This is a genomic window from Pseudomonas sp. Irchel s3f10, assembly GCF_900187515.1.
GTDB lineage: Bacteria > Pseudomonadota > Gammaproteobacteria > Pseudomonadales > Pseudomonadaceae > Aquipseudomonas > Aquipseudomonas tensinigenes.
Genome location: NZ_FYDZ01000016.1, coordinates 57672 through 115342 on the forward strand (window position 1 = coordinate 57672; position 57671 = coordinate 115342).

The 57671-nt window shown below is 59.3% G+C and carries 45 protein-coding genes (2 of these 45 cut by a window edge); 19 read left to right on the forward strand and 26 right to left on the reverse strand.

Annotation, left to right across the window (positions count from 1 at the left end; genetic code table 11):
* Nucleotides 1-2022: the 3' end of a dermonecrotic toxin domain-containing protein gene (locus CKW17_RS25250; protein ID WP_095122424.1), read on the forward strand. It extends 3120 nt beyond the left edge of the window; 2022 of the gene's 5142 nt are visible here — the last part of the coding sequence; its start codon lies beyond the left edge, outside the window; its stop codon occupies nucleotides 2020-2022.
* A gap of 41 nt (nucleotides 2023-2063) precedes the next feature.
* Here CKW17_RS25250 and CKW17_RS25255 read toward each other — a convergent pair whose 3' ends face one another.
* From CKW17_RS25255 to CKW17_RS30195, 8 genes are all read right to left on the reverse strand, one after another.
* A complete protein-coding gene (locus tag CKW17_RS25255) occupies nucleotides 2064-3323 on the reverse strand; it encodes a hypothetical protein (RefSeq protein ID WP_095122432.1) in 1260 nt (419 codons plus the stop codon).
* 69 nt (nucleotides 3324-3392) lie between these two features.
* Nucleotides 3393-4634, reverse strand: coding sequence for a hypothetical protein (locus CKW17_RS25260; protein WP_095122433.1), 1242 nt, complete (start codon nucleotides 4632-4634; stop codon nucleotides 3393-3395).
* Between the two features lie 46 nt (nucleotides 4635-4680).
* Nucleotides 4681-5181 (reverse strand): fimbrial assembly protein, encoded by a 501-nt coding sequence (locus tag CKW17_RS25265; protein WP_095122434.1) that lies wholly within the window; start codon nucleotides 5179-5181, stop codon nucleotides 4681-4683.
* Nucleotides 5182-5215: 34 nt separating this feature from the next.
* The gene (locus CKW17_RS25270) at nucleotides 5216-5959 is read right to left on the reverse strand and encodes a p pilus assembly chaperone (RefSeq protein ID WP_016987550.1); all 744 of its coding nucleotides are present in this window, start codon (nucleotides 5957-5959) and stop codon (nucleotides 5216-5218) included.
* Between the two features lie 46 nt (nucleotides 5960-6005).
* Nucleotides 6006-7220 carry a hypothetical protein gene (locus CKW17_RS25275; RefSeq protein ID WP_095122436.1) on the reverse strand — a complete coding sequence of 405 codons (1215 nt, stop codon included), beginning with the start codon at nucleotides 7218-7220 and terminating at the stop codon, nucleotides 6006-6008.
* A 4-nt stretch (nucleotides 7221-7224) separates the two neighbouring features.
* The gene (locus CKW17_RS25280) at nucleotides 7225-9747 is read right to left on the reverse strand and encodes a CS1-pili formation C-terminal domain-containing protein (protein ID WP_095122439.1); all 2523 of its coding nucleotides are present in this window, start codon (nucleotides 9745-9747) and stop codon (nucleotides 7225-7227) included.
* Between the two features lie 104 nt (nucleotides 9748-9851).
* Nucleotides 9852-10343 carry a CS1 type fimbrial major subunit gene (locus CKW17_RS25285; RefSeq protein ID WP_095122442.1) on the reverse strand — a complete coding sequence of 164 codons (492 nt, stop codon included), beginning with the start codon at nucleotides 10341-10343 and terminating at the stop codon, nucleotides 9852-9854.
* A gap of 57 nt (nucleotides 10344-10400) precedes the next feature.
* The gene (locus CKW17_RS30195; RefSeq protein ID WP_141234594.1) at nucleotides 10401-10730 is read right to left on the reverse strand and encodes a hypothetical protein; all 330 of its coding nucleotides are present in this window, start codon (nucleotides 10728-10730) and stop codon (nucleotides 10401-10403) included.
* 112 nt (nucleotides 10731-10842) lie between these two features.
* On the opposite strand from CKW17_RS30195, the gene CKW17_RS25290 reads away from it, so the two are divergent.
* Both CKW17_RS25290 and CKW17_RS25295 read left to right on the forward strand, forming a co-directional pair.
* Nucleotides 10843-11418, forward strand: a complete 576-nt coding sequence (locus CKW17_RS25290; RefSeq protein ID WP_095122444.1) for a PadR family transcriptional regulator — start codon at nucleotides 10843-10845, stop codon at nucleotides 11416-11418.
* Entirely contained in the window at nucleotides 11415-12203 is a 789-nt protein-coding gene (locus CKW17_RS25295; RefSeq protein WP_095122446.1) for a siderophore-interacting protein, read from the forward strand. Before CKW17_RS25290 ends, CKW17_RS25295 begins: the two co-directional genes overlap by 4 nt.
* A gap of 92 nt (nucleotides 12204-12295) precedes the next feature.
* On the opposite strand, the gene CKW17_RS25300 is transcribed toward CKW17_RS25295, so the two are convergent.
* Nucleotides 12296-12928 carry a Pr6Pr family membrane protein gene (locus CKW17_RS25300; RefSeq protein WP_095122448.1) on the reverse strand — a complete coding sequence of 211 codons (633 nt, stop codon included), beginning with the start codon at nucleotides 12926-12928 and terminating at the stop codon, nucleotides 12296-12298.
* Nucleotide 12929: 1 nt separating this feature from the next.
* Nucleotides 12930-13160: a VF530 family DNA-binding protein gene (locus tag CKW17_RS25305; RefSeq protein WP_007916799.1), complete on the reverse strand. Its 231-nt coding sequence runs from the start codon at nucleotides 13158-13160 to the stop codon at nucleotides 12930-12932.
* Between the two features lie 300 nt (nucleotides 13161-13460).
* Here CKW17_RS25305 and CKW17_RS25310 point away from each other — a divergent pair, with 300 nt between their 5' ends.
* The 3 genes from CKW17_RS25310 (at nucleotide 13461) to CKW17_RS25320 (ending at nucleotide 18339) form a co-directional block, all read left to right on the forward strand.
* Nucleotides 13461-14822 (forward strand): carbohydrate porin, encoded by a 1362-nt coding sequence (locus CKW17_RS25310; protein WP_095122450.1) that lies wholly within the window; start codon nucleotides 13461-13463, stop codon nucleotides 14820-14822.
* Between the two features lie 216 nt (nucleotides 14823-15038).
* A complete protein-coding gene (locus CKW17_RS25315; protein WP_095122452.1) occupies nucleotides 15039-17450 on the forward strand; it encodes a glucose/quinate/shikimate family membrane-bound PQQ-dependent dehydrogenase in 2412 nt (803 codons plus the stop codon).
* A gap of 523 nt (nucleotides 17451-17973) precedes the next feature.
* Nucleotides 17974-18339, forward strand: coding sequence for a DUF6124 family protein (locus tag CKW17_RS25320; protein ID WP_095122454.1), 366 nt, complete (start codon nucleotides 17974-17976; stop codon nucleotides 18337-18339).
* Nucleotides 18340-18434: 95 nt separating this feature from the next.
* On the opposite strand, the gene CKW17_RS25325 is transcribed toward CKW17_RS25320, so the two are convergent.
* The gene (locus CKW17_RS25325; RefSeq protein WP_095122456.1) at nucleotides 18435-18833 is read right to left on the reverse strand and encodes a hypothetical protein; all 399 of its coding nucleotides are present in this window, start codon (nucleotides 18831-18833) and stop codon (nucleotides 18435-18437) included.
* Nucleotides 18834-19125: 292 nt separating this feature from the next.
* Between CKW17_RS25325 and CKW17_RS25330 the strand changes: the two genes are divergently transcribed.
* From CKW17_RS25330 to cmoB, 6 genes are all read left to right on the forward strand, one after another.
* The gene (locus CKW17_RS25330) at nucleotides 19126-19578 is read left to right on the forward strand and encodes a hypothetical protein (RefSeq protein ID WP_095122458.1); all 453 of its coding nucleotides are present in this window, start codon (nucleotides 19126-19128) and stop codon (nucleotides 19576-19578) included.
* A 908-nt stretch (nucleotides 19579-20486) separates the two neighbouring features.
* Nucleotides 20487-22904: an endopeptidase La gene (gene lon / locus CKW17_RS25340; RefSeq protein WP_095122462.1), complete on the forward strand. Its 2418-nt coding sequence runs from the start codon at nucleotides 20487-20489 to the stop codon at nucleotides 22902-22904.
* Nucleotides 22905-23161: 257 nt separating this feature from the next.
* Complete coding sequence (locus CKW17_RS25345; protein ID WP_095122463.1) at nucleotides 23162-23554, forward strand: protease inhibitor I42 family protein; 393 nt, start codon at nucleotides 23162-23164, stop codon at nucleotides 23552-23554.
* A 2-nt stretch (nucleotides 23555-23556) separates the two neighbouring features.
* The gene (locus CKW17_RS25350) at nucleotides 23557-24195 is read left to right on the forward strand and encodes a lysoplasmalogenase (RefSeq protein WP_176470118.1); all 639 of its coding nucleotides are present in this window, start codon (nucleotides 23557-23559) and stop codon (nucleotides 24193-24195) included.
* A 166-nt stretch (nucleotides 24196-24361) separates the two neighbouring features.
* A complete protein-coding gene (gene cmoA, locus CKW17_RS25355) occupies nucleotides 24362-25141 on the forward strand; it encodes a carboxy-S-adenosyl-L-methionine synthase CmoA (RefSeq protein ID WP_176470119.1) in 780 nt (259 codons plus the stop codon).
* Entirely contained in the window at nucleotides 25138-26094 is a 957-nt protein-coding gene (cmoB, locus tag CKW17_RS25360; RefSeq protein ID WP_095122466.1) for a tRNA 5-methoxyuridine(34)/uridine 5-oxyacetic acid(34) synthase CmoB, read from the forward strand. Before cmoA ends, cmoB begins: the two co-directional genes overlap by 4 nt.
* Before the next feature lie 263 nt (nucleotides 26095-26357).
* Here cmoB and tadA read toward each other — a convergent pair whose 3' ends face one another.
* The 7 genes from tadA to treP all read right to left on the reverse strand — a co-directional run bounded on the left by tadA (nucleotide 26358) and on the right by treP (nucleotide 35711).
* Nucleotides 26358-26858, reverse strand: coding sequence for a tRNA adenosine(34) deaminase TadA (tadA, locus tag CKW17_RS25365; protein WP_034156281.1), 501 nt, complete (start codon nucleotides 26856-26858; stop codon nucleotides 26358-26360).
* Nucleotides 26858-28234: a multicopper oxidase family protein gene (locus CKW17_RS25370; protein WP_095122468.1), complete on the reverse strand. Its 1377-nt coding sequence runs from the start codon at nucleotides 28232-28234 to the stop codon at nucleotides 26858-26860. Before CKW17_RS25370 ends, tadA begins: the two co-directional genes overlap by 1 nt.
* Nucleotides 28235-28351: 117 nt before the next feature.
* The gene (locus CKW17_RS25375) at nucleotides 28352-28642 is read right to left on the reverse strand and encodes a PTS transporter subunit EIIB (RefSeq protein WP_095122470.1); all 291 of its coding nucleotides are present in this window, start codon (nucleotides 28640-28642) and stop codon (nucleotides 28352-28354) included.
* Nucleotides 28643-28644: 2 nt separating this feature from the next.
* Nucleotides 28645-31179: a phosphoenolpyruvate--protein phosphotransferase gene (gene ptsP, locus CKW17_RS25380; RefSeq protein WP_095122471.1), complete on the reverse strand. Its 2535-nt coding sequence runs from the start codon at nucleotides 31177-31179 to the stop codon at nucleotides 28645-28647.
* 62 nt (nucleotides 31180-31241) lie between these two features.
* Nucleotides 31242-32465: a carbohydrate porin gene (locus CKW17_RS25385; RefSeq protein ID WP_095122473.1), complete on the reverse strand. Its 1224-nt coding sequence runs from the start codon at nucleotides 32463-32465 to the stop codon at nucleotides 31242-31244.
* Nucleotides 32466-32575: 110 nt separating this feature from the next.
* Nucleotides 32576-34225 carry an alpha,alpha-phosphotrehalase gene (gene treC, locus CKW17_RS25390; RefSeq protein WP_095122475.1) on the reverse strand — a complete coding sequence of 550 codons (1650 nt, stop codon included), beginning with the start codon at nucleotides 34223-34225 and terminating at the stop codon, nucleotides 32576-32578.
* 43 nt (nucleotides 34226-34268) lie between these two features.
* Nucleotides 34269-35711, reverse strand: coding sequence for a PTS system trehalose-specific EIIBC component (gene treP / locus CKW17_RS25395; protein WP_095122477.1), 1443 nt, complete (start codon nucleotides 35709-35711; stop codon nucleotides 34269-34271).
* Between the two features lie 234 nt (nucleotides 35712-35945).
* Here treP and treR point away from each other — a divergent pair, with 234 nt between their 5' ends.
* The 3 genes from treR to CKW17_RS25410 all read left to right on the forward strand — a co-directional run bounded on the left by treR (nucleotide 35946) and on the right by CKW17_RS25410 (nucleotide 43110).
* Nucleotides 35946-36650 (forward strand): trehalose operon repressor, encoded by a 705-nt coding sequence (treR, locus tag CKW17_RS25400; protein WP_016984355.1) that lies wholly within the window; start codon nucleotides 35946-35948, stop codon nucleotides 36648-36650.
* A gap of 182 nt (nucleotides 36651-36832) precedes the next feature.
* Nucleotides 36833-39844, forward strand: a complete 3012-nt coding sequence (locus CKW17_RS25405; RefSeq protein ID WP_371850968.1) for a membrane-targeted effector domain-containing toxin — start codon at nucleotides 36833-36835, stop codon at nucleotides 39842-39844.
* Between the two features lie 161 nt (nucleotides 39845-40005).
* Nucleotides 40006-43110, forward strand: coding sequence for a membrane-targeted effector domain-containing toxin (locus CKW17_RS25410; protein WP_095122481.1), 3105 nt, complete (start codon nucleotides 40006-40008; stop codon nucleotides 43108-43110).
* An 89-nt stretch (nucleotides 43111-43199) separates the two neighbouring features.
* Here CKW17_RS25410 and guaA read toward each other — a convergent pair whose 3' ends face one another.
* From guaA to CKW17_RS25430, 4 genes are all read right to left on the reverse strand, one after another.
* Complete coding sequence (gene guaA, locus CKW17_RS25415) at nucleotides 43200-44777, reverse strand: glutamine-hydrolyzing GMP synthase (protein WP_007916833.1); 1578 nt, start codon at nucleotides 44775-44777, stop codon at nucleotides 43200-43202.
* Between the two features lie 99 nt (nucleotides 44778-44876).
* Nucleotides 44877-46346: an IMP dehydrogenase gene (guaB, locus tag CKW17_RS25420; RefSeq protein ID WP_007916845.1), complete on the reverse strand. Its 1470-nt coding sequence runs from the start codon at nucleotides 46344-46346 to the stop codon at nucleotides 44877-44879.
* A 116-nt stretch (nucleotides 46347-46462) separates the two neighbouring features.
* Entirely contained in the window at nucleotides 46463-47011 is a 549-nt protein-coding gene (locus CKW17_RS25425; RefSeq protein WP_038363001.1) for a sugar ABC transporter ATPase, read from the reverse strand.
* A gap of 165 nt (nucleotides 47012-47176) precedes the next feature.
* Nucleotides 47177-47944 (reverse strand): sulfite exporter TauE/SafE family protein, encoded by a 768-nt coding sequence (locus CKW17_RS25430; RefSeq protein WP_095122483.1) that lies wholly within the window; start codon nucleotides 47942-47944, stop codon nucleotides 47177-47179.
* A gap of 99 nt (nucleotides 47945-48043) precedes the next feature.
* Between CKW17_RS25430 and CKW17_RS25435 the strand changes: the two genes are divergently transcribed.
* The 4 genes from CKW17_RS25435 to leuA all read left to right on the forward strand — a co-directional run bounded on the left by CKW17_RS25435 (nucleotide 48044) and on the right by leuA (nucleotide 53410).
* Nucleotides 48044-48931 carry a LysR family transcriptional regulator gene (locus CKW17_RS25435; RefSeq protein ID WP_095122485.1) on the forward strand — a complete coding sequence of 296 codons (888 nt, stop codon included), beginning with the start codon at nucleotides 48044-48046 and terminating at the stop codon, nucleotides 48929-48931.
* A 131-nt stretch (nucleotides 48932-49062) separates the two neighbouring features.
* Complete coding sequence (xseA, locus tag CKW17_RS25440; protein WP_016984362.1) at nucleotides 49063-50442, forward strand: exodeoxyribonuclease VII large subunit; 1380 nt, start codon at nucleotides 49063-49065, stop codon at nucleotides 50440-50442.
* Nucleotides 50443-50445: 3 nt separating this feature from the next.
* Complete coding sequence (locus tag CKW17_RS25445; protein ID WP_095122487.1) at nucleotides 50446-51267, forward strand: M23 family metallopeptidase; 822 nt, start codon at nucleotides 50446-50448, stop codon at nucleotides 51265-51267.
* 463 nt (nucleotides 51268-51730) lie between these two features.
* Nucleotides 51731-53410 carry a 2-isopropylmalate synthase gene (gene leuA, locus CKW17_RS25460; RefSeq protein WP_008082522.1) on the forward strand — a complete coding sequence of 560 codons (1680 nt, stop codon included), beginning with the start codon at nucleotides 51731-51733 and terminating at the stop codon, nucleotides 53408-53410.
* Nucleotides 53411-53579: 169 nt separating this feature from the next.
* On the opposite strand, the gene CKW17_RS25465 is transcribed toward leuA, so the two are convergent.
* From CKW17_RS25465 to bamB, 4 genes are all read right to left on the reverse strand, one after another.
* Nucleotides 53580-54371 (reverse strand): amidohydrolase, encoded by a 792-nt coding sequence (locus CKW17_RS25465; protein ID WP_095122493.1) that lies wholly within the window; start codon nucleotides 54369-54371, stop codon nucleotides 53580-53582.
* A complete protein-coding gene (locus tag CKW17_RS25470; protein ID WP_095122495.1) occupies nucleotides 54359-55507 on the reverse strand; it encodes a pyridoxal phosphate-dependent aminotransferase in 1149 nt (382 codons plus the stop codon). The genes CKW17_RS25465 and CKW17_RS25470 overlap by 13 nt, the downstream gene beginning before the upstream one ends.
* A 170-nt stretch (nucleotides 55508-55677) precedes the next feature.
* The gene (gene der / locus CKW17_RS25475; RefSeq protein WP_095122497.1) at nucleotides 55678-57147 is read right to left on the reverse strand and encodes a ribosome biogenesis GTPase Der; all 1470 of its coding nucleotides are present in this window, start codon (nucleotides 57145-57147) and stop codon (nucleotides 55678-55680) included.
* Nucleotides 57148-57283: 136 nt separating this feature from the next.
* Nucleotides 57284-57671: the 3' portion of an outer membrane protein assembly factor BamB gene (bamB, locus tag CKW17_RS25480; protein ID WP_034156262.1), read on the reverse strand. It continues 764 nt past the right edge of the window; only the last 388 of its 1152 coding nucleotides appear in the window; the start codon falls outside the window, past its right edge — the gene reads right to left on this strand; the stop codon is at nucleotides 57284-57286.

Genomic DNA, 57671 nt, shown 5'->3' on the forward strand with positions numbered 1-57671 from the left:
TTCTTTGGTGAGCTTACGCCAGAGCAGAGGATCAAAAAGCTGTACCCAAAGATGAACGAAAGGGAGGTCGAGACGTTCATCAAGGTGCTCAAGCGCAAAGGCGGTCACGAAGAGGCCATCCAGCGACTGGAGAACGATCGCAAGGCACTGAAAGACATCCTGCAGCGGTGGCGTGACAGCTATCGTCAGGACACCGACAGTTATGGAGAACCCATTCCAGGACCACCCGGTGAATACCTGCACAATGGCGGACGGTATCTCGAGGAGCGCTTGCTCCAGTGTTTCGAACGCCAAAGCGAGATATTCGGAGAACGCCGCAACCACCCGGAACAGGGCTACGCCCTGGACCTGTCCGCCGATTTTTCCGGCCCCGACCTTGAAAAATGGTGGCGGGCGCTGCGCCAGCAACCGGGCATCGACCTGCACCTGGCCCGGATCAGAGCCCTGAACCTCGATAACGCAAACTTTTCCAAAGCCGCCGATGGCTTGCTGAGCAGCTTCCCGCATCTGAATCAACTGAGCGCTCGCCAGTGCGGCCTGACCCAGGTGATACCGGCGATTGGCAGGATGCGTCAGCTTCGGGAGCTGGATCTGGCCGATAACAAAATCAGCCTGACCAGCCCTTCCGATGAGCCGTTCAGTGAGCTGACACAGCTGCAAACGTTGAACCTGAACGGCAACCCCTTGCGCCATCCACCCGATATCGGGCGGATGGATCGGTTGAATGAGCTGAGTCTGGCCAACACCGATATCCAGACCTGGCCCCAAGGTCTGTTCAAGGTCGGTGATATGGACACACCGCGTCTGCGCAGTTTCATGCTGGACATGCGCCAGGCGCCGATCGATACCCTGCCGCAGGTCACGCCCGGCTCCGACCAGGCGTTCATCCTCAGCCGGGCGCGATTTGATCCGGGCAGGCTTGCCCCTCTCGACCGGATCCGTTACGGCGACTACCGTGAGTCCACGGGTTTGACCGCGCAGCAAGTGATATCACCCGCAGCCGGCAATGAGCTTTCCTATTGGCGAGATCTGCCCAAAGACCATGGGTTCAGCCCCTCGGCGCAACTCGCAAAGTACCGCGAGGAGTCCTGGCATGACGTGTGGGCAGAGCCCGGCTCCGAAGGTTTTTTTGCTGTCATCGCCTACCAGAAAAACAACGGGTTCTACCAGAACTCAGCGTCACGTCCCTACCTGACCAGGCGGGTCTGGGAAATGATCGATGCTGTCGCCGTTGATTCGCGACTGCGCGCAAAACTGTTCAGCGAAATCACCTCGCCACAAGACATCAACAATGCCGGCGCCCAGCTTTTCAACGCCATGGGCATCGATGTGTTGGTGGCCAAAGCCTATGCCGAGTCGCCATCGGTCGAGGTGCTGGACGACAAACTGGTCCGGTTGGCCCATGGCGCTGCGCGTCTTGACCGAATGAGCGACCTGGCCAACGAGGAGGTCAGCCGCCAGGCACAAAGAACCCGGCTGGACCCGACGCAACCGCCACCGCATGAAATGAACGTGCATATCGCATTCGAGACAGGACTGGCCGAACGTCTGGAATTGCCCTGGCATGCCGAAAGCATTCCATTTCAACCGGCCTCGGGTGTCAGCCAAAAGACCATCGATGCCGCCTACGACGCAATCATCAAACGTGAAGCCGGCGATGGATTGGTCAACGGCATGATCGATTTGTACGGCGATGCCTTCTGGGAGCGTCATTTGCGCAATACCCACCCGGATCGTTACGCGACAAACGACCTGCATGCCGCGAACAAGATCAGTCTGCTCAATGAATTGCGCCAGGCGCAGGCGCAATGGGTCGACGAAAGTGATCTGTCGCGCCTGAACCCGCTCGCCCGTCGAATAATGCTTCTGGCAGATCAATTGCAGCTCGCCCACGTTGAGGTCTTCAGCGGCGAAAAAATGAGCCAGGCCCGTTACGACAGACTGGTGAAGGACATCGGTTATGCCCGCAACGATTTATCCCGACAATTGACCCGCCAGGCGCTGAGCCGGGCCGGACTCTGAATCTCGAACCAGGCCAGCCCCTTTCCCGGGGGCTGGTGACCTCAGCCCACCTCCGAATCCCAGATCACCATGACGTTGCCCGAATAGCGGCGCGATGTTCCCTCCTTGATCATTTCATCCACCGCGTCACGGGCCACTTCGAAATGCAGCGTGCCGACCTTGCGATCCAGATAGAACCCGGGCTGAAACAACTCGGTGCCACTGCCATCGCGCAGCAACCGGCGGCGATTGACCGGCTGCCCCGCGCCATCGGTCAACCCGTTGGGCAGGCTGACACTGACTTCCAGCGGTGCCTCATGGCCGGCGTTCGCTTCCCACAGCGCGCAGTTGTTGCCCATGACGTACTGGCACTCGATGCTCATCTTGAAGCGGCTCGATGCCGAAATCGTGAACGTCTGGTCGCGCATCAGCCGGGTCGGCTTGCGCCCCTGATTCAGCCAGGACTGCCAGCCCCCGAGCGGTTCCAGCACCACACGGTTGCCGCCGGGAGGAATATCGACCTTCATGGTGTGCGTGACCTTCAGATTGAAATTGAGGGTCAGCATCGAGTCGGACGGGATCATCACATCGCCCATGTCGAAATCCAGGTTCGGGCCAACGGTGTAGGTGATGGAACCGGTGTAGTCGCCCGACTCCATCTTCAGCGGATCCGGTGTGCGCAGTTCGTAGGCATAACCGAAATACAGGTAGCGCATGGCCTGCGGAATGTCGAACAGCGCCTTTTTCGCACAGGTCCCGGCCCCTTCCGGTACTCTCCAGAAACTGTTGTAGCCCGAGGGGCCGGCGCTGTTCCATCCGACGCCCTGGCAGGGCGGCGGAGCATACGTCCAGCCACCGCCTTCCCACAGCTCGTCCCACCAGCCGCCTCCGGTCAATTCGTTTACCGGTCGCGGCAACGCCAGTTCGTGACCGATCCCGGCAATCCTGATCTGCAATTTGTGCGTATCGCCTGACGAATGGGTGACTTGCACATCCCGCCAGTCCGACGGAATCCGCGCCATGCCGCCCTGACGCGGATCGGTATGGTTGGCCAGAATCGGCGCATTGGCCGCGAACGGAATGCGCGCGATCAGACTGAACAGACCGACCGGTTCACAAGCCTGCGGGATCTGGCGACAGAACCCCTCTGACGGCGTCTGGTTCTTGAACTGATTTCGTTGCGGGTTGGCAAAGTCCGGTTCGAAAGTGGCGTCAATGTCATGCACTTCAGCCGATGCCGCACCGGCCACCAGCGTCAGCACCAGACTGCTCCACGCGCTGCGCTTTGTCAGGCGCAGACACCTTCTGAACACATTACCCATGGTCGTTCTCCATAATGACCTCGGAACATCCGAAGCTTCCCTGTCAACACGGCACAATCGCCAATTCGCCTAACTCACTTCCGAATCCCAGATCACCGTGACATTGCCCGAATAGCTGCGGGCATACCCGTCCTTGAGCATTTCATCCACCGCATCACGGGCCACCTCGAAATGCAGCGTGCCAACCTTGCGATCGAGATAGAAACCCGGCTGAAACAACTCGGTACCACTGCCATCGCGCCATAACCGACGGCGCTTGACCGGCTGCCCGGCGCTGTCAGTCAGGCCGTTGGGCAACGTGACGCTGACTTCCAGCGGGACACCATGGCCGGCAGTCGATTCCCATAGCGCGCAGTTGTTGCCCATGACGTACTCGCATTCGATGTTCATCCTGAAACGGCTCGACGCCGAGATATTGAACGTCTGATCGCGCAACAGCCGGGTCGGCTTGCGCCCCTGGTTCAGCCAGGATTGCCAGCCCCCGAGCGGCTCCAGCACCACGCGGTTGCCGCCGGGAGGAATATCGACCTTCATGGTGTGCGTGACCTTCAGATTGAAATTGAGGGTCAGCATCGAGTCGGACGGAATCATCACATCGCCCATATCGAAATCCATGTTCGGGCCGACGGTGTAGGTGATGGAACCGGTGTAGTCGCCTGCATCCATCTTCAGCGGATCCGGTGTGCGCAGTTCGTAGGCGTAGACGAAATACAGGTAGCGCATGGACAGCGGAATATCGAACTTTGCCTGCTTGCTACAGGCCCCCGCGCCCGTTGGCACTTTCCAGAAACTGTTGTAACCCACTTCTCCGGCGGAAAAAGTGCCGACACCCTGGCACGGCGCCGGGGCGTGCATCCACCCACCGCCCTCCCACAGGTCGTCCCACCCGCCACCGCCGGTCAACTCGACCACCCGGTCCGGCAATTGCGTTTCATGACCGACACCGGCAATTCTCAACTGCACGACCTGCGTATCACCGGAAGAGTGAGTGACGGTGATGTTCTGCCAATTGGAGGGGACTTTGGCCATTCCGCCTTGGCGAGGATCACTGTGATTGGCCTGAATGGGCGCGCTGGCCTCAAAGGGAATTCGTGCAATCAGGCTGAACAGTCCGAAAGGTTCACAAGCCCAGGGCGCTTGCCGGCAAAACCCCTCGGACGGCGTCTGATTCTTGAACTGATTCTTTTGCGGATTGGCAAAGTCAGGCTCGAAGGTCGCGTCAATGTTGTGCACTTCGGCCGCTGCCGCGACGCTGAACAACGTCAGCAAACCAATCCATGGCCGGATGCCCGGGGCGCTAAAAAAACTCAAGGGCGTTCTCCAAAAATATACCGATACCAGCGCTACACGCGCCGGTTCACTCGCCCGGCGCTCGGGCACTGAACAGCAGCAGCACGTTGCCGGCGTAATCACCGGCGCGGTAACCGCCCTCCGGTCTGATCGGGTCGATTTGCAACAACACCCGACTGCCCGCGGCGGCCTCGGCCTGTGACACCACCTGGCGCGGCGCCATCTCGGCGCTCAACTCCACCTCGTTGAAGGTCACGCGCAGTCTGATATCGTCCGCCGGCCGACCGTTGGAAAGGTAGGGCGCGGACTCCAGGCGCGCCTCAATCGCACCGGTGTCGTGGCGCACGTCAAAGTATTTGCGCACACTGCTCAGGCTTGAGGTCGGGTGGTTCCAGTGCAGCTGCTGCGGCCGGTGAATCCAGTCCGGCTCCGCCGGAATGATGTAGAACGCTCGACTGGGGACGTTCAGTGTCACTTCGAAGGTGTGTTCTTCCCGAGCCGCCCAGGCCGCGTCGCTGGTCAAAGCCGCCGCGGCAATCAGCGCGACGACGGTGCATTGCTTGATCATGTTGGTTACCCGTAGCGTTCAATGAAAAGCAGACCTAGCGGCTGCTGACCGTCAGGTTCTTCTTCTCGCTGCCCTCGATCAGAAAGAAGCGGTACGCACGGCCCTTCTCCTTATCGAAAGCGAAGGTTTTTCCCGCCAGCACATGGTGTTTGGTGGTCGCGCCGCAGTCGGTTTCGTTACTCAGCGAGCAGCTTTTGAACTCGTCGACGATCACCACGGTATTGCCGTCATTGCGCAGTTCGTAGCGACTGGCGGTTTCATTGATCGCCGTGGCGAAGCGTGCTTCCTTGGGGCGGACAAAGAACACCGTGCCAAAACCGGTCATCACGTTGACCCCGGCCGTCAGTGCCTTTTTGTAGTCTTCACGCTCTTCCTGGCTGACTGCGAATTCATCTTCTTTTTCCGGCACCACCGGCACGAACCGCACACGGAAGTAACGCTCGCGATCACGTTCGCCCATGTACAGCAAGCGGGTGCCCTGCATTCCCTGAGCCGGCACGATCAGCCGCGCCGGACTGGCCATCAAGCCGTTGCGCGAAGCGCCGTCGGCAGCGTTCTGAACCGGGATTTCCGTCGGTGTGCCGTCGGCACCGTAGACAATTTCCAGCACGTTGACCTTGACGAACGCAGTGGCGTCACCGCTGTTGAACACCCGTTTCAGGTAGGTACTTTTATCGGCATCCAGATAGTCGTACACCGTACCGACATTGATCTGCGGCCCGGCCTGCGCCGTCAGGCAAAACACGCTGAGCACGCCCAGCAAAAAACCACGGTTCATCGTCTTCAACTCCATGAAAAAAGGAAAAAGGCCCCGGCCGGCACGTTCACGCGTCCGAGTCCCAGATAACGGTGATATTGCCGCTGAGCGTGTCGGTGAAACCCGGCCGCATTAGAAAATCGATGGCATCCCTGGGCATCTCGAAACGCAATGAACCGGCCTTGCGGTCCACATAAAAACCCGGTTGAAAAGGACCGACCCACGTGTTGTAAAGCAGCCTGAGCTGGTTCACCGTGCGCCCCATGGGCCCGTCGATGCCGGCGGGCAGCGTGAGATAGGTTTCCACCTCGGTGACATTGCCTCTGGGGCTGCGCAATTTGCAGCGCGTACCGCCCGTGGAGTCGCACAGGATCATGACCTTGAAGCGCGACGAGGCGGAGATGTAGAACAGTTGATCGCGAAAGATGCGTGTCGGCGGGCGGCCATTGTCGACCCAGCGCATCCAGCCGCCCTCGGGTTCGAGCAGCACTTTGTTGCCGCCCGGCGGCAGATCGACCTTGAGGGTGTGCTGCACGTCGAGCACGAAATCCAGATTCAGGCTGCCATCGTCCGGCGCCATCAACGGCCCCAGATCGAAATCGCCGCCGTTGCCGATGGAATACGCCAGCGAACCGGTGTAAAGACCCGATGACATGCCTAACGGATTGGGCGTGCGCAACTCGTAGGCGAAATCCAGATTGTTGAAGTACATCGATGGAATGGTGAACGCGGCAATCTTGGTGCAGGCCGTTTCCACCGGCGTTTTCCAGAAAAACCGGTAGTAATTGGGCGTAAAGAAACCGACACCGCTATAGATACAGGGGGCAGGAGCATAGACCCAGCTGCTGCCGGTCCAGAGTTTCTGATGGCCTTCAAGCGGGTCGCTCACGCCCACCAGATTGGCCGCGGTGTCGCTCAACACAAATGTCGAACCGATGCCGATGATGCGGATTTCGACGGTTTCGGTTTCCTGCGTCTCGGCATTGGTCACCGTCAGTTGCCGCCAATTGGCCGGTGCCTTGACCGTCACAGCGTCACCGGGCTGGAGAGTGCGGGTGGACTCGAAACGAATCGGAAATTGAATACTGAACATGCGGTTATCGGCGCACTCGCTCGGGGCAGCCTCGCAATACCCGCTGTTCGGCGTTTGGTTGATGAACACGTTTTTGCTCGGCTGCGACGGATCAGGCTGAAACAACGCGCGGATCTCCTGGCTCGCCGCCTCGGCGGCCGGCATCGCCAATGCCAGCCAGAGGCCCAGGCCATACGTGGACTTGTTCATCGATTCAACCCGCCTTCTGTGCGGTGGCATTGACGTCAGCCACGGTGTCCGGCGTACAGCGCAGATCGCCGATCATCAGTACATTGTTTTCACTGCGGTACTGGTTGGCATCAAGGCGGAACTGACACAGCAACCGATTATCGCGACGGATTTCGAGGGTCGGCGAACCGGCGTTCATTTCCATTGAAAAGAACCCGTCGACCTCGGTCACGCCACGGCTGGCGTGGTTGATCACGTGATGGCCCTTGAGCGGCTGCCCTGCTTCATCGATCAGTCGACCGAGCACTGTCAGGGTTTTCATCACACGGATCTTGCGATACTCGACCCCGCCTTTGTTCAGGTGATAGCGAGTGCGCGCCGGCTCGATCGTCGCCGCCGGTACGTGATTGCCTTCGAAATCGAAGCTCACCGAGCTGTTCTGATACGCGGTGATCGGGATGAAATTGCGCCCCGGTTTCAACGCCGCGCTGCCGCCGCTGTAATCGTCGGCACGCAAGGCGATATCGTCGATGTCCGACTCCACATCGACGATCATTCCGGCGCCGCGCATTTCGTACTGACTGGTCATCAACATCTGCTGACCGCCGACCACCAGCGTGCTGTCGAGGTTCAGGCCACCGGTGAAATTGCCGTTGTAGGACGAGCGCTGGATAAAGCCATCACCATTGACCGAATCGGTGCGGAAATTCGCCAGGCTGGACATGCCGATACCGTAGGTATCGGTCAACGCCGTGACCGAGACGTTTTGCAGCACATGATCCTTGAAGTCCTTGCGCCAGCCGATCGATCCGTTGTTGTCGCGGCTGCCGTCGCGAGCGGTGCGCGAACCGATGCTGCCGGTAATCTGCTGGCCGGGGGCGCCAAGCGCCATATTGACGCTCAGGTCGACCCCGCGGTTGCGCGCATCGCCACTGCTGTAGCTGCCCGGCCGATCAAACAGTGACAAGCGCCAACTGGCATCGCTGCCAAACAGTTGGGTGCGTTGGGTCCACCCCAGATCCATGCCCAGGCCTTCGACATTGCCTTCGCTGTGCGACACCCGGGCGTTGAGGGTGTTCTTGCTGTTGATGCGATGGTTGAGCGCCAGCGACGAGTTGCTGGTCTGGCCGATGAACACGTTGCGCGGGCGAACCCGGGTGCCGTCGGGCAAGGTGTCATAGGTGTTGGTGGTATCGAGCCAGCTGCGGTTGTGGCTGATCACCACACTGCCGGATCCGTAGTTGTAGAGGCTTTGCAGATCCAGACCGGTGCCGTAATCCTCGGTCTTGTAGACGTTGGCGTAGAGACTCATGTGATTGGCCAGCGTCCAGTCGATGGACGTACCGTATTGCAGCTTTTCGCGAATCTGGCGCGCCGACAACCCGAGAATCACCCGCGGGTGCAACAAGTAATTGAGCGCCGCTCCGGCGGTGGGGCTACCACTGGACTGCGTGTCCCAGTTGCTCAGCAGTTTGCTTTCCTCGCCGGCAAACACGTTGTAGCGCCAGCGCTCGTCGAGGTTGCGCCAGTTACTGGGCTTGTACACCAACTCCTGGGTGGTCGAGGTGATCTGGCCGTCTTCGATCAGGCGCACCTCCACTTCATAAATACCGCCGGGCAAAGGCCGAGTGTCGAGGGTCTGCAGACCGGCAGGCACCGACTGGGTGTTGATCAACAGACCGTCACGCCAGATCTCCACCGAACCCTGACGGTTGGCAGTGACATAAATCGGATAAACGCTGGGCATCGGGCTGTTGATCGCCAGGCTGTCGGAGCTGCCGTACATGACCCCGACCGCCGTATCCGGGCTGGTGCCGAACGTGCGCGGCTGGCGGGTCAGCCCCTCGGAATTGGGAGTGAAATAGCCCAGGCGAAAAAAACTGCCCTGCAGTTCGCGCTGGGTGTGCAGTTCGTGTACAGCGTGATAAAGCTTGTCGTCCGGCCCGCCAAGACGTGCCAGTTGCAGGTTCAGCGTCTGGCTCCAGTTACCCAGGCTGCCGCTGGCCTCAAGGCCAAAGCGTCCGCCCAGATCCTGATCCTGGCCGCCGTTGAGGTTCAGTTGATTGCGCACCATCAAGCCATGGCTGCCACCTTCGGGCTGCTCGTAATAGCGCTTGGCTTCAAGGTCGCGCTCAGCGTTTGCGGTGAGAATCGAAACCAGAGAACTTTCCAGGTTGTAATGCACGGCCAGCACCTGATCCGGACAGGAACCGGTGCAGCTGCCCAGTGGCACGCCGGGCTTGAGATAAGCCGCCCATTTCTCGCGATCAGCGGGGCCGTAGCGGTTTTCGCTGGTGTCGGTGAATTCGAGCAGGGTGATGCGATCATCGCGGGACAACACCACCATGGCCTCGCCCAGGGGCTGATGATCGAGTTCGACCCGAACCGCCAGAGGCACATCAAAGAAGTGCTCCTCGAAATCTGCCGGCAGGCCTTTGGCCTGGGCCAACAGACTGCGCGGCGTAGTACCGGCAGAGTTGGAAGCCACGGCAGCGCTGGCACAAAACAACAGCGCAAGCGCAGCCGCGATGGGTGTCATCGGGAACATGAACTCTCACTCTGATTAGAACGGTGGAAGTCCGCCGGGACAGACTGTGCTGCCCCCGCGGTGAACGCTGACAGAACGTCAGCGTTTGTTGCCGGATCAATCGATCAAGGCGTACCGACCGGTGGAACGGCGTCGAAGGTCAGCGCTACAACACCGGTGTAATCACCCGGCTGAAAGTTGGAACCGATGGCGCTGATCTTCAGTGGCGCGCGGAAGTTAACGTCGGACTCAGACTCGCCTACGACTTCCTGAGGGGTGGTGGTGAGGGCTTTGTTGTTGATCGCGACCTGGAGATCAATGCTGTTGGCACCCGAGATCAGTTTTGGCGCACTGTCCACGCTGGCATGGACCGAACCGTTGTTGTTGCGCACATCGAAGAAACCGTTGACTTCGCCCATCCTGCCGGTGCCCGGCTGGTAGCTCATGTCCTGATCCTTGTTGACCAGATCGGGATCGGTCGGCACCACGTAGAAGCCGTTGGTCGGCACGTGAGCGACGATGCTGATCGAGTGAGCGGCTTCACCCGCGGCGAACGCTCCCGAAGAGCCCAGCGCCAGAAGTGCCAAAGGAGCAGCGATTGCGATTTTCTTGAACATCGTTCAGTACCTTGTTTTCTTTATTGAGAAGGAGTGCATTGAAAGTTCAAGAAGCGGTCAGGGGAGTTGAGCCAAATCAACTTGTACTTTCAATGCCGGGGCATCATCGACTGTTGCCTCTGGAAAGTAAGCAAGTAACTTCCTATAAGCGCGTAGTTCAACAACCCTATGACCCGCAAGAAAAAAGAACAAAAAATCGATATTTAAAACAGTGACTGTAAGTTCCGCCCTACATACAGATAAAGTTAAAAAACCATACAGCACTTGCACCCTTGTACGGCAAGGGATCAGTTGAAACTTTAGAATACTTGCTCGAATAAATAGAGTGATGACTTTAACTTCAAAGTTATTCTTCGCCAGACATTCGCCGAAAAAGACCTGTTGCATTCGCGCAAGACAGCGCCGCTCGTCTGCTGATCGAGGATCGGAGAAAAAACGCCTTGCACCCTCGTTAAGATATATCTTAAGTTGTATCTAAACACGACGAGAGAAGATCGAAATGAGAGACCATCATTCCCCCCACCGTGAGCACGGCGATGGCCGTGACGGCTTTGAGAAACGCCCCGGACGCGAGCGCGGCGGTCGTGGCCCCCGGGTATTTGCCCCTGGGGATCTGAAGTTATTGTTGCTGGCGCTGGTCGCCGAACAGCCGTGCCACGGCTACGACCTGATCCGCCAGATCGAAGGCATGTTCGACGGCGCGTACAGCCCCAGCCCCGGCGTGATCTATCCGACCCTGACCTTTCTTGAAGAGAGCGAAATGATCAGCGGCGATGCCGAGGGCGGCAAGAAACGCTACAGCGTGACCGATGCCGGGCGCCTGTCCCTGAGCGAACAAGCCGTGGCGCTGGACGGCGTGCGCATGCGTATCGATGTGAGCAAACGCTCGCTGCGCGGCCATGATCGTCCGCCGGAAATCCACGAGGCGGTACACAACCTGCGCCATGCCCTGCAAATGCACCACGGCCGCTGGAGCCCGGCAGAAATCCTGCGCGTGCGTGACCTGCTCAACGACACCGCCAAAGCCATCGTCGACGGCCCTGCCGTTCAACCTGTTTCGGAGAAAAGCCAATGACTGCAGTCGATACCCAAACCATTCACCGCGTGATGCACGAAATCAAACGCCGCAAGCTGGAAGTCCTGCGCGTGGTCGACCTGACGCCGCGCATGCGCCGCATCACCCTCGGCGGGCCGGAGCTGGCCGGGTTTATCAGCCTGGGCACTGACGATCACGTCAAACTGTTGTTCCCGCAGAACGCCGAACAGGCGGCGGCGCTGGAGACGATGGTGCTCGGCGCCGGCAAGGACGACGGACCGAAGCCGGAAATGCGCGACTACACCCCGCGTCGTTATGACCTCGATGCGCTGGAACTGGACATCGATTTTGTTCTGCACGGTGACGGCCCTGCGTCGACTTGGGCTGAGCAAGCCAAGCCAGGGCAATTCCTGCACATCGGCGGCCCGCGCGGCTCGATGATCGTCCCGGATATTTTCGACAGCTACCTGCTGATCGGCGACGAAACCGCCCTGCCCGCCATCGCCCGCCGCCTCGAAGGCCTGGCGGCCAATCGCAAGGCGCTGGTGGTGATCGAAGTGGAAAACGGCGCCGAGCAGCAAGTGCTGGAAAGCCCGGCGCAGGTCAATGTGATCTGGGTGCTGCGCGAAGGCAGCAAGGACAACCTGCTGGCGACGGTGAAGCAGTTGCAGGTGCCCAAAGGCAATCTGTATGCCTGGGTCGCAACCGAAACGAAAGTCTCGCGGCAGATTCGCCGGGTGCTGATCGATGAGCACGGGCTGGATGAACAGCTCATCAAAGCCGTCGGCTACTGGCGCACCGAAGGCACCTCCGAAGAGGAGTAAATCCCCAGATCAAAAGATCGCAGCCTTCGGCAGCTCCTACATTGGAATGCGTACACCTGTAGGAGCTGCCGAAGGCTGCGATCTTTTGATTTTCATCGCCGTAATCGGTCCAAGGCAATGACCAACAACCCAATCACCACAAATCCCACCAAAATCCCCCCGGCATTGACCAGCACCTGTGGATAACCCAACACCGCCACGTCAATGAACGGATACGCATACGCGCCGAGCAAATGACCGCGCAGCAACGCGTAAATGAAATACACCAGCGGATAAATCAGCCACACCGGCAGATGCCACAGGCGCAAAGTGCCTTTCGCTACGCACAACCACCAATAGCCCAGAAACAGCAACGGCATCACGTCGTGCAGCAACTCGTCAGCGATAAATTGCCAGCCTTCCGGGTGCCACAAATGCCGCAGCAAAATGCTATAGGCAAGCCCGACCACAGCAATGCTCACGGCAATCCCGCTACTCACCCACGGCTGCAAAAACCAGCGGCGCACAGCAGACTCACGCTCGGTCACCGCGCAGGTCAACACCGTCGCCACCAGCGTATTGGTCAGAATCGTGAAGTAGCTGAAAAAGCTCACCAACCCGCCCAACAGGCTGGCACCGACACTCAAGCGCGCGAAAAAAATCAGATAAAGCTGAATGCCCAGCCCCGCCCAGCCCAACACGGCTGCGCAGGTGATCAGGCGACGACGCCAACAACCGGCGTCCATCTCAAAGCGGTCGCTTGGTGCGCATCAACTTCACGTACAGACGCTCGACCTTCTCCCGTGCCCATGGGGTTTTGCGCAGAAACGTCAGGCTCGACTTGATGCTCGGATCACTCTTGAAGCAGCGAATATCGATGCGCTCGGCCAGCCCCGACCATTCGTAATGGCTCACCAGCGCATTGAGAATCTGTTCAAGGGTCACACCGTGCAGCGGATCGGGGGTTTGTTCGTTCATGCCAGGCCTTTGGGCGAAGTGAAAATGCAGAAGCCGCGCACCTTAGCCGAGGGGGTGATCGGGTGGAAGGCCTACCTTCAAATGTAGGCCAACCTGAGAAGATCGCAGGCCACAACACGGGCCACAATGCGCCCGTTTGCCGCACTGTTACCGAATCCGAAACGCTGCATGTTCACAAAAGGCCTTTGTCTTTTTGTAACAGATCATTATCCTGCCGCCCTTCCGCTGAATCGCTTCACTGCCTGCGACATATTGAAGCGCTCGAATTGCACCCCGAAAACACCAAAAAAAGACTGAGCCATGCCCGATTTTTCCTTCTCCCGAGACAGCGCTATCTCAATCCTGCGCACCCTTGGCGGCTGCACCGCCCTCGGCCTCGCCACTTGCGTTCAAGCGGCGCCCGCGTTCGACAGTGAATCACCGTACATGCTCGGTGACTGGAACGGCACGCGTACCGAACTCTCGGAAAAAGGCTACGACTTCAAGCTCGATTACACCGGCGAGATGGGCAGCAACCTGCACGGTGGCTACGATCACGATCGCACCGCGCGTTACAGCGATCAGTTCGGTCTGGGCACACACCTCGACCTGCAAAAGATCCTCGGCTGGGACGACGCCGAGTTTCAACTGACCATCACCAAGCGCAGCGGCAACAACATCAGCAACGACCGCATCAACGATCCGCGCGTTGGCGGCTTCACCTCGGCCCAGGAAGTCTGGGGCCGTGGCCAGACCACGCGCCTGACGCAGATGTGGTACCAGCAGAAATTCTTCGATCAGAAACTCGACATCAAGGTCGGCCGTTTCGGCGAAGGCGAAGACTTCAACAGCTTCCCCTGCGACTTCCAGAACCTCGCGTTCTGCGGCTCGCAGGTCGGCAACTGGGTCGGCGGCATCTGGTACAACTGGCCGGTCAGCCAATGGGCGCTGCGCGTCAAATATCACCTGACCCCGGAACTCTACGCCCAGGTCGGCGCCTACGAGCAGAACCCGTCGAACCTCGATCGCGGCAACGGTTTCAAACTCAGCGGCAGCGGCACCCAGGGCGCGATCCTGCCGATCGAACTGGTGTGGACGCCGAAGCTCAACGGCCTGCCGGGCGAATACCGCGCCGGTTACTACTACAGCAACGCCAAGGCCAGCGACGTCTATAAAGACAGCCACGGCCAACCGGCCGCCCTCAGCGGCGAAGCCTATCGCAGCGCGTCGAGCAAACACGGCGTTTGGCTGGGCATCCAGCAGCAGATCACCAGCGTGGCCAGCGACAACAGTCGCGGCTTGAGCGTGTTCGCCAATGGCACGATGCACGACAAGAAAACCAACGCGATCGACAACTACGTGCAGGCCGGCATCACCTATAAAGGCCCATTCGATGCCCGCGCCAAGGATGACATCGGTTTCGCCCTCGCCCGCGTGCACGTCAACCCGGCCTTCCGCAAAAACGCCGAAGCGAGCAACCGTGCCAACGCCGTGTACGACTACGACGATCCGTCGTTCCTGCCGCCGCAAGACACCGAATACAGCGCCGAACTCTATTACGGCGTGCACGTCACCAACTGGCTGACCGTGCGCCCGAACCTGCAATACATCCGCCACCCCGGTGGCGTGAACAACGTCGACGACGCCCTGATCGGCGGGATCAAGATCCAGTCGTCGTTCTAAAGCACACCACGGATCAAATGTAGGAGTGAGCCTGCTCGCGATAGCGGTGTTTCAGGCGACATCTCCAGAGACTGACACACCGCCATCGCGAGCAGGCGAAGGCCTACAAATGAATTTAGCAAGCTACACAAGTTTTATCTGAACCATGCCTGTGCCAAATCGTCATCTAAAGTGACTACAGCGCGGGACTACATAAACGTCACGGAGAATCACACTATGAGCACCGAAAGTGCTTCGAGTCGGGGCCGTTTGCTACCGAGCCTGCTCGGCATTCTGCTTCTACTGATGGGCCTGGCCATGTTGGCCGGTGGGGTCAAGCTGAGCATGCTCGGCGGCTCGCTGTACTACCTGCTGGCCGGTATCGGCATTGCGCTGTCCGGCATTCTGATGCTGATGCGCCGTCGCGCGGCGCTGGGCCTGTACGCCATCGTCTTGTTTGCCAGCACCGTTTGGGCGCTGTGGGAAGTCGGTCTGGACTGGTGGCAACTGGTGCCACGTCTGGCCCTGTGGTTTGTCCTCGGCTTCGTGATGTTGCTGCCGTGGTTCCGTCGTCCGCTGCTGCTTGACGGCCCGGCGCCGATGGGCACTGGCGGTCTGACCGTCGCCGTGGTTCTGGCCGGCGTCACCGCTCTGGCCAGCCTGTTCACCCACCCGGGCGAAACCTTCGGCGAGCTGGGCCGCGACACCGCGGACACCACCAGCACCGCTCCAGCCATGCCCGATGGCGACTGGCAGGCCTATGGCCGCACCGAGTTCGGTGACCGTTACTCGCCGCTGAAGCAGATCACCCCGGCCAACGTCGGCAAACTGCAAGAAGCCTGGCGTATCCAGACCGGCGACCTGCCGACCGCTGATGACCCGGTCGAGCTGACCAACGAAAACACCCCGCTGAAAGCCAACGGCATGATCTACGCCTGCACCGCGCACAGCAAAGTGTTGGCCCTGGACCCGGACACCGGCAAAGAACTGTGGCGCTTCGACCCACAGATCAAGAGCCCGGTCGGCTTCAAAGGCTTCGCGCACATGACTTGCCGTGGCGTGTCGTACTACGACGAAGCCGCTTATGCCAAGTCTGAAAACGCTGCCTCGGCGGTGATTTCCGAGGCTGGCAAAGCCGTTGCGCAGGCTTGCCCGCGTCGTCTGTACCTGCCAACCGCTGATGCCCGTCTGATCGCACTGAACGCCGACACCGGCAAGATCTGCGAAGGCTTCGGCAACAAAGGCGTGGTTGACCTGACCCAAGGTATCGGCCCGTTCACCGCTGGTGGTTACTACTCCACCTCGCCAGCGGCGATTACCCGTGATCTGGTGATCATGGGCGGTCACGTGACCGACAACGAATCGACCAACGAGCCATCGGGCGTGATCCGCGCCTTCGACGTGCGCGACGGTCACCTCGTATGGAACTGGGACAGCGACAAGCCAGACGCCACCGAGCCTTTGGCACCGGGCGAAACCTACAGCCGCAACTCGGCGAACATGTGGTCGCTGGCCAGTGTCGACGAAAAACTCGGCATGGTTTACCTGCCACTGGGCAACCAGACCCCAGACCAGTGGGGCGCTGACCGCACCCCGGGCGCCGAGAAATTCAGCGCCGGCGTCGTAGCCCTCGACCTGGCCACCGGTAAAGTGCGCTGGAACTACCAGTTCACCCACCACGACCTGTGGGACATGGACGTTGGCAGCCAGCCAACCCTGCTCGACATGAAAACCGCCGACGGCGTGAAACCGGCGCTGATCGCTCCGACCAAACAGGGCAGCCTGTACGTCCTAGACCGTCGTGACGGCACGCCGATCATCCCGATCAAGGAAATCCCGGTCCCGCAAGGCGCCGTGAAAGGCGACCACACCGCCCCGACCCAGGCCCGTTCGGACCTCAACCTGCTGGCCCCGGAACTGACCGAAAAAGCCATGTGGGGCGCGAGCCCGTTCGACCAGATGCTGTGCCGCATCCAGTTCAAGGAACTGCGCTATGAAGGCCAGTACACCCCGCCGTCGGAACAGGGCAGCCTGATCTATCCGGGTAACGTTGGCGTGTTCAACTGGGGCGGCGTTTCGGTCGATCCGGTTCGCCAAATGCTGTTCACCAGCCCGAACTACATGGCCTTCGTTTCGAAAATGGTGCCACGCGAGCAAGTCGCCGCCGGCAGCAAACGCGAAAGCGAAACCGCTGGCGTGCAACCGAACACCGGCGCGCCCTACGCGGTGATCATGCACCCGTTCATGTCGCCATTCGGCGTACCGTGCCAGGCTCCGGCCTGGGGCTACGTCGCCGGTATCGACCTGACCACCAGCAAAGTCGTGTGGAAACGCAAAAACGGCACCAGCCGCGACAGCTCGCCAATCCCTATCGGCTTCACCTTGGGCGTGCCGAGCATGGGCGGCTCGATGGTCACGGCTGGCGGCGTCGGCTTCCTCAGCGGCACCCTCGACCAGTACCTGCGCGCGTACGACGTGAACAGCGGTAAAGAGCTGTGGAAATCGCGTCTGCCGGCGGGTGGTCAAGCGACCCCTATGACTTACACCGGCAAGGACGGCAAGCAATACGTGCTGCTGGTTGTCGGCGGTCACGGCTCGCTGGGCACCAAGATGGGTGACTATGTGATTGCGTACAAACTGCCGGAATAAGTTTTAGCGGCGGTAAAAATGAAGGCGATGTCCCGCAAGGGACATCGCCTTTTTTGTGCACGCCAAACACCCATGTAGGAGCTGCCGAAGGCTGCGATCTTTTGACTTTGTTTTTAAAAGCCAGATCAAAAGATCGCAGCCTTCGGCAGCTCCTACAGGTTGAAAAGTGTTTATCTGTGGGAAATGTGCTCGTCCTACAGATGTTGAAAGTGGCGCGGAGTTTTCCGACAAGTCGCGTCGGTTGTGCCTCGGAAATCGGCTGGATAGGCTCTGGGGGTCGCTGCAAATTCAGCGAACGGGCGTCGCGGCCCGAGCAGTTCATTCGATTTGATGCATAATCGCCGGCCCAAACTGAAGCGCTCAGGTGCTTGTTGTTTGGTTTGATGGTGGCTGTGCGCGGGATACCTTCGGGTATGCCGAGATTGCCGAATGGCTCGGTCCGCGACCCCGCGTACAGCTGCCACCCTCTGTCGCGTCGCGGTGATTGAGAGTGACAGCCCCACTTATCATTCGGAGCTTCACCATGAAAAAACCGACACCCAATCCGCCCGAAAACGAAGACACCACCCCCTACGAATTCCCCGGCTCGAAGCGATTCCACGAAGCCGCCGAACGCGCCCTCGACCACTACCTCAAACCCAACGCGTTAACCCTGCGCTTCCACAAACCCAGCACCATGTTCCAGGTCGCCCCCGAACAGGACAGCGAAAGCCTGCTGGTCCACGCCTGCGAATCCCTGGCCCAAGCCAGCCTCATGACCAGCGACATCGCCGCTTATATCGACCTGCCGCAACGGCGCACGATTCTGGCCATTCAGCAGATCATCATGCTCGCCGAACTGGCCGTGAATCGCGTGCTGGATAATGTCGAGATAACAACGCAAAACTGATGGATGATGCGCTGTGCGCGTGTGGGTTCGTTCATAGGTTGCACAACCCGACACGCGCACGACCTCCTCGCCAAAGAGCGGAAGAGGCATTTACATCATTCGTTACGCAAATCAAAGCACCCGAGAATATCTATGCTGCCGGCGTACGGATCATTAACCACTACATGGAAAGACATCTTGTAGTGCTGAGCTGCCGTATCAAAATCGATAGTAAACGTACCGTCCTTGGCTGTAGCTTTTTCCAGGTCACGGCCTGATTGGGCGATATACAACATCTCATGGAACGTCGCTGGCTCGGTTGATGGATTGCGCCTCACATTAAAATACAGAGTTCTGAAAACGTCGGGATCCACGCCCGCCTCTGACCCCGAACAGTGATAATACTCGCCATCGAAATAGACATTAACCCTGGTCGGAGCGAAGTCAGGGCGCCCCTGAATCCTGGCAGTAAACGTGCCCGTCGTACTGGAAGTTACAACTTTCTCGATCGTCATACTCAGTTCCATTGAATTTCGAAGTTGAAGGACGATCGTTTCGGAAAATCGATAAATACGTAACTGTCAGACCTGACAGGTATCTAGATCAAATAGAGATAATGCAGCGAAGCTGCTATAGCCGCAGTGCCGAAGCCTCCGATCTTTGATCAACATCGTGGCTCCTATATAACCCGTATCGAGAGACGTCATCGCGAACAAGTATAAAACCCTGTCAGATATGACAGGTCACCGTTTTTAACTTTCCTCTCAGACTTCCTTCTCCAACCAAATCAATAAAAGGAAGCTCCCCATGACCAATCCAAACGCATCCCCAGCCGTATGGGTAAACGGTATTCTTAACGTCGATGTCAAAGGCACCATTGGCGACACGCCAGTCAAGCTGACCAGCTTCCTGACGACCAGCCTTAGTACGTCTTTCAACCAGCTTGGCGGTTACAATTTTTCTTTCGAAGATAACCACAGTTCATCGAGCCGACGATCACTCACCATCTCGCTTCGCAAGCTGCTGGATCCTTCAATCGCTGGCTACTTTGAATATGTCGTGACCGAACGAGGTCTTCAGCCTTATGACTATGAAGTGACATCCTCCTCCGGCATTGCTGTTAGTCAACTCAATAGCGGCCTGTACTTATACTCCCTCGACAACTTGCAAATTTCCGCCAAGGCAGTCCACGGTGATGAAACGCGTGAGCTCACCGGTAACGGATACTTTTTTCTCCAAGAGCTGACTTACCCTATCTAACAAGCCGGTCAGGACTTCAGTCATCGGGTTAATCGTGCGTCTGCCTTTCCGTTACATGGAGGGAACTGACGGAGGACGCACGCCGACATGAATACCGAGTCGAACTCAGACTCTGAATCAGATCAAAAGCCCCTCACCCTAGCCCTCTCCCAGAGGGAGAGGGGACTGATCGCGGTGTTTGGGAGAGCTACGCAGACGTGCGATAGCGCGTTGAACTCAGATCCTGAATCAGATCAAAAGCCCCTCACCCTAGCCCTCTCCCAGAGGGAGAGGGGACTGATCGCGGTGTTTGGGAGAGCTACGCCGACGTGCGATGCCGAGTTGAACTCGGACTTTGAAAAGCCCACAAATCGGCCCCCTCTCCCTCGGGAGAGGGCTGGGGTGAGGGGCGAATCCACCACAAATCCAAAGCCGACCAAGCTGTGCTCCTCACCACTCAACAGGATGAGCGTTAGCTCGGCTGCAGCTTTTGATCTGTAAGGCGACGTCGGAAGGCTGAGTGGAGGGATTGATCCGGGCGTGGGAGCGCAGCGACCGTTTGGCGCAGCCAAACACAGCGAGAGGAGGTGCAGCGAAGCAAACCGTAGGCGCTGCGCCCGGATCGATCCCGCAGCGAAGGAACCCCGAGCCCCAGCGAGCGGGCCGCACGTAGGAGCAAGCGTTTTTTGCTTACTTTTTTTGGCGTTTGAAAAAAAGTGAGTCGCCGTAAGGGCGAAACCCTAAGCCGCCGTTACCTAAACAACGGATATACACACCAAACACCCCCAACATGGTCGGCCCAAAGGCCGCCAAGTCAAAGCGTGAACCCTGTCAAAACCCTGAACACACAAGCAGAAACACCGCCCCCCCATTGAAACCACCCAAGCCCTGCCCCATCTAAGACCCATACTCCATTGCGCAGGTGCCCCATGAGCGACCAGCAAGAATTCCCGGAAAACCCCGACGACTACACCGAAGCCGAAAACATCGAACACACCTCCTCCGGCAAAGGCCTCGCCCTGCCAGGCCAAAACCTGCCGGACAAGGTCTACATCATCCCGATCCACAACCGCCCGTTCTTCCCGGCGCAAGTCCTGCCGGTCATCGTCAACGAAGAACCCTGGGCCGAAACCCTCGAACTGGTCAGCAAATCCGAACACCACTCCTTGGCCCTGTTCTTCATGGACACGCCACAGGAAGACCCGCGCCACTTCGACACCGGCGCCCTGCCGCAGTACGGCACCCTGGTCAAAGTCCACCACGCCAGCCGCGAAAACGGCAAACTGCAATTCGTCGCCCAAGGCCTGAGCCGCGTACGCATCAAAACCTGGCTCAAACACCACCGCCCACCGTATCTGGTCGAAGTCGAATACCCGCACCAGCCCACCGAGCCGACCGACGAGGTCAAGGCCTACGGCATGGCGCTGATCAACGCGATCAAAGAACTGCTGCCGCTCAACCCGCTGTACAGCGAAGAACTGAAAAACTACCTCAACCGCTTCAGCCCCAACGACCCGTCGCCGCTGACCGACTTCGCCGCCGCGCTGACCTCGGCCACCGGCCCCGAGCTGCAAGAAGTGCTCGACTGCGTGCCGATGCTCAAGCGCATGGAAAAAGTCCTGCCGATGTTGCGCAAGGAAGTCGAAGTCGCGCGTCTGCAAAAAGAGATCTCGGCGGAAGTTAACCGCAAGATCGGCGAGCATCAGCGCGAATTCTTCCTCAAGGAACAACTCAAGGTCATCCAGCAGGAACTTGGCCTGACCAAGGACGACCGTAGCGCCGACCTCGAACAGTTCGAACAACGCCTGGAAGGCAAAGTCCTGCCGGCGCAAGTGCAGAAGCGCCTCGAAGAGGAAATGAACAAGCTGTCGATCCTCGAGACCGGTTCGCCGGAATACGCGGTGACCCGCAACTACCTCGACTGGGCGACGTCGGTACCGTGGGGCGTGTACGGCGAGGACAAACTCGACCTCAAGCACGCGCGCAAAATCCTCGACAAACACCACGCTGGCCTCGACGACATCAAGGATCGCATCCTCGAATTCCTCGCCGTCGGTGCCTATAAAGGCGAAATCAGCGGTTCCATCGTGCTGCTGGTCGGCCCGCCGGGTGTGGGTAAAACCAGCGTCGGCAAATCCATCGCCGAATCCCTCGGCCGGCCGTTCTACCGCTTCAGCCTCGGCGGCATGCGTGACGAAGCCGAGATCAAGGGCCACCGCCGCACCTACATCGGCGCGCAGCCGGGCAAACTGGTGCAGGCGTTGAAAGACGTCGAAGTGATGAACCCGGTGATCATGCTCGACGAGATCGACAAGATGGGTCAGAGCTACCAGGGCGACCCGGCCTCGGCGCTGCTGGAAACCCTCGACCCGGAGCAGAACGTCGAATTCCTCGACCACTACCTCGACCTGCGCATGGACCTGTCGAAAGTCCTGTTCGTCTGCACCGCCAACACCCTCGATTCGATCCCCGGCCCGTTGCTGGACCGGATGGAAGTGATTCGCCTGTCGGGCTACATCACCGAAGAAAAAGTCGCCATCGCCAAGCGCCACCTGTGGCCGAAGTTGCTGGAAAAGGCTGGCGTGTCCAAAGGCAGCCTGAGCATCAGCGACACCGCGCTCAAAGCCTTGATCGACGGTTACGCCCGCGAAGCCGGGGTGCGCCAGCTCGAGAAACAAATGGGCAAACTGGTGCGCAAAGCGGTGATGAAGCTGATCGACGAGCCGAAAGCGGTGATCAAACTCGGGCCGAAAGACCTCGAAGCGTCACTCGGCCATCCGGTGTTTCGTAACGAACAAGTGCTGTCCGGCACCGGCGTCATCACCGGTCTGGCCTGGACCAGCATGGGCGGCGCGACTCTGCCGATCGAAGCGACGCGGATTCACACGCTAAACCGTGGCTTCAAACTCACCGGGCAACTCGGTGATGTGATGAAGGAATCGGCGGAGATCGCCTACAGCTACGTCAGCTCGCACCTGAAACAATTTGGCGGTGATGCGAAGTTCTTCGACGAAGCCTTCGTCCACCTGCACGTCCCGGAAGGCGCGACACCGAAGGACGGCCCGAGCGCCGGCGTGACCATGGCCAGCGCCCTGCTCTCGCTTGCGCGTAATCAGCCACCAAAAAAAGGCGTGGCGATGACTGGCGAACTGACGCTGACCGGGCATGTGCTGCCGATTGGCGGCGTGCGCGAGAAGGTGATTGCAGCGCGACGGCAGAAGATTTTCGAGCTGATATTGCCGGAGCCGAATCGGGGTAATTTTGAGGAGTTGCCGGATTATTTGAAGGAAGGGATTACCGTACATTTCGCGAAGAAATTTGCCGATGTGGCGAAGATCTTGTTCTGACAGACAGCCCCTAACCCCAGCCCTCTCCCAGAGGGAGAGGGAGCCGACCGAGTGGTCTTGCGCTATACATCGACCTGAAACACCGAGTCGATTATGGATTCAATGATCTATTTCAGGTCGGTGGACTTCTGGAATATCCCTCGGTCAGTCCCCTCTCCCTCTGGGAGAGGGTTAGGGTGAGGGCTTGGCGTTGTCACACTTTGTCTCATCTTCAGTTATGCTCGCCGTTCGTCGCCAACGCCGGAGCCGCTGACCTTATGTCCCCCACTCGCCTGTTTCTCACCCTCGCCCTCTCGTTGCTGGCCGCTTGCGCCACACAACCAAAACACAACGTGACCGTGGAAAAACAAAGCGAATGCCCCGTACGGCTGACCAACGGGCAAAACCTCATCATCATGCTGCCAAGCAACCCGACTACCGGTTACCGCTGGGCCATTCAGGATTCCGCTGGCGGGGTATTGCGCGCACTCAGCCCCGAGGTCTACAGCAATCCGGAAGATGCCGGAGTGGTCGGCGCAGCGGGTTTGTCGACCTGGCGCTTCCAGGCCTTCGCCCCCGGCACCGGGCGCCTGCGCCTGACCTCGCAACAGCCGTGGGCACCGGAAGTGCTGCCGGTGGAAACCTTTGACTGCGCCATTTCGGTGAATTGATCGTGGGCTGGCTGATTCTGGCGCTGATGGGCGCGGTGACGTTTCTCTACGGCGTCAGCACCCATGCGGCGCTGCTGTGCCTGCTGGTCAAACCGTTGCCAGTGCTGGCGTTACTCGGCTGGTTGCACGATGCGCCGCCCAGCGACTATCGGCGCTGGATCAGTCTTGGTCTGATTTTCTCGCTGCTGGGTGATGTATTGCTGGCGTGGCCGGGCGATCTGTTCGTGTTTGGCCTCGGTGCGTTTCTGGTTGCGCATCTGGCTTATCTGAAGGCTTATCTGAGTGACTGCAAGCGTCTGGCAATATTGCCGCTGGTGCTTGCCCTGGGAGTGGGTGCGGTGCTGCTGGGGATTCTGATTTCCAGCGGTCTCGGGCCATTGCTGGTGCCGGTGATTGTTTATGCCACGGCGATCAGCGCGATGCTCTGGCGCGCCCTCGCACGTCTCGGCACTGACGTACCCAAGCGCTCGGCGTTGCTGGCGGCCGGCGGTGCACTGGCGTTTGTGTTCTCAGACAGCGTCATTGGGATTGATCGCTTCGTATCGCCATTCCACGCCGCGCCATACGCCATCATCCTCAGCTACTGGCTGGGCCAGTGGGGCATTGCCGCCTCCGCTTTCTCCCAAACTAAACGGATCTGATCGTTCCCACGCTCCGCGTGGGCATGCATCCTGTGACGCTCTGCGTCACTTGCGCAGGGACGCGGAGCGTCCGGGGCGGCATTCCCACGCGGAGCGTGGGAACGATCACCGGCAAAAAAAACGCTTTATCAGACAACCCAAGCATCCGCGCGCCACTTTGGCTAAAATGCCGGCCTTTTCCACCGACACCGCCGGAACCGCCGTGAGCAAAGAACCCGATCGCATTTTCGCCAAGCCCTTGGCTCAGGTACCTGACTTCGCCTTCAACGAAGACGTGGTGCGGGTGTTCCCGGACATGATCAAGCGCTCGGTGCCGGGTTACCCGACCATCGTCGAAAACCTCGGCGTGCTCGCCGCGCAGTTCGCCCAGCCGAACAGCGTGCTCTACGACCTCGGCTCATCGCTGGGCGCGGTCACTCAAGCGCTGCGCCGTCACGTGCGCACCGACGGTTGCCGGGTGATCGCTGTGGATAACTCTGCAGCGATGGTCGAACGCTGCCGCGAATACCTCAACGGTCAGGACTCGATGTTTCAGGAGTTGCTGCCGGTCGAAGTGATCGAAGGCGACATCCTCGCCCTCGATTTCCAGCCTGCTTCGGTGGTGGCGCTGAACTTCACCCTGCAATTCATCGCCCCGGATCAGCGTACGGCATTGCTCTCGCGCATTCGCCAAGCGCTGCTGCCGGGCGGCGCGCTGATTCTCTCGGAGAAGCTGCGCTTCAACGATGCCGAAGAACACGCGCTGCTCACCGATCTGCACGTCGCCTTCAAACGCGCCAACGGCTACAGCGAACTGGAAATCGCCCAGAAGCGCAGCGCCATCGAAAACGTCATGAAGCCCGACAGCCTCGAAGAACACCGCGAACGCCTGTTGGCCGCCGGGTTCTCGAAAGTCGTGCCGTGGTTCCAGTGTCTTAACTTTGCCTCGTTGATTGCCTTGCCATGATTGATCTGTCCCCCCTCGCCCGCCGTCTGGCCGGCACACCGCTGGCCGAATGGGCCAACACCCTGCAAGCGCAACTCGACAAGAAAATGGAGAAAGGTCACGGCGACCTGGAGCGCTGGCAAAGTGCGCTGGACGCGTTGCCGAAGATTCAGCCGAGCGAAGTCGATCTGCTTAACGGTTTGAAACTCGACACCGATTGCGACGAGGCAACCCGCGCTCAGATGCACACCGCGTTGATGGGCCTGTCGCCGTGGCGCAAAGGCCCGTTTGATCTGTTTGGGGTGCACGTCGACACCGAATGGCGCTCGGACTGGAAGTGGTCGCGTGTCGCCCCGCATCTGGACCTGAAGGGCAAACGCATCCTCGATGTCGGTTGCGGCAACGGCTACTACATGTGGCGCATGCTCGGTGCCGGCGCGAACAGTGTGATCGGTGTTGACCCGAACTGGCTGTTCTTCTGCCAGTTCCAGGCGGTGCAACGTTATCTGTCAGAGCCGAATGCCTGGCACCTGCCCTTTCCGTTCGAAGACCTGCCGCCGAACCTTGAAGGTTTCGACACGGTGTTTTCCATGGGCGTGTTCTACCACCGTCGCTCGCCGATCGAGCATTTGCTGGCGCTAAAGGATTGCCTGGTCAAGGGCGGCGAACTGGTGCTGGAAACGCTGGTGGTCGAAGGTGACAAGCATCAGGTGCTGGTGCCGGAAGATCGTTATGCGCAGATGCGTAACGTGTGGTTCCTGCCGTCGGTGCCGGCGCTGGAATTGTGGTTGCGTCGTGCGGGGTTTACCGACATTCGTTGCGTTGATGTGAGCACAACAACGGTTGAAGAACAGCGCGGTACCGAGTGGATGAAGTATCAGTCGTTGAGTGATTTCCTTGATCCGGAAGATCACAGCAAAACCATCGAAGGGTTGCCGGCGCCGATGCGTGCGGTGATTGTCGCGAAGAAGTAATCCGACCAATCACCGCGGTGAGCCCACCCCTCACCCCAGCCCTCTCCCCAAGGAGAGGGAGCTGATCGTTGAGCTTTTCAAAACTTGAGTTCGACTCGGTATCTCAGGTCGGCGGACCTCGCCTCCAACCCAGTCAGTCCCCTCTCACTCTGGGAGAGGAGGCCGATCTTTGGGCTTTTCTAAACTTGAGTTCAACTCGATAACTCAGGTCGGCGGACCTCGCCCATCCAACCCGGTCAGTCCCCTCTCCCTCTGGGAGAGGGTTAGGGTGAGGGGCTTTTGGCTCTTCGGGCACGGAAGAATTCGGTGAGCACCGCGCCACACTCCTCCGCCAACACCCCCCCCTCATACAACACTCGGTGATTCAAAAAGCCCTGGGTAAAAAACTGCCCCTGACTCTGCACAATCCCCGCCTTCGGCTCCAGCGCGCCATACACCACTCGAGCCACTCGCGAATGCACGATCAACCCGGCGCACATGCTGCACGGTTCCAGCGTCACATACAGCGTGCTGCCCGGCAGACGATAGTTGTCCACCGCCTGCGCCGCCGCACGGATGGCGACCATTTCCGCGTGGGCACTCGGGTCGCTGGTGCTGATCGGGCAGTTGAAACCGCGCCCGATGATCTCGCCGTCCTGCACCAGCACCGCGCCCACCGGCACTTCGCCGAGGGCTGCGCCTTGTGCGGCGAGGGTCAGGGCTTCGCGCATGAAATCGCGGTCACGGCTGCGGTCGATGATCGCCGCAGGGCGAATCTGGCGCATCACTTCACCTCGATGGCGGCCATCAGGCCGGTTTCCATGTGATCGATCACGTGGCAGTGGAACATCCACACCCCCGGATTATCGGCCACCAACGCCACTTGCGCGCGCTCGTTCTTGCCCAGCAGATAGGTGTCGGTGAAGTACGGAATGATCTTGTGCCGGTTCGACGCGATCACCTTGAAACTCATACCGTGCAGGTGGATCGGGTGCTGATACTGGGTCATGTTCTTCAATTCGAAGATGTAGCTCTGCCCCAGTTTCAGACTGGCAATCGGCCGGTCGGCGCAGGTCTTGTCGGTGATGTCCCACGCTTTGCCGTTGATCTGCCACAGACTCGGCGGCCGGCCATTGTCTACGTTGACCGACACCGAACCGACCCATTCGAAATTGAAGTTGAGTTTCTCGGCATTGGCCAGGTCCGGCTCCGCCACCGGGTTGGCCGGCAACGCTTTTGGCCAGTCGCCCGGCGCGTCGGTATTGGCCACTGAACGCAGCGTGCCCAGACGCACCGGGCCGTTGCGCAGCGACAATTCTTCGCCCGCCGCCGGCGCCTTGATTGCCAGACAAATACGCATGCCCGGGCCGAGCCAGTATTCCTTGCCCAGCGGCCGCGGTTCGACCGGGTTACCGTCCAGCGCATAGATCTGCGCTTCGACGCCGGGAATGTTGATGCGGTATGTCAGCGTGTTGTCGAGGTTGAGCAAGCGCACCCGAGTGATCTGCCCGGCAGGCAAATCAATCACCGGCAACGGCACACCATTGATCGTCGACAGTCGCCCCGCCGTGCCGCCGCGCGCGGCTTCTCGCGGGATACTGAACTCGACGAAGTTGCCTTCGTCGTCGATATGCCAATTCTTCAGGCTCAGGGTCTTTTCGTATTTGAAACCGGTTGGCTCGCGCTCTTCGATGATCAGCGGCCCGACCAATCCGCGCCCCAGTTCTTCGCTGCTGCTGACGTGCGGGTGATACCAGTAGCTGCCGGCATCCGGCACGCGGAACTTGTAATCGAAGTATTCGCCCGGCAACACCGGCAGCTGCGACACGTACGGTACGCCGTCCATTTCCAGCGGCAGGCGAATGCCATGCCAGTGAATCGTGGTCGCCACCGGCAAATGGTTGATGAAGCGCACTCGCAGCCATTCACCCTGACGAACACGCAGCTCGGTGCCCGGCGCCGATGGGCCGAACGCCCAGGCCTCGGTCTTGTGCCCCGGCACCAGCTCGACGTCCAGCGGTGCGGCGATCAGCTCATAGTCGTGGCCCGCCTCGGCGTCGGCCATTTTGCCCAGCCAGTAACGCGACGCGCCCCCCGCTCCAACGCCAACGACAACAAGACCGGCCAGGCCACCGAGGATTTGGCGACGGGTAAAGGACATGAACTCAACTACCTCACGTATCAGCGACGGACCCTGAAGGCCCGTAAAAGGCGAATACGATACACCTGCGGTTGAGAAACAGTAAGGGCGACCTGAGGCCGCACTTACCCTTCGGGTTCAGGGCCGCAGGCCGGTAATCAAGTGCACTACGCCACGTTCCTGCAGCATGACACCCGCGACACCGGCATCGCTCAGCGCCTGGCGATCCATACGCGTCAGATCGCGCAACGTCACCCGCACCCGAGTCAACGCCACCGGTTGCTGCGACTTGAGGTTATCCGCGCCTCCAAGTGCCGCGATGATCGCTGCGCTCAATCCACTGTCAGGCTCGGCCTGCACTTTCGGTACGTCGGCCACGAGATCCGGAGTCAGGGCTTTCCAGAACGCCTTCTGCAATTTATCGAACATGTTCAGTTCTCCAGAACCGGTAAAGTATCGGCTGCCGCCTCGTGATACAGGTGCAGCGCCTCACGCACTTGTTCAGCACTCTCGAGCCCCAGCACCTGTTCGGCTATGGCCTTGCAGTCGAGCAGATTCACCTCGCGCACCGCCGCTTTGATCGCGGGAATCTGCGGCACGCTCACGGACAATTCATCCACGCCAAGCCCCAGCAGTAACGGCACCGCGAGCCGCTCGGAGGCCATCGCACCACACACGCCCACCCATTTGCCATGGGCGTGCGCGGCTTCGACGGTCATGGCAATCAGGCGCAGTACCGAGGGATGAAAGCTGTCCGCCTGACTGGCCAGGCGCGGATGATCGCGATCCATCGCCAGGGTGTATTGCGTCAGATCGTTGGTGCCGATCGAAAAAAAATCCACATGCGGCGCAAATCGGTCAGCCATCAATGCCGCCGCCGGGACTTCGATCATGATACCCAGCTTCGGCAGTTGGCCAAGATTCAGCGCCCGGGCTTGCTCCTCCAGTATCTGCCGGGCCTGACGCAATTCCGCAAGCTGGGTAACCATCGGCAACATGATGTGCAGACGCGTCAGGCCGACACTGCCGAGGATCGACCGAAACTGCTCGCGCAACAGGTCCGGTCGCGCCAGACACAATCGGATCCCGCGCAGTCCGAGGAACGGATTGGTTTCACTGTCCATCGGCACGTACGCCAGCGGCTTGTCGCCGCCGACATCCAGCGTGCGCACCACCAGATTATGCGCGGGGCCTACCGCCCGGGCGATGGCGTTGTAGGTCGACACTTGTTCGTCGCGCGTGGGGGCATGATTGCGATCCAGATACAGAAACTCCGAACGCAAAAGCCCCACGCCTGCAGCGCCCAAGGTGATCGCCTGCTCGGTTTCGCTCAGCGATGCGACGTTGGCTGTCACCTCGACGTGATGCCCGTCGCGGGTACGGGCCGCCAGCGCCGCCTGCGCGTGTTCATGCTGATGGCGCAGACGTTGTCGCTCATGCCGGGCCTGCCATTGACTGATGACTACGGCTCCCGGATTCAGCTGCAACTCGCCTTTGTCGGCATCGAGTAATACCTGGGCGCCATTGGCTAACGCGAGCATTTGCGCAGGCATCCCGCAGATCGCTGGCAGCCCCCACGCTCGGGCCAGAATGGCCACATGACTGGTCGCCCCACCGCCCACCGTGGCGAACCCCAACACCTTGTCGGTATCGAGTCCGGCGGTTTGCGAAGGCGTCAGTTGATCGGCGATCAGGATTGTCCCGGCCGGCAGCGCCAGCGCCTGCTCGCTGACCCCAAGGATCAGTTTCAGGACCCGCGAGCCGACATCAGCCAGATCCGCCGCCCTTTCCGCCAGCAACGAAGTCCCGAGTTGCTGGAAAAGTACCGCTGTCGACTCGGTGGCTGCGCGCCAGGCAAACGCTGCACTTTTGCCCTCAACGATCAACGCCTGAGCCTGATCGAGCAGGCCTGGATCGGCGAGGAGTTCCTGGTGCGCCTTGAAAATTTCCGCCTGAGCGTCGCTGCCGGCAATGTCGCGCAGATGCTGCAAGGCCATATCGGCCTCGATCAGCGCGTTTGCCAGTGTTTCGCGCTCAATATGCGGACCGACGCCAAACGTATTCACCTCGAGCGTCGGCTCGCTGATCTGCATCACTCGCCCCAACGCCGAACCGGGTGAGGCACAGACCCCGCGTAGCACCGTCAGGGTTTCTGGCTCGACGGACTCGACTGTCGCCGTCGTCGGAGCGGTCACCGCTTCGCCACAGCCCTCGGCCAGCAATCGGGCCAGCGTGTTGACCGCGACATCCGCGTCTTCGCCCAGCGCACTCACCTGCACGCTGTCCCCCCAAGCCGTCTGCAACGCCATGATCGCCACCAATGACTTGGCGTTGGCTTCAGCCTGCTGTCTGTGCAAATAAATCCGCGCCGAAAAAGCCTTTGCCGCCTGTGCCAGAACGGCCGCCGGACGCGCGTGCAGACCATTGGGGTTGGGCAGTCTCAGCAACGGCGAAAACAGCCTTTCACCTTCGGCCCCCACCGACGCTTCGCTGGTCACCTCTGGATTGGCAAGGCTCAACAGCGGCTGGCCGGTTTCGACCAGACCGGTTGGCGCGGCCATCCAAGTGAATGGCTCACCGCTGACCACCAACATCAGGGTCATCAGGCTGCGGGCGTGCAGCGCAATGTAATCGGCGTCGAACTCGATCAGCGCCTGCCCGGCTTCAACCCGCTGACCTTCCTCGACCCGTCGGCTAAACCCCTGCCCCGCCAGGTTCACCGTATCCAGACCGATGTGCATCAATACCTGAACGCCGTTGTCATCGGTGATGCTCACCGCATGCCCGCTGGCCTGCACGGTGCTGACCACCCCGGCCAGCGGCGCGCACAGCGTTGCCGAAGTCGGGTCGATGCACAGGCCGTCGCCGATCACTCGGCTGGAGAACACTTGATCCGGCACTTGATCAAGCGGTATCAGCACGCCGGACAAAGGTGCCAGCAATTGCAATTGTTGGGGTGTGGCCATGGACGTCACCTGCAGTTTGTTCTCTGAAGTGCCCGTGGAGCGCAACGCCCCACCAGCATCGCTTATTTCCACCAGTATTCGACCTGCAATCCGACGTTCGCACCGTGGCGAGCGGTGCCGAAGGCACCGGTGTCCGACAGCGCCGAGCCCTTGGCCAGTTCATTGGCCGCCCGCTTGGCGGCCTCGTTCCAGGTGGCGTAGGTGTAATACAGACGCACCTCGGGCCGGGCCCAGAATTCCGGCCCCTTGGGGGACCAGGTCGGGGCCACGGTGAACTTGCTCAGCTTGCGCGTGCCGCCCGCTGCTTCGACTTGATCGTGGCCCAGCTCGGTCACCAGTTTGAATTGTTCGGTGAGCGCATAAGTCGGCCGCACACCCAGGGATATCCAGTTCTGGTCAGCGCCGTCCGGGCGAATGTCTTTCTGATACACCGCCTCGATCTGACCACCGAAGCGCGGCGTCACCTGCCAATCGAAAAACTCGACGATCCGGTAACTCTTGTTGCTGTCGTCCAGCCTGACGTTGCCGGTGTAGCCCAACCCGGTGCCGGGCCCTTCCCCGTATTGCAGGGCGAGTTTGTTCTTGCCGCCGAAAAAGTCCTTCTGCACATGCTGGGTGGTGACCGCCCAGCCCCGGTGTGCATCGCGACTGTCGGGTTTGGCGATGAAGCTCAAGCCGAACTCAAGCGCTCCGCCCGGATTGCTATCGAACCCGGCCACGTTGAAGTCGTGCCGGTTGATGTAGTCCTTCTGGTACAGGTTGTCCTTGCGTGAAAAGGCGTAGCTGTATTTCAGATCGCCGATCAGTACGTCTTCGACGCCGCCACCCGTGGCGCTCTGGTTCCAGTAATAGAAGTCGGAAATGTGGATGTCATTACGTTTGTAGTAGCGACGCCCGGCCCACAGTGAACCACCGTTGAGCGCAGGCAGGTTCGACCACTGTGTGTACAGCTGTGGCAGGCGCACCGAGCCGTTGTCTTCGTTGAACGTCAGGCTGCGGTTGTAGCGGTTGTACAACGAGGCCATGCCGTCGACGCTGAACACCGAGCCGTCGTCGAAGGTGTACAGATCCTGACGCAACTCCAGTTCGCCGTACTGCTCGCATTCATTACCCAGACGGTATTTGGTTTGCGCCCCCGGCAACTGAAAACACGATTGGCCGCCGCCCTTGAGCGAGTTGCCGAGGCCACTGCGCAGGTAACCGCCGAACTCCAGAGCGGGTGACGACTGTGGAAACGCGAGGCATATACCTGCGATTGCAAGGCTGCGATTTATTGTTGTTTTCATTAAGCCATCCCATTGTTTTTATTGTGTGCTTGCATGAATTCAGCGCGCAAAACTCCCCCGCGCAGGGCTCTGCGTGTTTTTTTTGGAAACGTTGGTGTTGCTGTCAGGGATCAGGAATCGATCAGATGCAGGACGAACGATTCGTAAGGTCGCAACGTTATCTGTCGACGGCGCAACGGGCCGTCCGGGTAATTGCTGATCAACTGGCGCTGGCTCATCGACTCGCTGATGACCGTCGATGGCAATTGCACTTCACAGGTTGTCCCGTAGAAGTTGTTCACCACCAACAAACGCTCGGCGTCACCTTCACGCACATAAGCCCAGACTTGCGGATGCTCCAGCAGCAATTGCCGGTACTGCCCCTCGGTGATCAAAGACTCGCGGCGACGCAGCGCGATCAGATGACGGTAGTGATGCAGCACCGAGCCCGGGTCGTCGAGCTGATTGGCGACGTTGATCTGCGCGGCATTGGCGGGTACTCCGATCCACGGTTCGCCACTGCTGAAACCGGCGTTTGGCCCGGTGTCCCAGTGCATCGGTGTGCGACCGTTATCGCGGGACTTCTGCATGATCGCCGCCATGTTGTCGGCATCGCTGCTGCCGGCTTCGCGCTTGAGGCGAAAGATATTCAGCGTCTCGACATCGCGATAATGTTCGATCGATTCAAACCCCGGATTGGTCATGCCCAACTCTTCGCCCTGATACACGAACGGCGTGCCCTGTAAAAAGTGCAGCGCGGTGCCGAGCATCTTTGCCGAGAGTTCGCGGTACTCGCCGTCATTGCCGAAGCGCGAGACCACTCGTGGTTGATCGTGGTTACACCAGAACAATGCGTTCCAGCCACCGCCGGCCTGCATACCGGTCTGCCAGTCGGACAGAATGCGCTTGAGCTGGAGGAAGTCGAAATCGGCACGTACCCATTTCTGCAGGTTCGGATAATCGACTTTCAGATGGTGAAAGTTGAAGGTCATCGACAGTTCTTTCGACTGCGGATTGGAGTACCGGATGCAGTGTTCGAGGCGGGTGGATGACATCTCGCCGACGTTGATCAGGTCATGCCCTTCGAAGACCTCGCGGTGCATCTGTTGCAGGTATTCGTGAACGTTTGGCCCGTCGGTGTAAAAGCGTCGGCCGTCGCTGTGGTCTTCGGGGAAGTCGGCAGGTTTGGAGATCAGATTGATCACGTCCAGACGAAAGCCGCCCACGCCCTTGTCGCGCCAGAAGCGCATCATCTTGAACACTTCAGCGCGCACCTTGGGATTGTCCCAATTCAGGTCCGCCTGGGTGTGGTCGAACAGATGCAGGAAGTATTGGCCGGTCTGGGCTTCGTACTCCCAGGCAGAACCACCGAACTTGGATTCCCAGTTGTTCGGCTGATCACGCCAGATATAGAAATCGCGATAAGGATTGTCGAGGCTGCTGCGCGCCTGCTGGAACCATTCGTGTTCGATCGAGGTGTGATTGACCACGATGTCGAGCATCAACTTGATGCCGCGTTTGCCGGCTTCGGCAATCAGCAACTCGCAGTCGGCCATGCTGCCGTAACTCGGGTCGATCGAGTAGTAATCGCTGATATCGTAGCCGTTGTCACGTTGCGGCGAACGCAGGAATGGCGTGATCCACAAACAGTCGACACCCAGCCAGTGCAGGTAGTCGAGTTTGGCGACAATGCCGAGCAGATCGCCGGTCGGATTGCCGGCGTGGCTGTGGAAACTCTTCGGGTAGATCTGGTAGATCACTGAACGTTGCCAGTCTTGCATGGCACATTTTCCTCTTGAATTTACGAGTCCTGCAGGTGCGACTTCAGGCAACCCGGTAACCGGGTCGAACAATCTTCATGCTCAGCGCACAGGTCAGAACGAACGGCACAACCATGGCAATCAGCATCCCGATCACAAACATCGGGATGAACTGCGGCATGATCGAGATGAAACCGGGCAGGCCGCCGACGCCGATGGCCGACGCCTGAATCTTGTTCAGCGAAAGGAAAATGCAACCCAAAGCGGAGCCGGCCAGTGCCGCGTAGAACGGAAACTTGTAGCGCAGATTGACGCCGAACATCGCGGGTTCGGTGATACCGAAGTAGGCAGAAATAGCCGAGGTCGACGCCATGCTCTTGTCCCGTGCACTGCGGGTCATCCAGAACACCGCCAGGGCGGCACTGCCTTGAGCGAGGTTGGACATGACGATCATTGGCCAGATGAAGGTGCCACCTTGGGTCGAGATCAATTGCAGGTCGACTGCGAGGAACATGTGGTGCATGCCGGTGATGACCAGCGGCGCATACAGCAGACCGAAAATCGCTCCCCCGACCATCGGCGCCAGGTCAAACAGCATGACCAGGCCCTCGGTGATGAAAATGCCGATGTGACGGGTCAACGGGCCGATCACCGCCAGCGCCAGCACGCCGGTGACGACGATGGTGGTGATCGGTACCACCAGTAATTGAACGGCGTTGGGTACGCGTGCGCGCAACCATTTTTCGATGACGCTCATGACGTACGCGGCCAGCAATATCGGCAGGATCTGACCCTGGTAACCGACTTTCTCGACTTCAAACAAGCCGAGAATGTCGAAGTACGGCATTTGCTGACCGTCGAGCCCGGCAACGGCCTTGCCGTAGTTCCAGGCATTGAGCAGGTCCGGGTGAACCAGCATCAGGCCCAGCACGATGCCGAGGATTTCACTGCCGCCAAAGCGCTTGGCCGCCGACCAGCCCACCAGCGCCGGCAGAAAGACAAAGGAGGTGTTGGCCATCAGATTGATCAGGCTCCAGAGCCCGTCGAGCTTCGGGTAGGCATCCAGCAGCGTCTGCCCTTCGATGAACATGCCCTTGGCACCGAGCAGATTATTGATGCCCATCAGCAGGCCGGCAATGATCAGCGCCGGGAGGATCGGCATGAACACATCGGAAAACACCCGCACCAGACGCTGCATGGCGTTGATCTTTTCGGCGCTTTTCTGTTTGACGTCAGCGATGGTCGAGGCGGCGAGACCGGTTTGACGGCGCAGCTCGGCGTAGACTTTCTCCACCTCGCCCGGCCCGATCACCACCTGGTACAAACCACCGGTGAAGAACGAGCCTTTGACCAGATCGATCTGATTGAGCGTGGCGCTGTCGACCAGCCCCGGATTCTTCAACGCCAGGCGCAAACGCGTGACGCAGTGCGCGGCCTGTTCGAGATTTTCGCTACCGCCAAGGCTTTGCAACAGCTCTCTGGCGATATTCGGATAGTCGTGGCTCATGCTAGTTCTTCCGCTGTGGATTGTTGTTATTGGCAGCATGCCGAAGCGAAAAGTACTCGTCTGTACGAGTTAATGCAACAACTCGTACAGACGAGTTTGTTTTTGTATGTTTTTGCCGGATCAACCGGGATATTTCCTACTTCACCTTCAGGCGATTCCAATCCCTGAATGGACAAAGCCCTACCCTGCCCTTAAGGTTCGAAGCTTTGAGTTCAGCCGGCAGCGAGCCCCTCCATGAGTAAATACAACCAGATCTATAGCGATCTGCTGGCCAGCATTACCACCGAACGCCTGGAACGCGGCGCGCGACTGCCCTCCGAAACCGAACTGATGGACAGCTATCAGGCCAGCCGCGGCACCGTCCGAAAGGCGATCGAGCTGCTGCAGGAACGCGGTTTCGCGCAGAAGGTGCATGGCAAAGGTACGTTCGTCCTGTCGACCAACCCGATCGAGTTTCAACTCGGTGGCATTGTCAGTTTTCAGGAAACCTATCCGCGGCTGGGAAACGACGTCAGCACCGACGTCGTCGAGCTCACTCAGTTCGCGCTTGAAGGCAGTCTGCTCGAGCACATCAAGGCCGAGCCCGGCAGCCTGATAACCCGGGTCAAACGTGTACGGCGGATTGATGGCAAACGGGTCATCCTCGACATCAATCATTTTGTCACCGAGGTTATTCCCGGCCTGTCCCTCGATATCGCCGAGCAATCGATCTACGCCTATATCGAACAGACCCTGCAGCTGCAGATCGCTTACGCCCAGCGCACCATCGAAGCACAGCCACGCAGCAGGGATGACCAGTTGCATCTGGATCTCGATGGCCAGAGCCACGTGATCGTGGTCAGCAACCAGACATTCCTGCAGGACGGCCGGCAATTCGAATACACCGAGTCACGGCACACCCTCGACAAGTTCTACTTCTCCGACGTGGCCCGGCGCTGACCCCTGCACATTTCGAACGGTAATGTGCGGTACATAGATAGTGCACTCCCCTTGAGCGACTGAGCCATGCTCGGCGTTCATTTCTCAAGGATGGAGAAAGCATGAAATCGCCCGAACAGCGCCCTCTGCCGAATGCAGCAGACAAAGCCTCTCTCAAAGCCATGGCTGCGACAGTCGTTCAAATGTGCCCTGGCCTTCACGACGAGGCGCATCAAGTCGCCCGCGAATTGCTGGAGCGTAAGCACCTGAAGGGGATCGACCCGGACCGGGTCTATTTCCATCGATTCAAATCTGCGCAAAGCAGTACCCGCTCGTTTACCGGCTGGGAGCACATCCGCGAAAAGCCCTACGAATCGATAACCCTCACACAACTGGTGATTCATCGCTTTCGGGCCACCGATCAGGACAACGCTGACCTGCTGGATCTCTATGCCGGTTTCTATACCGACGGCCCCGACACCGAAGATTTCGATCACCGCAATGAATGTCGCCTGCACGGCAACGAGGTACTCGACGCCTTCTGGGACATCGACTTCAGCACGCGGTACCACAACCAGCTGACGGCCTTCTGGAACACCCACGGCAATGATTTTCGCACGCTGGCCAAATGCACTTTTCTCAGCCGTGCGGTGCAGGCACTTGAACTCAAGCAACTGACCGACAGTGATTTCCAGTGCCTCGTCGGCGCGCTGATCGGGCCTGTCACCTGGCCAGTGACCCTGGCAATGATGCAATCGAGCCACACCGTGGACGGTGACGTGCGCGCTTTCGATATCAGTGGACATGTCGCCACCAATCTCCTGCGCGTCGTCGCTCCCACTGGCCGGCAAATCATCTATATGCCCGGTGAAGAGTTGCCATTCGTCGTCAAGCAAACGCCGGCGGACATGCACTGGTGGGTGCTCGAGCAGATGAATCAAATTACTCGGCGGCAGAACTTCTTCAGTCACTTTCCACTCGCCGAACGTCAGCGAATGACCGAGAACATCACCGATCTGATGAACCGGCTGGTGAGCACCTGGGGCCACGCCGATCATCATCTGATCAATCAGCACAACCTGGCGCTCAGTGGTGATGCGTTCAGTGGATTACGTGACACCACCCGCAACGCAATGTTCGCCGAAGCCAGCCTGTCGCTGACGTCCAACGGCGATCTGCGTAAAAAACTGTGGATCGGCTATTTGAGCGCCGGCCTCAAGGTGTTCGGGCCGATGGCCGCTGTAGGCTGGCCTGTTGCGCTGCCGGTGATCGGCGCCGGCATTGCCAGCATGGGCTTGAACATCGATCAGGCGGTCAATGGCAAAACCGCCAGCGAACGCAAGGCCGGAGTGCTTGGCGCCGTGGCGAGCGGGATTGAAACGCTGTTCAATCTCCCGTTCCTCAAAGGCACCGGTGCAATGCTCGAGACAGGCGTACAGGTCGAAGCGGCCGAGGCAACGGAAATGGCGGAGCTGATCGAGTCAGAGTCGGCCGTGGAACCGGAGCCGCCTGTCGATACGCAGCAAATCATGGTTGCGGATAGCCCCGACGTCTTCGTTTCTGAACCTGATCCCCCCAGACTGATTCCGGCGGCCAGCGCGCCGCCGCCACAGGTTCCGCACAAATACCTGTGCAATGAACTGCTCGACGGTTTGCAAGCGGAAAGCGAACCTGGACAGTTCGAAGGTATCTTTCGACTTGATGCTGATCCTCCCTACGCCGTCCTGCTGGATGAAAATCCTTACTACGTCAAATATTTCACCGACTCGCGTGGGGGTGGCTATTGGGCAATCGTTGACCCTGAGCGACCCAATCAGTTTGTTCATTCATTACCGATTCGCCTGAATGCCGAAGGTCTGTGGGAGCGTATGCGATCGCTGGGCCTTTCGGGCGGCGGCCAGTGCATGGGCAAGGCGTGTGCCCCGGATATTGCGCTCGACACCTTTGAATCCCCAGCGTCCGAAGTGGCCGTAGAACCGGAGTTCGAATCAGCAGCGACAGTCGTGCGCCCGATCCGCATCGTGCCCTCTGCCTACGATATCGAGCCGACGGTGCGCCGTTCGATAAAAGGCTGGGCGCTGAACCTGAACGAAACCCATGCCCAACTGCTGCCCGATGCCTCCGGCGCATTGAGCATGGCCGACCCCTTTGAGCTATACGCGGTGAGCAAGCGCAAACTGCTGCAGACCGCCGCCAGAAAATTCTTCAGCAATCTTCCATGGATTACCTCGCCTGCGCGACCGCCAACGCCAGAAATCACGGCACCGCTGGACATTCCCGGCCTGTTGGATCGCATCTTTGAATCAGCCTCGGGGCTGGTGGTGGGCGAAACCCTGGATCGTATCGCCAGCATGCGCTTCATGATTGAAAACATGCCTGCTCTGGCCAGGCACGCAAAAACCCTCTACATGCGCGGGATCCTCAGTGACTTCGCTCAAGTGGAATTGAACCGCTACTTCACGTCCGGCACCCTGTCGGCGGATCTGCAAACCTATCTGAGCAGCCTGGGCACCGATCCGGCGGGGCTCTTCAATGCATTGGAACTGGTCAAGGTTGCCAGGCAAAACGGTGTTCGTATCCAGGGGATTGATTGCGCCGCGAGCTACAAAATGAAGTCCCCGCTATCGCCCTATGACGAGCAGATGATCGGTACTTATCTGGCGAGCGACATCATGACGGGAGACACCTACCTCAACAGCCCCCGGAAATGGATCGTGCTGATCAGTGCGCAAAACACCAACACGCTCAGAGGCCTTGCCGGTATCAGCGAAATAAAGGGTGGCATCGGGTTGCGCATCGAGGAAGTCGGGATGGAAACGACCATGGACATCGAGGCTGATCCGGGTATCGAAGTGCGTCGTGGATCATTTCCAAACGGCTCTGCATCACCGGGCAATAACGACGTGCTGCGCGCTGACCTGCGTCTACGCGTACCGGCCGAACCGGTGAACTGGACTGAGGATACGTTAGAGAACCTGTTGCACAGGCGCGGCATGTTCATGCTCAGAAAAATCGCCGATACCTACACCGTGGTGCACCGCAGCAAACAGGGCATGCTGGTGCGAACGCGCGTGAGTCAACTGGCGGATGGAAGCGTTTCGTTGCACCGCCCGTCATGGCCGCAAGTGAACGATGTCCCGTTCGCCAGCATCGAGCAAATGTCTAACCGATTGATCGAAATGGGCCTGACATTACAAAGCCGTCTTCCGGACTGACAGCGTGGCCCGAGACAGCCACTGCCCTGCCCCTCGGGAGCCGTTGCTCAGCGGGATCACGCCATCCGTCGGCCTTGCAGCATGCAATACATATGCAGTGCATCGCTCTTGAGCTGTTCGGTCATGCTTGATTCTCGTTTTCCCCATGGATGGAGAAGTACATGAACGCTCCCGAACGCCGTTTGCTGCCGAACGCAGCTGACAAGACCAGCCTCAGGGCAATCGCTACATCACTCGTGCAGGCTTGCCCCAGCCTGCTGGAGGCGGCCCGTGAGGTCGCCCTTCAATTGCTGATCGACAAAGGACTGCCGGGCCTTGATCCGGACCGTGTCTATTTCCATCGATTCAGGGCCGCGCAGAGCAGCAACCTGACCTTCACCGGCTGGGAACATCTGCTGGAAAAGCCCTATGAATCGTTGACCCTCACCCAACTGGTAATCCAGCGCTTTCGCGCCACCGATCAGGACAATGCCGATCTGCTGGGGCTGTACTGCGGCTTTTACGCAGACGGGCCGCAGGCCGACAACTTCAATCAGGATAATGAAATTCGACTGCTGGGCAGTGATGTGCTGCAGGCGTTCTGGAATATCGATTTCAGCAGCCGCTACACCCGGCAACTGACCACTTACTGGCAAACCTCGTCGCACCATTTCCGGACACTGGCCAAGTGCAATTTTCTCAGCCTGGCCGTACAGGCGCTGCAACAGGGCCACCTTGACGGTACAGATTTTCAGCGCGTGATCGATTCGGTTATCGGCTCCGTGACCTGGCCCGTCACCCTGCAAATGCTACAAGCCACGCACCCGGTGGGCGCTCATGTACGCGCGCTGGATCTCGATGGGCACGTCGCCACCCATGCGCTGCGTTTCGTTGAGGACAGTGGTCGGCAAACCCTTTACTTACCCGGCGAAGTGCAACCCTTTCGGCTGATGGAAGATCAAGCGGATCTGCACTGGTGGATGCTGGAACAGATGAATACGGAGGATAAGCGCAAGATCTTCATGAACCGCTTCTCCCTGGCCGACCGCAACCGGATGGGCGAAAAACTCAATGACCTGATGACTCGCCTGGTCAGCACCTGGGGTCATAGCGATCACCGGATGATCAACCACGGCAACGTCACCATCAGCGGTGACGCGTTCACCTGGTTAAGCGATTCGACACGCAGCGCCATGTTTGCCGAAGCAGACATGGCGCTGACCTCCAACAGCGATCTGCGCAAAAAACTCTGGATGGGTTACCTCAGTGCCGGTCTCAGGGTATTCGGCCCGATGGCAACTGTAGGATGGCCACTGGCACTGCCGGTGATTGGCGCCGGGATCGCCAATATGGGGTTGAACATCGATCTGGCGGTCAACGGCAGGACGGCTGTCGAGCGCAAGGCCGGCACCCTTGGCGCGGTGCTCAACGGCATTGAAGTACTGTTCAACGTTCCGTTCCTGATCGGTACCGGCGCGCATCTGGAAGTGGGCCCGCAGGTCGAGTTTGCCGAAGCCGAAGAAATGGCCGGGCTGATTGAGTTCACCTCGGGCAACGATCCATTTCTGCCACCGCTGGATCAGGCGCCGTTGCTGACCACTGACGAGGAGACTGACGAGATGGCAAACGCAATTCCCATCGAGACATCACCCCGCCCCACGCTGCACGGTCCGCTCGCGCCACAGATTCCAGCCCGCTACCAGTGCAACGAATTGCTTGATCGTTTTTCTGTAGAAACCGAGTCCGGGAAGTTTCAAGGCATTTACCGACTCGGCAACTCTCAGCCCTATGCCATCGAGATCGAAGGCAACGCGTACTACGTGCGTTACTTCGACGCCTCCGGGGACAGTGGCAGTTGGGCCATCGTCGATCCGGAACACCCCAACCAGTTCGCGTATTCATTGCCAGTGCGTTTCAGCGCAACCGGCAAATGGGAGCGCACGCCGGCGCTGCGTCTCAAAGGTGGCGGGCAGTGCGTGGGCACGCCATGTGCGTCAGAAATCGAACTGACCTCGCAGGTCATCTCATCAACCCCATCGCCAGGCCTGCCATTGGTCGAACCGGTGCCATCCACTGCCCGTCCGCTGCGCCTGGTGACCACCCTCGGTGATATTGGAGAGCTGGACGCGGCCAAACTGAAAAAGTGGGCAATGAACCTGCCCCAGGATTCTGCCGATATGGCGAACATCGTCCCAGGCCATCCATCTGACGAAGAACAATTCACGCTGTTTTTCAGCCAAAAACGCACACGACTCCTGAACGAAGCCAAAGAGCATTACTCAGAGCTGGACTGGACCAATCTGCCTGCGCGTCCGGTAATACCCGAAGTCAGTCACTCGATGCCGACCGATGAACTCGTTGATCGCGTCTTCGAGAAAACGATGGGGCTGGTGGTGGGGGAAACCCTCGATCGCATCACCAGCATGCGATTCATGATCAGCAACATGCCAGCGTTTGCACGACACATCACGACGCTCTACGTGGGTGACCTGCTGAGCGATTTTGCCCAGATGGATCTGAACGGTTTCTACACGAGCGGGCTGATGTCAGAGGATCTGCGGATTTATCTGGGCAGTCTCGGAACCGATCCAGACGAGACGTTCAACATCCTCGAACTGGTCAAGACCGCGCAGGCAAATAACGTACGCGTTCAAGGCCTTGGTTGCGCGGCGATCTCCAAAATGAAAGTGCCACTCACCTCGATTGAGGAGCAAATGATGAACGCTCAGCAGATGAACAGAATCATGTGGGGCGACGCACTCCTCAATCGACCGGGCAAATGGGTAGCCTTGATCGATGCACAGAACACCAATAACTTCAGAAACCTGCCAGGCATCAGCGAACTCAGAGGCGGTATCGGCTTGCGTATCGAAGAATCCTCACCTTCGGAAGTGCCAGGAGTCAGCATCGACCCGGGAGTCAAGGTGGCTCGCGGCCCCTTCGACAATGGTGCATCGACCCGCAACTCGTTCGACTACCTTTACGCTGACCTGCGTCTGCAAATCGACGCGCCGCCGGTGATATGGACAGAGGCGGCGCAGGCACGCCTGCTCCATCGCAATGGCATGTACCTCGTCGAGAAATCGCAAAACGGTTACACGCTGGTGCGGCGCGGCAGTACAGGCAGCATTGTTCGAACGCCGGTGAACCTGACGCAGGACGGCCAGGCTTATATCTGGCTTCAGTCAATGCCGCGCATCAGTGGCGTATTGTTTCCCGATATCGCAGCGTTATCTCAGCGCCTGATAGAAATAGGCCTGAAACTGCAAAGTCGCTTACCCACCTGAAAGGATTCGCGCGGCGATTGAAACGAAAAACCCCTGGCCTGGGCCAGGGGTTTTCGTTCACTCAATACCAGCTTCGACGCGCGGCAGGATCACTCCCACTCAATCGTCGCCGGCGGCTTGCTCGACACGTCGTAAGTAACGCGAGAGATGCCTTCGATTTCATTGATGATGCGGCCGGAGACGGTTTCCAGCAATTCGTAAGGCAGGTGTGCCCAACGCGCGGTCATGAAGTCGATGGTTTCCACGGCACGCAGGGCAACCACCCAAGCGTAACGACGGCCGTCGCCGACAACGCCAACCGATTTCACTGGCTGGAACACGACGAACGCCTGACTGACCTTGTGGTACCAGTCGGCCTTGCGCAGTTCTTCGATGAAGATGTGGTCGGCACGACGCAGCAGGTCGGCATATTCCTTCTTCACTTCACCGAGGATGCGCACGCCCAGGCCCGGGCCCGGGAACGGGTGACGGTAGACCATGTCGTACGGCAGGCCCAGCTCCAGGCCCAGACGACGGACTTCGTCCTTGAACAGTTCGCGCAGTGGCTCGACCAGTTTCAGGTTCATCTCTTCCGGCAGGCCGCCCACGTTGTGGTGCGACTTGATCACGTGAGCCTTGCCGCTTTTCGCGCCAGCCGACTCGATCACGTCCGGGTAGATGGTGCCCTGCGCGAGGTACTTGATGTTTTCCAGTTTGTTCGACTGGGCATCGAAGACGTCGATGAAGGTACGACCGATGATTTTGCGCTTCTTCTCTGGATCGGCTTCGCCGGCCAGGTTGTTGAGGAACTGCTCTTCAGCGTTGGCGCGGATTACTTTGACGCCCATGTTCTCGGCGAACATGGCCATCACTTGCTCGCCTTCGTGCAGACGCAGCAGGCCGTTGTCGACGAAGACGCAGGTCAGTTGATCGCCGATGGCCTTGTGCAACAGCGCAGCAACTACCGAGGAGTCAACGCCGCCGGACAGACCCAGCAGCACGTTGTCGGTGCCGACTTGTGCGCGGATGTTGGCAATGGCGTCTTCAGCGATCTTCGACGGCGTCCACAGGGCTTCACAGCCGCAGATGTCGAGGACGAAGCGCGACAGAATGCGACCGCCCTGCTTGGTATGGGTCACTTCCGGGTGGAACTGCACGCCGTAGTAGCCACGGTCGTCGTTGAACATACCGGCGATCGGGCAGCTTGGGGTGCTGGCGAGGATGTGGAAGTCTTCTGGCATCCTGGTGACCTTGTCACCGTGGCTCATCCACACGTCGAGGCCGAACAGGCCGTCAGCGTCGATGTGGTCTTCGATGCCGTCGAGCAGGCGGCTCTTGCCGACCACGTCAACGCGGGCGTAACCGAACTCACGCAGTTCGGAACCTTCAACCTTGCCGCCCAGTTGCTCGGCCATGGTCTGCATGCCGTAGCAGATACCGAAGACCGGTACGCCCAGATCGAACACTGCCTGCGGGCAGCGCGGGCTGTCGGCGACGTGCACGGACTCGGGGCCGCCGGCGAGGATGACGCCTTTAGGAGCGAATTCGCGGATCGCATCTTCGTCCATGTCGAACGGGTGCAGTTCGCAGTACACACCGATTTCGCGCACGCGGCGGGCAATCAGTTGGGTGTATTGCGAGCCGAAGTCGAGGATCAGGATGCGGTGAGCGTGAATATCGAGGGCCATGATTCAGTCTCGTCTAAGTCGTTCAGAAACAGTCGTGATTCAGAAACAACTCGGGGCTGAATCAAACAGCCCCGGTTGCTTACTTTATTGCTTGAAGGCTCAACCTACGCGGTAGTTTGGCGCTTCTTTGGTGATCTGCACGTCGTGCACGTGGGATTCGGCCATACCAGCGCCGGTGATCCGCACGAACTCAGGCTTGGTGCGCATTTCTTCGATGTTGGCGCTACCGGTGTAGCCCATCGAGGAACGCAGACCGCCCATCAACTGGTGAATGATCGCGCTCAGGGTGCCTTTGTAAGGAACACGGCCTTCGATGCCTTCCGGAACGAGTTTCTCGGCGCCTGCCGAGGAGTCCTGGAAGTAACGGTCGGAAGAACCTTGAGCCTGGGACATGGCGCCCAGCGAACCCATGCCGCGATACGCCTTGTACGAACGGCCCTGGAACAGTTCGATTTCGCCCGGTGCTTCTTCAGTACCGGCGAACATCGAGCCCATCATCACGCAGGAAGCACCGGCTACGATGGCCTTGGACAGGTCACCGGAGAAACGGATGCCGCCGTCGGCGATCAACGGAACGCCGGTGCCTTCAAGGGCAGCGGCAACGTTGGCGATGGCACTGATTTGCGGGACGCCGACACCGGCGACGATACGGGTGGTGCAGATCGAGCCAGGGCCGATACCGACCTTGACTGCGTCAGCGCCTGCTTCGGCCAGAGCCTTGGCAGCGGCGCCGGTGGCGATGTTGCCGCCGATCACCTGCACTTCAGGGAAATTCTCTTTGACCCAGCGAACGCGGTCGATCACGCCTTTGGAGTGACCGTGCGCGGTATCGACTACCACGACGTCCACGCCAGCATTGACCAGAGCGGCAACGCGGTCACCGGTGTCTTTACCGGTGCCGACAGCGGCGCCAACGCGCAGACGACCTTGATCGTCCTTGCTGGCCAGCGGGTAGGCTTTGGCTTTTTCGATATCGTTGACGGTCATCATGCCTTTGAGGGCGAATTTGTCGTCGACGATCAGCACGCGCTCGATGCGGTGTTTGTGCAACAGCTCGCGTGCTTCGTCCTTGCTCGCGCCTTCCTTGATCGTGACCAGACGCTCTTTCGGCGTCATCACTTCACGGACAGTCGCTTCCAGACGGCTTTCGAAACGCACGTCACGGGAAGTGACGATGCCGACCAGGTCGCCATCGTGCAGCACCGGAACGCCGGAAATGTTGTGCATGCGGGTCAATTCGAACAGATCACGAACCGTGGCATCAGCCTCGATGGTGATCGGATCCTTGACGACGCCGGCTTCGAACTTCTTGACCTTACGCACTTCGGCAGCTTGCTGCTCGATGGTCATGTTCTTGTGGATAATGCCGATGCCACCTTCCTGAGCCATGGCGATTGCCAGACGGGCTTCAGTGACGGTGTCCATTGCAGCAGAAACCAGAGGAATGTTCAGCTCGATGCCACGGGTAAGGCGGGTCTTGAGACTGACTTCGTTAGGAAGTACCTCGGAATAACCGGGCACTAGGAGAATGTCGTCGAATGTCAGAGCTTCTTGGCTGATACGCAGCATCGCGGGGGCTCCCGAGCGGGAAAATGGAAGCGCGCCATTATAGTCATCCACCCCCTGCTGTTCAATGTAAAACTCAGCTTAATATCAATGTTGCTGATATACGGAGATCCCCGGCCCTACAGCTCCACCTTGACCCAAGAGACAGGTTGATCGAGCCAATCGGCGAACTCATCGATAAAGCTTTGCTTGAAACCCGCTTCCAGCCAGTTGTTGAAGATGAAGCCGAGGTTGGAAAACGCACATTCCTGCAAAAACAGAAAACCGTTGATGTCATCTTCATGGCCGCATTCCGGGCAAGTGAAGTTGTCTGTGCGGCCCGGGAACCAGTCTTCAAGGCTTTCGAACAGCGCTTCGCCGACTTCACGACGGCACTCGGCGCAACCGGCTTCTTCGAGAAAGCCTTTGGCCGGGGTGTAGATGCAGCGCTTGGTGACGATCTCCAGCCCGTTGATCGGCTCCCCGAACGGCAACGCCTGCGGGTGCAGGACCACGGCACGGGCGCCATCGGCAATCGCGTAAGCCATGCGGTTACCGGTGCGGCCACAGGTGGTCAGCTCTTCTTTGATGATGTTCTTGCGCACCAGCCAGCGCACGATCGCCCGGGCCCGGGGTTCGTGGACCGGCAGGGTGGAGATTTTCGGGACGATGATGCTTTGCGAATTCATGGTGCAAGCCTGCTGCAGATACCGAGGTTTACCCCTGTAGGAGTGAGCCTGCTCGCGATATCGGTGGGTCAGACACATCAAGATCAACTGATACACCGCTATCGCGAGCAGGCTCACTCCTACAAGGGAATAGCGGCCGGCAGCTTAATCCCTGACAAAATCCGGTCAAGTGCTGAGGTAGCGCCCGATCAACGCCAGCCCGCTCGCCAGCACCAGCCATGTCACCAAACGCACAAACGCCTCACGCGACAAGCGCAGGGTCAACCGCCGGCCAATCCATAGCCCTAGCACCATCGCGGGCAACAAACACAGCGCCAGCATCAACAAGGGTAGCTCGGCATACACACCGGCGATGGCAAACAGACTCAAACGCACCACCGTGCTGCAACTGATCAGCGCACTTTGCGTGGCCCGGGCCGCGTCTTTGGGCAAGCGGCTGTTGAGATAGATCGCATAGAGAAAGCCGCCACTGCCAAACAGCGCGCCGAACAATCCGCCCACCGTCCCCATCGGCACTGCCCACCCCGCAGACAATTGCGTCGGCCGCGCTTTCACCCAAAGGCTGTAAATCGCGTAAGCGCTGATAAACAACCCCATCAACAGCAGCAACACATCGGACTTGAGGTTGAGCAGGAAAATCACCCCCAACGTGCAGCCGACAGCCATGCACGGCAAGAGCCGCAACAACTCGGGCTTAGCCACATCCCGCCGCGACGGCAGCAGGTTGCCGAACGCCGCGACAAAGTCCAGTAGTACCAGCAGAGGCACGATTTTCGACAGCGGCATGAATAGAATCAGAATCGGCCCCGCCACCAGCGCCGTGCCGAATCCGGCGATACCGAACACGATGTAAGCCAGGGCGATGCCCAGCCCGATTACTGCCCAACCACTGACGCCCCACGACCACTCACTCAACAACCCCGCCACGCTCATCGATCCACATCCTTAAATAGCCTGAGATGACTTTAGCCAGCGTCGAGCGTTGCGACTAATATCTTCAAAGCCACCGCCCCATCTCAAAAAGGCATTGCTGTGCTTTCAACCCGTCAATTGCGTTACTTCGTGGAAATCGCCGAATGCGGCAGTTTCAGTGCGGCGGCCGAGCGCCTGTTTATCGCGCAATCGGCGCTGAGCCGGCAGATCAAGGACATGGAGACGCGCCTGCAGACCCCGCTGTTCGAACGCACCGCGCGCCAGCCTCGCCTCACAGCAGCGGGCGAAGCGTTTTTGCCGCGAGCAAAAAATTTGCTCAATGAGTTGAGCAAGGCCAGTGCCATGGCCACTGAAGTCGGTAACGGCCAGCTCGGCACGTTGCGCCTCAGCCATTCCAGCACCGTGTCGATCAGCGGTCGTTTGCTCGGTGAAATCGGTGCGTATCTGCAGCAACAACCCGGTGTGACGCTGGACATCGGCAAGTTGTCTTCCGAGGCGCAACTGGAAGAGTTGGCCGAAGGACGCCTCGATATCGGCCTGCTGCGCCTGCCAGTGTTGCGCCAGCGCGAAGGTATTCAGATTGTGCCGCTGTTTACTGAACGGTTGCTGTTGGCAGTGCCGATGAATCATCGATTGGCCGAGGCTGAGCGTGTCGACCTGGCCCAACTGAAGGACGAGGCATTCATCTCGATCCCGCATCCGCAACGCGGCGGTCTGAGTTATCTGTGTGCTGAATTGTGCATGCGTCAGGGCTTCTTTCCGCGAGCGGCGCGGGTCATGTCCCGCAAGACCACCCAGCTCCAGCTGATTCAGGCCGGTTTCGGCATCGCCCTGCTGCCGGAATCGATGCAGGACATCGCCCCGAGCGGCGTACGATTTCTGCCGCTGACCGATCCCGATTGCCACAGCACCGTCGCCCTCGCCTACCGCCAGAATCCCACACCCCTGATTCACCACTTCATCGAAACCTTCAAAACCCCCTTGTAGGAGTGAGCCTGCTCGCGATAGCGGTTGAGCATTCAACCTATCCTGCGACTGACACACCGCTATCGCGAGCAGGCTCACTCCTACAGGGGACTTGTGGTGATTCAACGGCAAATGCCTTTAAACTGCGCCCCATGATTAAAGATCCCTTTGCAAGACTTGGCCTGGACCGTGAAGTCCTGACCGTCAGCCAGCTCAACGGCCGCGCGCGGGTGTTGCTCGAAGACGTGTTCAGCAACATCTGGGTCGAAGGCGAAATCTCCAACCTCGCCCGTCCGGCGTCCGGCCACATCTATTTCACCCTCAAGGACAGCGGCGCGCAGGTGCGTTGCGCGCTGTTCCGGCAGAACGCGGCGCGGGTGCGTCAGGCGTTGAAGGACGGCCTGGCGGTGAAGGTGCGTGGCAAGGTTTCGCTGTTCGAAGGCCGTGGCGACTATCAACTGATCCTCGACACCGTCGAACCTGCCGGTGACGGCGCGCTGCGCCTGGCCTTCGATGCGCTGAAAGAAAAGCTCAGCGCCGAAGGTCTGTTCAGTGCCGAACGCAAAGTGCCGTTGCCAGCACATCCGCAACGCATCGGCATTATCAGTTCGCCAACTGGCGCGGTGATTCGCGACATCATCAGCGTGTTCCGCCGCCGTGCGCCGCAGGTGCAACTGACGCTGATCCCCACCGCCGTACAGGGCCGCGAAGCCACCGCGCAAATCGTCCGCGCCCTGAAAATGGCCGATGCCCGTGGTTTCGACGCACTGATCCTTGCCCGTGGCGGCGGCTCGCTGGAAGACCTCTGGTGCTTCAACGAAGAAGCCGTGGCCCGCGCCGTCGATGCCTGCGTGACGCCAATTGTCAGCGCCGTCGGTCACGAAACCGATGTGTCGATCAGTGACTTTGTCGCTGACGTGCGCGCACCGACGCCGTCCGCCGCCGCTGAGTTGCTCGCGCCCGATTCCAGTCACTTGATCCGTCAGGTCGAAAGCCTGCATCGCCGCTTGGTGATGCGTATGCGCGATCGCTTGATGCGTGATCGCCTGCGTCTGGAAGGCATGGCCCGTCGTCTGCGTCATCCCGGCGAACGTCTGCGCCAGCAGGCGCAGCGTCTGGACGATCTGGACATGCGCATGCGCCGGGCGTTCGAACGTCACCTCAATACTCGCCGCGAACGCCTGATCCGCCTGGAAACCCGTCTCGCCGGGCAACATCCGGGACGTCAGTTAGCGATGTTGCGCCAACGCCTCGACAGCCTTGCCGAACGCCTGCCCCGCGCCATGCGTGAAGGCCTGAAAAACCGTCGTCTGCAACTGCACAGCCAGATGCAGACGCTGCACGTGGTCAGCCCGTTGGCAACGCTCGGTCGCGGTTACAGCATTCTGCTCGATGAGCGCGGCCATGCGATTCGCAACGCCGCGCAGACCCACACCGGCCAGCGTCTCAAAGCCAAACTCGGCGAAGGCGAACTGCAAGTGCGCGTCGAGGACAATCACCTGACGCCTGTCACCCTCTCTTTACTGGACTGATCCATGCCGCGTTTTCTGGCTCCACTGTTTTTGCTCTGCCTGACCTTCAACGCCCACGCCGACAGTTACATCACCCGGCTACTGAACAAACCGGTGCCGGGTGGCGTCGCGGTGGTTGATCTCGGCTCAGCCGCGCAGGCACCGAAAGCCACGTATCAGGGCAAACCGGTGCTGGTGGTAAAAGAGCAGAACAACTGGCTGGCGATCGTCGGTGTGCCGCTGACGGTCAATCCCGGCGCGCAGCAGATCAGCAGTGGCGGGCGCAATCTGCCGTTCACCGTGGGCAACAAAAAATACCCGGAACAGCGCATCACCCTGAAGAACAAACAGCAAGTAAACCCGGATCAGTCGAACCTCAAGCGCATCGAGGGTGAACTGGCTGAACAGATCAAGGCTTACCGCAGCTTCAGCCCGAACACGCCGAGCAATCTGTTGCTGGACAAACCGGTGAACGGGCCGCTATCGAGCAAGTTTGGCGTGCGCCGCTTCTTCAATGGTGAAGAGCGCAATCCCCACGCCGGCCTCGACTTCGCGGTGCCGATGGGCACGCCGATCAAGACCCCGGCGGCGGGCAAGGTGATCCTCACTGGCAACTATTTCTTCAACGGCAACACGGTGTTTGTCGACCATGGCCAAGGCTTTATCAGCATGTTCTGCCACATGTCGAAGATTGATGTGAAAGTCGGCGATCAACTGGCGCGGGGCGCGGTGGTCGGCAAGGTTGGCATGACCGGCCGCGCGACCGGCCCGCACATGCACTGGAATGTCAGCCTGAATGATGCGCGGGTGGATCCGGCGATTTTCATTGGCGCATTTCAGCCTTAAAAAATAGAGCGAAGCTGATGGACTCATCGCGAGCAGGCTCACTCCTACATTGGACCGGTGTTGTGAACACGATCAACTGTAGGAGTGAGCCTGCTCGCGATGGCGGCTTATGCTGTAATCAAAAACCCCTGACACCCCATCATCCCCGATTGCGCCCCATTCAAACCTCGCGCAAATATCACAACGTTCAGCGACCTCCAGCGCAATAAAATCCCGCAAAAACCCGCTTTCCGAGTATTCCTCTCAATTTTTTTCGACTGCTTGCCATCCTCTCCCCTCGCGGTTAGGGTTGAGGGCATGAAAACCTCTCACACCCTTATTCAGCTTCGCCAGCACCGCAGCCTGTGCCTCGTCAGCGCACGACTGCCAGGCTGAATCGCGGCACCTCGTCCCACGCTTTCCCAGAACATTCGTAACACCGGCAGGCCGCCTCTTTTCGGCCCAGACAATAAGGAATTTCCCGATGAGCATGCTCAAAGATCCGTCTTCGAAATACCGCGCGTTTCCTGTCATCAACCTGCCGGATCGCACCTGGCCGTCGAAAACCATCGACACCGCGCCGATCTGGTGCAGCTCCGACTTGCGTGACGGCAACCAGTCGCTGATCGAACCGATGGACGCGGTTAAGAAGCTGCGCTTCTGGAAAACCCTCGTGCAGGTCGGTGTGAAGGAAATCGAAGCGTCGTTCCCGGCCGCTTCGCAAACTGACTTCGACTTCGTGCGTACCCTCATCGAAGAAGGCCACATTCCGGATGACACCACCATTCAGGTGCTGACCCAGGGCCGTGAAGACCTGATCGAGCGCACTTTCGAATCATTGCGCGGTGCGAAGAAAGCCATCGTTCACTTGTACAACGCCACTTCGCCTTCTTTCCGTCGCATCGTCTTCAACCAGGACAAGGACGGCATCAAGGCCATCGCTGTGAACGCGGCCAAGCTGTTCGTCAAATACGCCGCAATGCAGCCGGACACCGAGTGGACCTTCGAATACTCGCCGGAAACCTTCAGCGCCACCGAACTGGAATTCGCCAAGGAAGTCTGTGATGCGGTGATCGAGGTGTGGAACCCGACGCCTGAGCACAAGATGATCCTCAACCTGCCGGCTACCGTTGAGTGCGCGACCCCGAACATCTACGCCGACCAAATCGAGTGGTTCGGCCGCAACATCAACCGTCGTGACAGCGTGATCATCAGCCTGCACACCCACAACGACCGTGGCACTGGCGTTGCGGCTACCGAACTGGGCCTGATGGCCGGCGCCGATCGCGTCGAAGGCTGCCTGTTCGGCAATGGCGAGCGCACCGGTAACGTCGACCTCGTCACCGTCGCACTGAACATGTACACCCAGGGTCTCGACCCGCAGCTGGACTTCTCCGACATCGACGGCGTGCGCAAAGTCGTCGAGGAGTGCAACCAGATTCAGGTTCACCCGCGTCACCCGTACGTTGGCGACCTGGTGCACACCGCATTCTCCGGCTCGCACCAGGATGCGATCCGCAAGGGCTTCTCTCAGCAAAAACCCGATGCGCTGTGGGAAGTGCCGTACTTGCCGATCGACCCGGCCGACATTGGCCGCAGCTACGAGGCGGTGATTCGCGTCAACAGCCAGTCGGGCAAGGGCGGCATCGCCTACTTGCTGGAGCAGGAATACGGCATCAGCCTGCCACGTCGCATGCAGATCGAGTTCAGCCAGGTCGTGCAGCGTGAAACCGACCGCTTGGGTCTGGAGATGACCGCCAAGCAGATCCACTCGCTGTTGATCAGCGAATACCTGCAAGCCAATACCCCGTACGCGCTGGTCAGCCATCGCTTGCAGGAAGAAAACGGCAACAGCAACGTCGAAGTGGAAGTGGCGAGCAAAGGTCAGGGTGAAACCAACCTGCACTGGCGCGGCAAGGGCAACGGTGCGCTGGAAGCACTGGTCGCCGGCCTGCCAGTTCCGGTGGAGATCATGGACTACAACGAACACGCGATCGGCGCGGGCACCAACGCCAAAGCAGCGGCTTACATCGAGCTGCGTGTGAATGGCGAACGAGCGGTACACGGCGTGGGTATCGATGAAAACATCACCACGGCCAGCTTCAAGGCCCTGTTCAGCGCGCTGAACCGCTCGCTGAGCCAGCCTGAGGCGAAAGCGGCGTAATCGACCGCTGAAATGCAGAAGGCCCCGGAGTGCGAACTCCGGGGCCTTTTTTTTGCCTGCGATCGTTCCCACGCTCTGCGTGGGAATGCCTCAAGGGACGCTCTGCGTCCAGTGACGCGGAGCGTCACGGGCTGCATTCCCACGCAGAGCGTAGGAACGATCAGTTACCTCAGGTGAACTCGAAGGTGTCGGCATCCAGATTCGCTGGAAAGCGCTCGCGATAAGCCGCCAATGTTGCGGCTTCCAGCACCACCTTAAACACACCATCCGCCTCCCCCGCCGCCAGCAAGGTTTCACCCTGGAAATCCAGCACCTGACTATCGCCGGTGTAAGCGAAACCCTTGCCGTCGGTGCCAACACGATTCACCGCCGCCACATAGCAAAGGTTTTCGATGGCGCGTGCCGGCAACAGACGATTCCAGTGCAAACGCCGCGCACCCGGCCAATTGGCGGTGTACAGCAGCAGATCGGTATCCTGCGCATCACGACTCCACACCGGAAAGCGCAGGTCGTAGCAAATCAGCGGACGCACACGCCAGCCCTTGAGTTCGAACTGCACCTGACGTTCGCCGGGGGTGTAATGGTTGTGCTCGCCGGCCATGCGGAACAGGTGACGCTTGTCGTAATGCAAGACTTCGCCGTCCGGCCGCGCCCACAACAGGCGATTGCGATGGCTGCCGTCGGCAGCCTGAATGATCACACTGCCGGTGATCACTGCATCGAGCTTCGCCGCCTGAATCCGCAGCCACTTGCTGGTCGGGCCATTCTCGGCTTCGGCAAGGGTTTCGGACTCCATGGAAAATCCGGTGGTGAACATTTCCGGCAGGATGATCAGATCCGCCCCGCGCGCCTGCTCCAGCAACACCTCGAAATGCTCAAGGTTGGCCTGGCGGTCATGCCAGGCCAGGCTGGTCTGGATCAGCGCCAGATTGAGATCGGGTAATGCACTCAGATCACGCATAGTTTCGCCGCCGCTTCACGCAGCGTCTCCTCGCGTTTGGCAAAGCACAGACGCACCAGGCGCTGGCCTTGCGGTGGGTTCTGGTAGAACACCGACACCGGGATACTCGCCACGCCGTGTTCGCGGGTCATCCACATGGCCATCTCGACATCGTTCAGGTCGGGACGAATCTGCGAGTAATCAACCAGTTGGAAATAGGTGCCGGTGACTCGGGTGAAACTGAAGCGCGACGGCGCCAGCAGATCGCAGAACAGATCGCGCTTGGCCTGATAGAAACCCGGCAACTCTTCGACATGTTCCGGGTGCTCGGCCATGTAATCGGCCAGCGCGTATTGCAACGGCGTGACGCCGCAGAAGCTGACGTACTGGTGCACCTTGCGCAGCTCGGCCGTCAGCGCTGGCGGCGCGACGACGTAACCGGTCTTCCAGCCAGTGACGTGATAGGTCTTGCCGAACGAGCTGACCACGAAGGCGCGCTGATACAGCTCTTCGTGAGCAAGTACGCTAACGTGCGGCACGCCATCGAACACCAGATGTTCATAGACTTCGTCGCTGATCAGGTAGATGTCGCGATCACGGATCAGCGCCGCCAGTTGATCCAGCTCCGCACGACTGATCAGTGCACCGCTCGGGTTATGCGGGGTATTGATGACGATCATTTTCGTGCGCGGGCTCAGGGCCGCGGCGAGCTGGTCGAAATCGATGGAGAAGTCGTCCGGGTTCAACTGCACATGCACGCAACGACCACCCGCCAACTCCGTGGCCGGCTCGTAGCTGTCGTAGCACGGACCGAACACGATAACTTCATCGCCGCTGTGGATAACCGCCTGAATCGCACAGAAGATCGCCTGGGTCGCGCCCGGCGTGACCGTCACTTCGCTGTCGGCATTGACCTGCACGCCATAGCTGCGAGCAATCTTCACCGCAATCTGCTCGCGCAGCGCCGGCAAACCGGTCATCGGCGAATATTGGTTATGGCCATTGGCGATGTGCCGGCCGACCGCATCGCGCAACGACTGCGGGCCGTCAAAATCAGGAAAACCCTGAGACAGGTTGATCGCGCCGGTTTGCGCCGCGAGCTGAGACATCTGCGTGAAAATAGTGATGCCGACATTCGGCAGCTTACTGGTGATCATCGGTAGCCCCTTGCAGGTGAGCTGCAAGTTTCAAGCGCCAAGCCATAAATCTCAAGCGGCAAGTTACTAGCTGCAAGCTGCAAGCTAAATCCACCGCCCACAAAAAAGGGCTCTAACAGAGCCCTTTTTGCTTTGACTTGAAGCTTGCAGCTCGAAACTCGCAACTGCTTTTATTTCTTGTCGCGGCGCTTCTTGTCGGCTTTCTTGTGGTGCGACATCAAGCGACGCTTCTTGTTGACCTGGCGGTCGGTCAGCGTGGTCTTGTTGCCTTCGTACGGGTTCTCGCCGCCCTTGAACTCGATGCGGATCGGCGTACCAACCAGCTTCAGCACACGGCGGTAAGTGTTCTCCAGATAACGCACGTACGACTTCGGCACTTTCTCGATCTGGTTACCGTGGATCACGATGATCGGCGGGTTAGCACCACCCAAGTGAGCGTAACGCAGCTTGATCCGGCGGTTGTTGACCATCGGTGGCGCGTGCTCGCCAACGGCGTCTTCCAGAATCTGGGTCAGACGGTTGGTCGGCCAGCGGGTGACCGCCGACTTGAACGAGTTCTGTACGGATGCGTAGAGGTTGCCCACGCCAGTGCCGTGCAGGGCCGAGATGAAGTGAATGTCGGCGTAATCAACGAAGAACAGACGACGTTGCAGCTCGACCTTCACATAGTCGCGCTCGCTCGGCGTCATGCCGTCCCACTTGTTGATCGCGATGACCAGCGCACGACCGGACTCGATGGCAAAACCGAGCAGGTTGAGGTCGTGATCGACCACGCCTTCGCGCGCATCCATCACGAAGATCACCACGTTGGCGTCTTTGATCGCCTGCAGGGTTTTCACCACGGAGAATTTTTCGACTTCTTCGTGGATCTTGCCGCGCTTGCGCACACCGGCGGTGTCGATCAGCGTGTACTTCTCTTCATTGCGTTCGAACGGAATGTAGATACTGTCGCGCGTGGTGCCGGGTTGGTCATAGACGATTACCCGGTCTTCACCGAGCATGCGGTTGACCAAGGTCGACTTACCAACGTTCGGACGACCGATGATGGCGATCTTGATACCGTCTTTTTCGCTTGGGCCAGGAATGCGCTTGGCTTCCTCGCCTTCGGCAACGATCTCTTCTTCGCCGTCTTCCGGCTCTTCTGCGTCTTTGGGGAAATCACCCAGGGCGATTTCCAGCATCTGCGTGATGCCACGGCCGTGAGCACCGGCGATCGGGATCGCGTGGCCCATGCCCAGCGGAGCGAATTCAGCGCGGGCCATTTCCGGGTCGATGTTGTCGACCTTGTTGGCGACCACGTAGGAACGCTTGTTACGTTTGCGCAGGTGTTCGGCGATCATCTGGTCGGCGGCAGTGAAACCGGCCTTGGCATCTACCAGGAACAGCACAACATCCGCTTCTTCAATGGCCAGCAGCGACTGCTCGGCCATTTTTTCGTCCATACCGTGCTCGTCACCGGAGATACCACCGGTGTCGACCAGAATGTAGGAACGCCCTTGCCACTTGGCCTCACCGTACTGGCGATCACGGGTCAGACCGGACAAGTCGCCGACGATGGCGTCACGAGTCCTGGTCAGGCGGTTGAACAAGGTGGACTTGCCGACGTTCGGTCGGCCCACCAGGGCGATTACGGGAACCATGCGGCTCTCCACTTCGTTATTTCAGAAAATACAAAAGCCGCTGCGAGGCAGCGGCTGGTGCTCGGGGCAACGCCTGTTAGCGCTGCAAGCCCCATGAATCCGGGGCCGCCTGGGGGTTTAACCCCAAGCATAGTTGTTACTTGATGGTCAGGGCTTCCAGTTTGCCGCTGTTGCCATATACATAAATCGTGTCACCCACCACCAGCGGACGGGCACGCAGGCCGTCGCTGTCGATGCGCTCACGACCGACGAAACGACCGTCAACCTGACTCAGCAGGTGCAGATAACCTTCCAGGTCACCCACTGCAACATAGCTGGAGAACACTTCCGGGGCCGACAGTTGACGGCGGGCCAGCGAGTCGTTGCTCCACAATGCAGTGGTGGAACGTTCGTCGACGCCTTCAACGGTGCCCGAGGACAGGCTCACGTAAACGCTGCCGAAACCCTGAGCAATACCGGCGTAGCTCGACGCATCGCGCTGCCAGAGTTGACGACCGCTTTCCAGATCCAGTGCCGCCACGCGA

What these genes read in the sequence shown, in the direction of transcription:
- CKW17_RS25305 (WP_007916799.1), bottom strand. Translation starts at nt 13,160, where the DNA reads ATGAACGAACAAACCCCCGATCCGCTGCACGGTGTGACCCTTGAACAG.
- ptsP (WP_095122471.1), bottom strand. Translation starts at nt 31,179, where the DNA reads ATGGCCACACCCCAACAATTGCAATTGCTGGCACCTTTGTCCGGCGTG.
- lon (WP_095122462.1), top strand. Translation starts at nt 20,487, where the DNA reads ATGAGCGACCAGCAAGAATTCCCGGAAAACCCCGACGACTACACCGAA.
- CKW17_RS25275 (WP_095122436.1), bottom strand. Translation starts at nt 7,220, where the DNA reads ATGAACAAGTCCACGTATGGCCTGGGCCTCTGGCTGGCATTGGCGATG.
- treC (WP_095122475.1), bottom strand. Translation starts at nt 34,225, where the DNA reads ATGCAAGACTGGCAACGTTCAGTGATCTACCAGATCTACCCGAAGAGT.
- tadA (WP_034156281.1), bottom strand. Translation starts at nt 26,858, where the DNA reads ATGCGCCAGATTCGCCCTGCGGCGATCATCGACCGCAGCCGTGACCGC.
- guaB (WP_007916845.1), bottom strand. Translation starts at nt 46,346, where the DNA reads ATGCTGCGTATCAGCCAAGAAGCTCTGACATTCGACGACATTCTCCTA.
- CKW17_RS25265 (WP_095122434.1), bottom strand. Translation starts at nt 5,181, where the DNA reads ATGATCAAGCAATGCACCGTCGTCGCGCTGATTGCCGCGGCGGCTTTG.
- CKW17_RS25310 (WP_095122450.1), top strand. Translation starts at nt 13,461, where the DNA reads ATGCCCGATTTTTCCTTCTCCCGAGACAGCGCTATCTCAATCCTGCGC.
- CKW17_RS30195 (WP_141234594.1), bottom strand. Translation starts at nt 10,730, where the DNA reads ATGCAACAGGTCTTTTTCGGCGAATGTCTGGCGAAGAATAACTTTGAA.
- CKW17_RS25470 (WP_095122495.1), bottom strand. Translation starts at nt 55,507, where the DNA reads ATGATCACCAGTAAGCTGCCGAATGTCGGCATCACTATTTTCACGCAG.
- CKW17_RS25280 (WP_095122439.1), bottom strand. Translation starts at nt 9,747, where the DNA reads ATGTTCCCGATGACACCCATCGCGGCTGCGCTTGCGCTGTTGTTTTGT.
- CKW17_RS25430 (WP_095122483.1), bottom strand. Translation starts at nt 47,944, where the DNA reads ATGAGCGTGGCGGGGTTGTTGAGTGAGTGGTCGTGGGGCGTCAGTGGT.
- CKW17_RS25465 (WP_095122493.1), bottom strand. Translation starts at nt 54,371, where the DNA reads ATGCGTGATCTGAGTGCATTACCCGATCTCAATCTGGCGCTGATCCAG.
- CKW17_RS25325 (WP_095122456.1), bottom strand. Translation starts at nt 18,833, where the DNA reads ATGACGATCGAGAAAGTTGTAACTTCCAGTACGACGGGCACGTTTACT.
- CKW17_RS25445 (WP_095122487.1), top strand. Translation starts at nt 50,446, where the DNA reads ATGCCGCGTTTTCTGGCTCCACTGTTTTTGCTCTGCCTGACCTTCAAC.
- CKW17_RS25330 (WP_095122458.1), top strand. Translation starts at nt 19,126, where the DNA reads ATGACCAATCCAAACGCATCCCCAGCCGTATGGGTAAACGGTATTCTT.
- CKW17_RS25345 (WP_095122463.1), top strand. Translation starts at nt 23,162, where the DNA reads ATGTCCCCCACTCGCCTGTTTCTCACCCTCGCCCTCTCGTTGCTGGCC.
- CKW17_RS25425 (WP_038363001.1), bottom strand. Translation starts at nt 47,011, where the DNA reads ATGAATTCGCAAAGCATCATCGTCCCGAAAATCTCCACCCTGCCGGTC.
- CKW17_RS25290 (WP_095122444.1), top strand. Translation starts at nt 10,843, where the DNA reads ATGAGAGACCATCATTCCCCCCACCGTGAGCACGGCGATGGCCGTGAC.
- treR (WP_016984355.1), top strand. Translation starts at nt 35,946, where the DNA reads ATGAGTAAATACAACCAGATCTATAGCGATCTGCTGGCCAGCATTACC.
- CKW17_RS25410 (WP_095122481.1), top strand. Translation starts at nt 40,006, where the DNA reads ATGAACGCTCCCGAACGCCGTTTGCTGCCGAACGCAGCTGACAAGACC.
- CKW17_RS25255 (WP_095122432.1), bottom strand. Translation starts at nt 3,323, where the DNA reads ATGGGTAATGTGTTCAGAAGGTGTCTGCGCCTGACAAAGCGCAGCGCG.
- CKW17_RS25285 (WP_095122442.1), bottom strand. Translation starts at nt 10,343, where the DNA reads ATGTTCAAGAAAATCGCAATCGCTGCTCCTTTGGCACTTCTGGCGCTG.
- cmoB (WP_095122466.1), top strand. Translation starts at nt 25,138, where the DNA reads ATGATTGATCTGTCCCCCCTCGCCCGCCGTCTGGCCGGCACACCGCTG.
- cmoA (WP_176470119.1), top strand. Translation starts at nt 24,362, where the DNA reads ATGCCGGCCTTTTCCACCGACACCGCCGGAACCGCCGTGAGCAAAGAA.
- CKW17_RS25385 (WP_095122473.1), bottom strand. Translation starts at nt 32,465, where the DNA reads ATGAAAACAACAATAAATCGCAGCCTTGCAATCGCAGGTATATGCCTC.
- CKW17_RS25375 (WP_095122470.1), bottom strand. Translation starts at nt 28,642, where the DNA reads ATGTTCGATAAATTGCAGAAGGCGTTCTGGAAAGCCCTGACTCCGGAT.
- CKW17_RS25295 (WP_095122446.1), top strand. Translation starts at nt 11,415, where the DNA reads ATGACTGCAGTCGATACCCAAACCATTCACCGCGTGATGCACGAAATC.
- xseA (WP_016984362.1), top strand. Translation starts at nt 49,063, where the DNA reads ATGATTAAAGATCCCTTTGCAAGACTTGGCCTGGACCGTGAAGTCCTG.
- CKW17_RS25300 (WP_095122448.1), bottom strand. Translation starts at nt 12,928, where the DNA reads ATGGACGCCGGTTGTTGGCGTCGTCGCCTGATCACCTGCGCAGCCGTG.
- CKW17_RS25270 (WP_016987550.1), bottom strand. Translation starts at nt 5,959, where the DNA reads ATGAACCGTGGTTTTTTGCTGGGCGTGCTCAGCGTGTTTTGCCTGACG.
- guaA (WP_007916833.1), bottom strand. Translation starts at nt 44,777, where the DNA reads ATGGCCCTCGATATTCACGCTCACCGCATCCTGATCCTCGACTTCGGC.
- der (WP_095122497.1), bottom strand. Translation starts at nt 57,147, where the DNA reads ATGGTTCCCGTAATCGCCCTGGTGGGCCGACCGAACGTCGGCAAGTCC.
- CKW17_RS25315 (WP_095122452.1), top strand. Translation starts at nt 15,039, where the DNA reads ATGAGCACCGAAAGTGCTTCGAGTCGGGGCCGTTTGCTACCGAGCCTG.
- treP (WP_095122477.1), bottom strand. Translation starts at nt 35,711, where the DNA reads ATGAGCCACGACTATCCGAATATCGCCAGAGAGCTGTTGCAAAGCCTT.
- CKW17_RS25370 (WP_095122468.1), bottom strand. Translation starts at nt 28,234, where the DNA reads ATGTCCTTTACCCGTCGCCAAATCCTCGGTGGCCTGGCCGGTCTTGTT.
- leuA (WP_008082522.1), top strand. Translation starts at nt 51,731, where the DNA reads ATGAGCATGCTCAAAGATCCGTCTTCGAAATACCGCGCGTTTCCTGTC.
- CKW17_RS25320 (WP_095122454.1), top strand. Translation starts at nt 17,974, where the DNA reads ATGAAAAAACCGACACCCAATCCGCCCGAAAACGAAGACACCACCCCC.
- CKW17_RS25405 (WP_371850968.1), top strand. Translation starts at nt 36,833, where the DNA reads ATGTGCCCTGGCCTTCACGACGAGGCGCATCAAGTCGCCCGCGAATTG.